Below are 57,274 nucleotides of genomic sequence, written 5' to 3' on the forward strand. Positions count from 1 at the left end.
GCAGGTGCTCGGCGTTGACGTGCTCGGCCTTCTTCAGGTCGAAGCGCGCCGGGTTGGCGTTGACGTCGGCGATGTCGAAGGCGGCGACCAGCTCGTCGCGGCCGAAGATGTCACGGTCCTCGGCGATCGACCAGCCGAGCAGCGAGAGGTAGTTGAGCAGCCCCTCGGGCAGGAAGCCACGCTCGCGGTAGAGGTTGAGCGAGGCCTGCGGGTCACGCTTGGAGAGCTTCTTGTTGCCCTCCCCCATGACGTACGGCAGGTGGCCGAAGGCGGGGGTGTCCTTGGCGACGCCCAGCTCGATGAGCGCCCGGTACAGGGCGATCTGGCGCGGGGTGGAGGAGAGCAGGTCCTCGCCGCGCAGGACGTGGGTGATCTCCATCAGCGCGTCGTCGACCGGGTTGACGAGCGTGTAGAGGGGAGCGCCGTTGGCACGGACGATGCCGAAGTCCGGGACGTTCTCCGGCTGGACCGTGATCTCGCCGCGGACCAGGTCGGTGAAGGTGATGGCCTCGTCGGGCATCCGGAAGCGGACGATCGAGGTGCGGCCCTCGGCCTCGTACGCCGCCTTCTGCTCGTCGCTCAGGTCGCGGCAGTGCCCGTCGTAACCCGACGGCCTGCCGGCCGCGCGGGCGGCGTCGCGGCGGGTGTCGAGCTCCTCGGTGGTGCAGTAGCAGTGGTACGCGTGCCCGGCGGCCAGGAGCTTCGCGGCGACGTCCTTGTAGAGGTCCATCCGCTGCGACTGGCGGTACGGGGCGTGCGGGCCGCCGATCTCGGGGCCCTCGTCCCAGTCCAGGCCGAGCCAGCGCATCGAGTCGAGCAGCTGCTGGTAGGACTCCTCGGAGTCGCGGGCGGCGTCGGTGTCCTCGATGCGGAAGACCAGGGTGCCCTGGTGGTGCCGGGCGAAGGCCCAGTTGAAGAGGGCCGTCCGGACCAGGCCGACGTGGGGGTTGCCGGTCGGGGAGGGACAGAAACGGACGCGTACAGGTGCGTTAGCCACGCTTGATCACCTTGTTGGTGAGAGTGCCGATGCCTTCGATGGTGACGGCGACCTCGTCGCCGACGTGCAGGGGTCCCACCCCTGCGGGGGTTCCCGTGAGGATCACGTCGCCCGGGAGCAGCGTCATGGCTTCCGTGATGTGGACGATCAGGTCCTCGACGGAGCGGACCATGTCGCTCGTCCGGCCGAGCTGGCGCTGTTCGCCGTTGACCGTCGCCTGGATGGCCAGGTTGCCGGGGTCGACGTCGGTCTCCACCCAGGGGCCGAGCGGGCAGGAGGTGTCGAAGCCCTTCGCCCGGGCCCACTGGCTCTCGCGGCGCTGGACGTCGCGCGCGGTGACGTCGTTGGCGCAGGTGTAGCCGAAGACGACGTCCTTGACGCGCTCGCGCGGGACCTCACGGCACATGCGGCCGATCACCACGGCCAGCTCGGCCTCGTGGTGCAGCTCCTCGGAGAAGGACGGGTACTCGATGGAGTCGCCGGAGCCGATCACCGAGGTGGTGGGCTTGAAGAAGGCGACGGGCACATCCGGGACCTCGTTGCCCAGTTCGGCGGCGTGTTCCGCGTAGTTGCGGCCGATGGCCACGACCTTGTTGGGAAGCACGGGCGGCAGCAGCCGGACCTTCTTCAGCGGGACCTTGGTCCCGGAGAGCTCGAAGTCGGCGTACGGGATGCCCTTGATGATGTCGAGGACGAGGCTGTCGGGGCTGTCGCCCTCGACCGCGCCGAAGGCGACATTGCCGTCGATGGAGAACCTGGCGATGCGCACGGGATGCTGTCGCCCCTCACTTGCTGGCTGGCTGAAGACTGACGCTCCAGGCTAGCGCGCGTGAGAGGCCCGGCCTCGCGCATCACCGCGGGGACCGGCGGCTACTGCGCCGCCGCGGCCACCGGGGCTTCCATGAGGATCGTGCGGCGCGGGTTGGCCGTCTGGGTGGGCAGGTCGACGGTGTGCTCCCGCCGCTCCGGCGTCTGCAGCGCCTCGGCGTCCTCGAGGTGCGCCAGCGTGGTGCGCCGGGGGTTGGCGATGTTGCGGAAAATCATCGTCGTCTTCATCTGCCGTATGGGTCCTTGCCGCTGGGGCGCTGCCCGGAGGCGCGCCGGTTGTCGGATTCGCTATCCCTGTAAAGCGCCAGGCTAAACATCCGATTCCCGGCCTTGGCCGGGATGAGACGGCGATCATCATGTGAGTTTGCTCACGAACTTGCCGACAAAACACCCATTGCAGGCAGTTGATCATGAGATGCAAACCAGACAATACGGCCTCGAATCCCCCATTCCGCTCCCGATCATGGCGTCTGGGACACCGGCTGCCCCCTGTGACCACACCCGCAATCGCCCGGTTTGACCCTGAACACGTTCCACGCCTTGTTACCCGGCCATCACACCGTGTCATCCAGGTCACAGCCCGGTACGCGGGCCTTGTTGGAGATCCTCCACTGTGCTGGAATTCCACGCACCGCCGCGGGTTTCAGGCCCAGCGCGCAGGGGCGCAACGCAGCGCCGAGTGGCGGCGGGAGGGGGAAGTACGCCGGTCACTCACGACCACCATGGGGCGCGTCCAGCGCCCCACGACGCCGACACCGTCCCGTCGCGCATGCGCGGAGGGACGCCTGGTCCAGAGGTTGCGACGCTAGTGCAGGGACGTTTCAAGAGGGATGGCATGGGGTCGCCCCAGCCCCGCCAGGGCCGAGGGGAAACCCCGGCGGATCAGGAACCGCGCGGCGGGAACGACCGCGGTTCCTCGCCCCAGCACGCCCAGAATCCCGGTGCCTCCGGTGACGGCGCCGACCGCGCGCAGCGTTCCGGCACGACGGGCGCCGCCGGCGCGGAGGCCACGCCGCCGCCCCTGAAGCCGGCCGGTCCCACCACCGCCGGTTCACGGCTGGCACTGCGCAACTGGCGCATCAGCACCCGTCTGGTCTCCCTGCTCGCCCTCCCCGTGGTCGCGGCGACCACGCTGGGCGGACTGCGGATCAACGAGTCCATGAACGACATGGACCAGCTGGAGCACATGCAGCTGCTGACCCAGATGACCAAGAAGGCGACCGCGCTCGCCAACGCGCTCCAGGAGGAGCGCGACAAGTCGGCCGGCCCCCTGTCGAACGGCGTGAAGGCGACCGACTACAAGGTCACCCAGCCCCGGGAGCGCACCGACCGCGCCAAGGCCGCCTTCTTCGAGGCGACCGACGACATCGGCAACACCCCCGGCGACGCGGCCCTGGACAGCATCCACGCGAGCGTCAGCCAGATAGGCACGCAGCTGGGCAACATCACCAGCATCCGTAAGGACGCCTACGCCGGAAACAGCCCGAGTCTCAACACGATCGACCAGTACAGCCAGCTGATCACGTCGCTGCTGAGCCTTTCGCAGGACATGGCGCAGGCCACCAGCAGCCCGGAGATGATCAAGCGGACGCGTGCGCTGGCCGCCTTCTCCTCCTCGAAGGAGTACGCCTCCGTCGAGCGCGCCATCATCGCCGCGGCGCTGCCCGGCGGCGACAGCACCAAGACGCACCTGAACCCCAACGACCAGTCGTTCGGCCGCAACGCGCTGAACAAGGCGGGCACGACCCTCAAGACCTTCGAGACGACGTATTCGTCCACCGGCAGGAGCTCCGCCGAGCTGCTGGCACCGCTGGACAACGGGAATCCCGAGATAACCGCCGCCGACATGTACGCGAAGAAGGTGCTCGACAGCCCCCTCGGCATGGAGGGCGCCGGCAAGACGCGTACGTACATGGACTGGTACGACCAGAGCTCCAACAAGATCCAGGCCATGAAGACCATCGAGGAGACGCTCCTCGGTGAGATGGAGAGCAAGGCCCGCGAGCTCAAGGAGGAGTCGCAGCGCGACGCGATCCTCAACGGTGCGATCATCCTGATCGTCCTCGGTGTGTCGCTGGTCGGCGCCTTCGTCGTGGCGCGGTCCATGATCCGCTCCCTGCGACGGCTGCAGGACACCGCGACCCGGGTCGCCCAGGACCGGCTGCCCGAGCTCGTCCGCCAGCTCTCCGAGACGGACCCGCAGGACGTCGACACCTCCGTCGAGTCGGTCGGTGTGCACTCCCGGGACGAGATCGGCCAGGTGGCCGCGGCCTTCGACGACGTGCACCGCGAGGCGGTCCGGCTGGCCGCCGAGCAGGCGCTGCTGCGAGGCAACGTCAACGCGATGTTCACCAACCTCTCGCGCCGCAGCCAGGGCCTCATCCAGCGTCAGCTCTCGCTCATCTCCGAACTGGAGTCCCGCGAGGCCGACCCGGACCAGCTGTCCTCGCTCTTCAAGCTCGACCACCTCGCGACCCGTATGCGCCGTAACGGCGAGAACCTCCTCGTCCTCGCGGGCGAGGAGCCCGGCCGTCGCTGGACCCGGCCCGTGCCGCTGGTCGACGTGCTCCGTGCCGCCGCCTCCGAGGTGGAGCAGTACGAGCGCATCGAACTGGCCGCGGTGCCCGCCACCGAGGTCGCGGGCCGCGTCGTCAACGACCTCGTGCACCTCCTCGCCGAGCTGCTGGAGAACGCCACGTCGTTCTCCTCGCCGCAGACGAAGGTCCGGGTCACCGGTCACGCGCTGCCCGACGGCCGTGTGCTCGTCGAGATCCACGACACCGGCATCGGCCTCTCCCCCGAGGACCTGGCCGCGATCAACGAGCGGCTCGCCTCGCCGCCCACCGTGGACGTCTCGGTCTCCCGCCGCATGGGTCTCTTCGTGGTCGGCCGGCTGTCCCTGCGTCACGGCATCCGCATCCAGCTCCGCCCCTCCGACTCCGGCGGTACGACCGCACTGGTCATGCTGCCCATGGAGGTCGCGCACGGCGGCAAGCAGCCGTCGAAGCCGGGCCAGCAGGGCAAGGGCCCGCAGGCCGGCGCCCCGGGCGGACTCCTCGCCGGCGGTGGCGCTCCCGCCGCGGGCGGCCAGCGTCCCGGGCTCTCCGGTCCTCCCGCGGCTCCGGCCAAGGGCCTGGGCTCGGCCGCCCCGCGCGGCCAGGTCGGCGCGGGCTCGGCCCCCCGGGCCGCGCTGCCCACGCGTGACGCCGCACTGCCCACGCGTGACGGCGGACAGCGTCCGCCGCAGCAGGGACCCGGCCAGCAGAACCCGGGCCAGCAGGGACCCGGCCTGCCCGGCCAGGGCCGCTCCGACGCCCCGCGCCAGGGCGGCGGCCTCGCCGGCGCCTTCGCCGGCGGTGCCCGCCCCGGCGCACGCCCCCCGCAGGACCCCTCGGCCGGTGCCGACTCTGGCCGGCCCAACCTCTTCGGCCACTCCGGCCAGCAGGGCGGCCAGCCCGGACGCCAGGCCCAGCAGCCGCAGCAGGCCCAGCTCGGCCAGGGCAACCAGCCCGGCCAGGGCGGCCCGCAGCAGCCCGGCGGCCCCGGCCGCCAGCTGCCGCCCTCCGGCGGCCCCCGGGCCGAACTGCCCGGCGGCAACCCGCAGCCGCAGCGCCCGCAGAGCACGAGCTGGGGCGTCGAGGAGCAGGGTTCTCCCCGACGCGCGCAGCCGGACTCGCCGCGCGGTCACGAGGAGCACGAGGCCGGCCGGTTCACCCGGCCGGGCACCTCCGCCCCGGACCAGCCGTTCAGCCCGCCGAACCAGCGTCCGCCGATGAACGACCGTCAGGGCCCCGGCGCCACCGCGGAGTTCGCCCGCCCGGACTTCTCGGCGCCGCAGGCACCGCAGGCACCCCACGCCCCCCAGGGGCAGGACCCGGCCAGCACCGCGCAGTTCGCCCGCCCGGACTTCAACGCCCCGCTGCCGCAGGACCAGGGCTTCGGCAACCGTCCCCAGCAGGACCAGGGCTTCGGTGCCCAGGGTCCGCAGCGCCCGCAGGCCCCGGCACCGCGCCGCTCCGACAACGCCGACTTCGGCGCGCCGCGTCCGCCGGCCCCCTCCACGGGTGAACTGCCGCAGCGCCCGGCCCTGCCGCAGCAGCCCGAGGTGCTGCCGCCGGCCGGCCCTGGTGACGGGCGTACGCCGCTGTACGACACGCTGGAGACGAACTGGTTCCACGGACCGCAGCAGGGTGGCCAGCAGCCGCCCGCCGCGGAGCCGCAGGCACCGGCCGCTCCCCAGCCCGCCGCCGGCCCGCCGCCGACCATGCCGCGGCGTGGTGCGGCCGACACCGGAGCCACCAGTTCATGGCGTGCTTCGCCCAACGACGACCTCGTACGGCAGGCGGAGCGGGTCAAGAAGCCCGCCGCCGGCGGGATCACCACTTCCGGACTGCCGCGCCGTGTCCCACGTGCCAATTTGGTTCCGGGCACTGCTCAACAGCAGAATCATCAGTCCGGACCTCAGGTTTCGCGTGCGCCGGATGACGTACGCGGGCGTCTGACCAATCTCCGCCGGGGCATCCAGCAGGGACGACAGGCCAACACCGGCCCGTCTACCGGCAGTTTCCAACTCGGCCCCACTCACCAGCAGGAGCGTTAGTTGAGCCCCATGAGTCAGGCCGCGCAGAATCTGAACTGGCTGATCACCAATTTCGTGGACAACACCCCAGGGGTGTCCCACACAGTGGTGGTCTCCGCGGATGGCCTGCTGCTGGCGATGTCCGAAGGTTTCCCGCGCGACCGCGCCGACCAGCTGGCGGCTGTCGCCTCCGGTCTGACGTCGCTGACCGCGGGTGCCTCACGGATCTTCGAAGGCGGCGCCGTGAGCCAGACGGTCGTGGAGATGGAGAGAGGTTTCCTCTTCCTCATGTCCATCTCCGACGGCTCGTCACTCGCCGTGCTCGCCCACCCGGACGCGGACATCGGTCTGGTCGGGTACGAGATGGCACTCCTCGTCGACCGTGCGGGGACCGTCCTCACCCCTGATCTCCGTGCCGAACTACAAGGAAGTCTGCTCCACTAGACGGCCATGCGGCAGACACTTGACGCGATCCCCCCAGGTACTACTCAAAACCCTCACCCGTCCGGCCGACACAGCCCCTCACCGGCCACCTTCAGACGGCAAGCCGACACCCTGCTGTCACGCCCGGAGGATTTATGACCCCGCCACCCGCCTCACCCGATCCGTACGGCGCACTGCACCACGCGTCGTACGACGGTGAAGGTGACCAGCCGCTGGTCCGTCCGTACGCCATGACCGGCGGCCGGACCCGGCCTCGCTATCAGCTCGCGATAGAGGCACTGGTCAGCACCACAGCGGACCCCGCCCACCTCGGAACCCTGCTCCCCGAGCACCAGCGGATCTGCCACCTGTGCCGCGAGGTCAAGTCGGTGGCCGAGGTCTCGGCCCTGCTGTCCATGCCCCTCGGTGTGGCACGGATCCTCGTGGCGGACCTGGCGGAAGCCGGCATGGTGGCCATTCACCAGCCGGGCAACGGAGAGACCGGCGGCGCGCCGGATGTGACACTGCTCGAAAGGGTGCTCAGTGGACTTCGCAAGCTCTAGCGGCGGGACGGGGACGGCCCGTGCCACCACCTCGGCGAAGATCGTGGTGGCAGGGGGCTTCGGCGTGGGCAAGACCACGTTCGTCGGTGCCGTTTCGGAGATCAATCCGCTGCGCACCGAAGCCGTGATGACGTCCGCGTCCGCGGGCATCGACGACCTGACCCACACCGGGGACAAGACCACCACCACGGTGGCCATGGACTTCGGACGCATCACCCTGGACCAGGACCTGATCCTCTACCTGTTCGGCACCCCCGGACAGGACCGCTTCTGGTTCATGTGGGACGACCTGGTCCGCGGCGCCATCGGCGCCGTCGTCCTCGTCGACACCCGCCGCCTCGCCGACTGCTTCCCAGCCGTCGACTACTTCGAGAACAGCGGCCTCCCCTTCGTCATCGCCCTCAACGGCTTCGACGGACACCAGCCCTACACACCCGACGAAGTACGCGAAGCACTCCAGATCGGCCCCGACGCCCCGATCATCACGACGGACGCCCGGCACCGCGCGGACGCCAAGAGCGGCCTGATCACCCTGGTCGAACACGCCCTCATGGCCCGGCTGAAGTAGCCGTAAGTCGGCAGCGATCTACGGTACTTGCTGTAGTCAAGCGGGGGCGGCCTGTGTCCTTTGACACGATCCGCCCCCGTGTTCATAACATTTCGACAGAGAATTGGAGCCCGATCAATACCCGACGCGCACGGCCGGTACCACTGCGCTCATACGAGCCTCGCCTTTTGACGGGGCTCGTTCTTTATGCCCGTTTTATCGGCGTCGGGTCACAGGCGGAATTACTCATTCCGACTGTTTGGAACGCGACCGGTCCGCGTGCTGCAATGCCTCGAACTACCCAGTAGTACGGCTCCTGAACGATAATCCGGCACAACGTAGGTGCCGACGCCGAGAGGTTGTTGGTCGAGTGAGGCGAAGCAACGAGGGCTCCGCGGCCCAGCCGGAGCGGGGCAACTTCACGCCGCCGCCGCGCGCCGCGCTGTCCCCGCCCGCGGACACGTCGTCCGAGGCGGAACCGGCAGGCGGCAGCACCAGTCGGCTGTCCCCGCGGAACTGGCGGGTGCCCACCCGGCTGAACGCGATTCTCCTGATCCCGGCACTCGTCGGTCTCGTCATGGGCGGCTTCCAGGTGAAGGGGTCCATAGACACCTGGAACGAGGCCCAGGACGCCGAGAAGACGGCCCTGGTCGTCCGCGCGGCGGCGGCGTACGGGCAGGCGCTGCTGAACGAGCGCGACCTCACCGCCGAACCGCTGCTGTCCAACAAGCGCACCGCCGCAGAGGTGGAGAAGGTCCGCGCCACCACGGACACGGCCGCGTCGAAGTTCGACGCCGCTGTGCAGAACATGCCGGACAAGGAGGGTCTCCACCGCCGTCTGAAGCTGTTCAAGGTGGAGGAGCCGCTCCTTCCCGAGCTGCGCAAGGCCGCCTACGCCGAGGCCATGGACCCGGTGAAGACGGAAGAGGGCTACACCAAGGTCCAGCACTCGCTGATGGAGTTCTCCAACGAGCTCGGCCTGGGCACCGGCAACATCACCAGCTACGGCCGGACCGTGTACGCGATCGAGCTGGCCAAGGCCGCCGAATCGCTCCAGCGCTCGATCGGTATGCACCTGCTGGTGCGTCCGAGCCAGGAGGAGCGCAACTTCAACGGCCAGGTGACGGCTTTCAGCTCGTACAACTACCTGGAGCAGATCGCCCTCGGCGAGTTCGTCTCCGGTGGTACGGAGGCCGACGCCGCCCGGCTCAAGGAGGTCATGGCCGCCAAGGCGGCCGAGGGAGCCAAGCAGCTGAAGGCCGCCCAGGCGCAGGCCAAGGCCGCCGGCAAGCCCTTCGTGGCGCCTCCGAGCATCGACGGCTCGGTCTTCGACGGCATGGCCCAGCAGATCGGGCAGGGCAAGCAGCCCGACGCCCTGAAGGCCAAGGGGATCACCCCCGAGACCTGGATGGCCGCGGCCACGGCGAAGTTCGACGGCTACACGACGGTGGAGAACGAGCTCGTCGACAAGGCCGTGGCCGAGGCGGCCGAGATCTCGACCGACGCCAGGAACGACGCCATCCTCAACGCGGCGATCGTGATCGTCTCGCTGCTGGCCGCCTTCATCATCGCCGGCCTCATGGCCCGCCAGATGAGCCGCTCGATGCGTCAGCTGCGTACCGCCGCCTTCGGCATCGCCGAGCAGCGGCTGCCGATGCTGGTCGACCAGCTGTCGCGGACCGAGCCGGGCCGGGTGGACACCCGGGTGCAGCCGATCCCGATCAACAGCCAGGACGAGATCGGCGAGGTCGCCCGCGCCTTCGACCAGGTGCACCGCGAGGCCGTCCGGCTCGCCGCCGAGCAGGCCATGCTGCGGGGCAACGTCAACGCGATCTTCACCAACCTGTCGCGCCGTAACCAGTCGCTCATCGAGGGCCAGCTGACCCTCATCACCGACCTGGAGAACAACGAGGCCGACCCGGACCAGCTGGAGAGCCTCTTCAAGCTGGACCACCTGGCCACGCGTATGCGCCGTAACGGCGAGAACCTGCTCGTCCTCGCGGGCGAGGAGCCCGGCCGCCGCTGGAACCAGCCGGTGCCGCTCGTCGACGTGCTGCGGGCCGCCTCCTCCGAGGTGGAGTCCTACGAGCGCATCGAGCTCACCGGTGTCCCGGAGAGCGAGATCCACGGCCAGGCCGTGACCGACCTCGTGCACCTGCTGGCCGAGCTGCTGGAGAACGCCACCACGTTCTCCTCGCCGCAGACCAAGGTCCGGGTCACCGCGACCCGGCTGCCCGACGGCCGGGTGATGGTCGAGATCCACGACAAGGGAATCGGTCTCACCGCCGAGGACTTCGCGGACATCAACCACAAGCTGGCCAACCCGCCGACCGTGGACGCCGCGGTGTCCCAGCGGATGGGTCTGTTCGTGGTCGGCCGGCTGGCCGACCGGCACGGCATCCGCGTCCAGCTGCGCCCCTCGGGCGAGCAGGCGGGGACCACGTCGCTGGTCATGCTCCCGGACGCCATCACCCACGGTGGCGGTGGCGAGGGGCTCCCCCAGGACGACTTCACCGTCTCCTCGATCATGTCCGAGCAGCAGCAGTCGTTCGACCCGATGCCGCCGCAGCAGGTCCCGATGCGTACGGCGGCGGAGCTCGGCTTCGACGACTCGCGCTACGAGACCTCGGTGGCCGACTCCCCGCAGCTGGACCCGGTGAACCGTTCACTCATGCGTGAGGAACGGCGGGCGGCGCTGGAGGCACAGACCGGCGGCGAGCGCCCGTCCTTCCAGGACGACGGCACCGGGCAGCAGCAGGAGTACGCCCCTCAGCAGTACGCCCAGGAGCAGTACGCCCCGGAGCAGCAGCAGGGGTACGCGCAGCCCGGTTACGAGGGCGGCTACGACCCGTACGCCGCCGGGAACGGCTACCAGGACCCGCAGCAGAACACCTACGCGGAAGCCTCGTACGCCTCCCCGGACGGCACGCAGGAGCAGTACGCCGACCGGTTCGCGCCGCAGGAGGACCTTCCCCACCAGGGCGGCTGGGCGGACCAGGGTTCCTACCAGGGGGCGTTCGACCCCTTGGCGCAGCCCGGGGCGGCAGCGGTTCCGGGAGCTCCCGCGGAGACACAGGACCGCGTAGGCTTCGACAGCCCGGGGCCCACCCCGAATCCCGGTCAGGACCTGACCGAGGCGGGCCTCCCGCGCCGGGGTGCGGGCCAGCAGCACTGGCAGCCCACCGGCCGCGGAAACGATCAGCCTGCCGCACCCGAGCAGCGGCAGCGGCCGCAGCAGGAACAGCCGCAGGCGCAGCAGACGGAGCATGCCGACGGGGAGAAGCCCGACGACTGGCGTTCGTCGAACGACGAGCGCTGGGAGCGGGCCGAGAAGCTCCGGGATCCGAAGGCGGGCGGAATCACCCCTTCCGGACTCCCCCGGCGCGTGCCCAAGGCCAATCTGGTCGAGGGCACGGCGGAGCAGACCCAGCAGGGCGGCCCACAGGTCTCCCGCGCCCCCGAGGACGTGCGCGGCAGGTTGAGCAACCTGCGGCGTGGTGTCCTGCGGGGACGGACCGCGGGGTCGGACGCAAGTGATACCTACAACCAGGAGCGTTAGTGTGAGCCCGATGAGCCAGGCGGCGCAGAATCTGAACTGGTTGATCACCAACTTCGTGGACAACACCCCTGGGGTGTCGCACACGGTGGTGGTCTCCGCCGACGGACTCCTGCTGGCGATGTCCGAAGGTTTCCCACGGGACCGCGCCGATCAGCTGGCGGCTGTCGCCTCCGGTCTGACGTCGCTGACCGCGGGTGCTTCACGGATCTTCGAAGGCGGTGCCGTGAATCAGACCGTTGTGGAGATGGAGCGAGGATTCCTCTTCATCATGTCCATCTCTGACGGATCTTCACTCGCCGTCCTCGCCCACCCGGATGCCGATATCGGCCTGGTTGGGTATGAAATGGCACTTCTCGTGGATCGTGCAGGAAGTGTTCTTACCCCGGATCTCCGCGCCGAACTCCAGGGAAGTCTTCTTAACTAACAAGACAGACAGTGCGTTTCTCGTCACCGCGCCATAAGGTGCGGTGGCGCGGCACCACTGGGATGGCGAACGGCAGTCGGAGGAGGAAACGTGGCAGCACCCACAGGCGGACACCCGTACGAGGGCGGTCAGCGGGTTCCGGGTGAGCAGGGTGACAATCGTTTCGGCAACCCCTCCATGCCCGGCAGACAGGGTCCGCAAGACCCTTATCAGCCGTATCAGCCCTACCAGCAGCCCCAGCAGGGCAGCTGGCAGCCGCAGCCCCAGCAGCCGGGCTCCGGGTGGCCGCAGCAGCAGCCGCACCACCCCCAGCACGAGCAGCCGCAGCACTACCAGCAGCCGCAGCAGGGTTCGCCGGGTGACGACTGGCCGCAGCAGCCGCAGCGGTACGAGGCTCCGCCCTCGCGCATCCAGCCGGTCCAGCGGCAGGCTCCCCAGCCGTCGAAGCCCGCGGCTCACAACCCGCTGGTCCGTCCGTACGCCATGACCGGCGGCCGGACCCGGCCGCGGTACCAGCTCGCCATCGAGGCGCTGGTCAGCACCACGGCCGATCCCGCCCGGCTGCAAGGGCAGCTGCCCGAGCACCAGCGGATCTGCCGGCTCTGCATCGAGATCAAGTCGGTGGCCGAGGTCTCGGCCCTGCTCTCGATCCCCCTCGGCGTTGCCCGGATCCTCGTCGCCGACCTGGCCGAGGCCGGACTCGTCGCTATCCATCAGCCCGGCGGCGACGAGGCCGCCGGCGGCCAGCCAGATGTGACACTGCTCGAAAGGGTGCTCAGTGGACTTCGCAAGCTCTAGCGGCGGAGCGGCCCGCTCCACTACCTCGGCGAAGATCGTGGTGGCAGGGGGCTTCGGCGTGGGTAAGACCACGTTTGTCGGTGCCGTTTCGGAGATCAATCCGCTGCGCACCGAAGCCGTGATGACGTCCGCGTCCGCGGGCATCGACGACCTGACCCACACCGGGGACAAGACCACCACCACGGTGGCCATGGACTTCGGACGCATCACCCTGGACCAGGACCTGATCCTCTACCTGTTCGGCACCCCCGGACAGGACCGCTTCTGGTTCATGTGGGACGACCTGGTCCGCGGCGCCATCGGCGCCGTCGTCCTCGTCGACACCCGCCGCCTCGCCGACTGCTTCCCAGCCGTCGACTACTTCGAGAACAGCGGCCTCCCCTTCGTCATCGCCCTCAACGGCTTCGACGGACACCAGCCCTACACACCCGACGAAGTACGCGAAGCACTCCAGATCGGCCCGGACACCCCGATCCTCACCACGGACGCCCGGCACCGCGCGGACGCCAAGAGCGCGCTGATCACCCTGGTCGAACACGCCCTCATGGCCCGCCTGCGCTGACCCCGCCGCCGCACACGGCGAAGGCCCCGTACTCCTCGGAAGGAGTACGGGGCCTTCGGCGTGAAGGGGGCCGGTCGGCCCCGGAGCGGCCTCGGCGGCCGCTCCTCAGCCCTGCCAGCTGTGCGGGGCGCGGAAGCCGGGGGTGCGCTCCAGGCGGCGCCATCCGGCGGTGCTGCGGCCGCGGCGGGCGGGCGCGTCGGGCTGTGCGGCCGCGCGGGCGAGCAGGACCGCGGTGATGGCGGCGAGCTCCTCGGGGCCGGCCTGGCCCTTCTCGACGCGCAGGACCGAATCGGCGGGGGTGACGCTCATGGATATCTCCGTCTTCTGGGCAGTGGTCGCGGAACGTGGGCGGGGTCGCCGCCGCGGCCGGCGACTACTGCGGGGGGTTGCCGTGCTTGCGGGACGGCAGGTCCGCGTGCTTGTTGCGGAGCATCGCGAGCGAGGCGATCAGCACCTCGCGCGTCTCGGCGGGGTCGATGACGTCGTCGACCAGGCCGCGCTCGGCCGCGTAGTAGGGGTGCATCAGCTCGGCCTTGTACTCCTTGACCATGCGGGCCCGCATGGCTTCGGGGTCCTCGGCGTCGGCGATCTGCCGACGGAAGATGACGTTGGCGGCGCCCTCGGCGCCCATCACCGCGATCTCGTTGGTCGGCCACGCGTAGGTGAGGTCGGCGCCGATGGACTGGCTGTCCATGACGATGTACGCGCCTCCGTATGCCTTGCGCAGGATCAGCGAGATCCTCGGCACGGTGGCGTTGCAGTACGCGTAGAGCAGCTTCGCGCCGTGCCGAATGATTCCACCGTGCTCCTGATCGACGCCGGGCAGGAAGCCGGGTACGTCCAGCAGAGTGACGATGGGGATGTTGAACGCATCACACATCTGGACGAATCGCGCGGCCTTCTCGGACGCCTCGATGTCCAGGACACCGGCCAGCGCCTGCGGCTGGTTGGCCACGATGCCGACGACCTGGCCGTCGAGCCGGGCCAGCGCGCAGACGATGTTGCGGGCCCAGCGCTCGTGGATCTCCAGGAAGTCGCCGTCGTCGACGAGCTCCTCGATGACCTTGTGCATGTCGTACGGGCGGTTGCCGTCGGCCGGGACCAGGTCCAGGAGGACGTCGCCGCGCCGGTCGGCCGGGTCGTCGCTCGGGACGACGGGCGGGTTCTCCCGGTTGTTGGACGGGAGCATGCCGATCAGGTAGCGGACCTCGGCGATGCAGGTCTCCTCGTCGTCGTACGCGAAGTGCGCGACGCCCGAGGTCTCGGCGTGCACGTCGGCGCCGCCGAGGCCGTTCTGGGTGATCTCCTCGCCGGTGACCGCCTTGACGACGTCCGGTCCGGTGATGAACATCTGCGAGGTCTCGCGGACCATGAAGACGAAGTCGGTCAGCGCCGGGCTGTAGGCCGCGCCGCCCGCGCACGGGCCGAGCATCACGCTGATCTGCGGGATGACACCGGAGGCCCGGGTGTTGCGCTGGAAGATCCCGCCGTAGCCGGCGAGGGCGCTGACGCCCTCCTGGATACGGGCTCCGGCGCCGTCGTTCAGGGAGACCAGCGGGGCACCGGCCGAGATGGCCATGTCCATGATCTTGTGGATCTTCGTGGCGTGGGCCTCGCCCAGCGCCCCGCCGAAGATCCGGAAGTCGTGCGCGTAGACGAAGACCGTCCGGCCGTCGACAGTGCCCCAGCCGGTGATGACACCGTCGGTGTACGGCTTCTTGGCCTCCAGACCGAAGCCGGTCGCCCGGTGCCGGCGCAGCTGCTCGACCTCCTTGAACGATCCCTCGTCCAGCAGCAGCTCGATGCGCTCGCGCGCCGTCAGCTTGCCCTTGGCGTGCTGCGCCTCGGTCGCCCGGTCGCTCGGTCCACGCCGGGCCTGCTCACGCAGTGCCAGCAGTTCGGCCACCCGGCCACGCGTGTCACTCGGCTCGCCCGGGATTTCGTCCACAACGGTCATACGTCGACCCTACGAACCCGACCGCGCAATTCCTGCCGTCCACACCGAACAGTCTCCTGCCCGGTTTCCTGGTGGCACCTGACAGAAGCGGTGCACCATGCATCCCATCTGCCAGCTCACAGGGCTTCCGCGTTGTAGAGCTTCGACAAAGCACCGAATGTGGCCTCGGCCACAAGCCGCTCCGCGCGCCACGCCGCGGAGCCACCGGGGCGGACGACCGGACCCACCGGAATGGCCCCGCCCCGGACCGGGGGCGGCCGCGTTCAGCATCTGTTCACCCGGTGCGTACGGCGATCCACCAAGCGTGGCCAAAACCCGTCCTGAGGCGTCGAGTTGTGAAGAACAGCAACTTCTTGAGAGCGCTCTCAGTCCTAACTCTTGACGCTCACGGGAGCCGTCGCAAGAGTAGTGCGCACCGCAGACGCCCCCCACCGCTCCACCTCCCCGCACCACCCCTGACCCCTGTCTGCGGCCCCCCACACCTCGGGAGTCCTCCGTGATTTCGCGCAGAATGTTCCTGACGGGCGCCGCCGCCTCCGCGACCGCGCTCACCTACCCCCTCTGGGGCAGCGCCCTGAGCCCACGCACGTCGGCCGCGCCCGCGACCTGCGAACTGGCCCTGGAGAACAAGTCGTTGCCGGGCACCGTGCACGCCTATGTCACCGGCCACGAGCAGGGCACCGACCGATGGGTGCTCCTGCGCCCGGACGGCAGCGTCTACCGCCCCGACTCCCCCGGCGCCCCGCAGACCCCGCTGCCGGTCGACTGCGCCATCCCGCTGAAGGCCGCGGGAGCCGGCCCGGTCGTCCTGACCCTGCCCCAGATGTACGGGGCGCGGGTCTACTTCGTACGCGACGACAAGCTGGACTTCTATCTCAACCCGGGCCCGTCCCTGGTCGAGCCGGCTTTCGCGACGCCCACCGACCCGAACTACGGCAGGACCTGGTCGTTCTGCGAGTTCACCTTCAACCCGCAGCAGCTCTACGCGAACATCAGCTACGTCGACCTGGTGACGGCGCTGCCGATCGGGCTGACCCTGGAGGGCGACGCCACGCACTCGGTGGCCCCGCTCCCGGACGGGGCGGTCCAGCGCATCGCCGACGACCTCACGGCCCAGGCGGCCTCCGACGGGCAGCCCTGGGACAAGCTGGTCACCCGGAGCTCGGACGGGCAGGTCCTGCGGGTCGTCTCGCCGCAGAACCTGATGGCGCCGTACTTCGACCGCCCGGCCGAGATGCCGTTCCGCGACCTGTTCACCGCGCAGATCGACGAGGTCTGGGAGAGGTACCGCTCCACCGACCTGCGGATCGACCTTCAGGGCGGCCGGGGCACGCTCGCCGGACGGGTCAGCGGGGACACCCTGACCTTCGAGGGCGGCCACACCTTCGTCAAGCCGACGTCGAAGGACATCTTCACCTGCAACCACGGCCCCTTCACCAACAACCCCGGGGACTCCGACGACAAGAAGGCCCTGCTGGCCAGGATCGCGGCGGGCTTCAACCGCTCGATCATGCTCAGCCACCCCAGCCAGCCGAACGGCACGTCGGTGGCGGACTACTACAAGGGCGCGGTGACCAACCACTGGTCACGCGTGGTCCACGCGAACTCCCCGATCGGCTACGCCTTCCCCTACGACGACGTACGCCCGGACGGCGAGCCGGACGTGTCGGGGGCGGCGCACGACGGCAACCCCCGCCGCTTCACGGTGAGCGTGGGCTCCTGACGCGAGGCGGGCGGCCCCTCGGCGGGGCCGCCCGTCGGCGGCGCAATCGGAGCGCGTAACTCCGCGGTTACGCGGGGCTCTTGACTTGGCAACATCCGGGATGGAGAGTGCCGGGCACTGTACCTGTACATGCCATCGGCCTCGGAGGCGCCCGTGTGTGACCTGCATGACCCCAGCGACCACGACCATGCGGTGCACACGGGCGACGGGCTGAGCCGCCGCCGGATCATGCAGATGCTCGGGGCCGCCGGAATAGCCACCACGGCGGTGGGCGCGACCGCCGATCCGGCGATGGCGGCGGCCTCGGACGAGGCCGCCGGTGCGGCGGTGGACGCCGCCTCGTACACCCCGCCCGAGGGGCTCGCCCAGGACTCGGCGGCCAAGCGGACGGCGCTCGGCTGGATCGAACGGAACGCGTCCCGGATCAACGGGCTGAACGACGAGATCTGGGAGCACGCCGAGCTGAGCCTGCGGGAGTGGAACTCCTCGCTCGCCGAGGCCGACTTCCTGCGCAAGGCCGGCTTCGACGTCGAGTTCGGCACGGCCGGCTTCCCCACCGCCTTCACGGCCACCTTCAAGCGGGGCAAGGGCGGTCCGGTCATCGGTTTCAGCGGTGAGTACGACGCCCTTCCCGGCCTGTCCCAGAACAAGGGCGTGGGCGAGCACGACCCGAAGGAGTACGTCCACGACCCGTTCGCCCCGGGCTACGGGGCCGGGCACGGCTGCGGCCACTGCGCGCTCGGAACCGCTGCGGCGGCCGCCGCCGCAGCCGTCGCGGAGGCGTCCCGGCGCCACAAGCTCGATGTGACGGTGAAGTTCTTCGGGTCCACCGCCGAGGAACAGCTGATCGGCAAGACGTACGCCGTCAGCCAGGGCGTCTACGACGGGCTCGACGCCTTCCTCGACTGGCATCCCTCGACGGGCAACGCCACCGGCTGGGGCACCTCGAACGCGATGACGGCCGTCACCTTCACCTTCCTCGGTGTCGCCGGCCACGGCGGCACCCCGCTCGGCAACAAGAGCGCGCTGGACGCGGCCGTGATGATGGCGACCATGTCGGAGTTCCTCCGCGAGGAGAGCATGGGCCCTTCGGCGCGGCTGCACTGGGTGATCAACAACGGTGGCGACATCCCCAATGTGACGCCGGAGATCGCGGAGATCTCCTACTACGTCCGTGAGGGCAGCGTCGAGCGGGTCGCCTCACTGCTGGACAAGGTCGTCGCCGTCTCGGAAGCGGCCGCGACCGCCAGCCGCACGTCGGTACGGCACCGGATCACCTCGGCCTGCTGGAACCAGCTCCCCTCCAGGGCGTTCGCCGAGCTGATGTACGACAACATGCGGCAGATCGGGCCGCCGGTCTTCTCCGAGGACGCCCAGCGCCTGGCCAAGGAACTCCAGGTCTCGCTCGGGCTGCCGGAGAGCGGCCTGCACGACAGGATCGGTGAGCTGGCGCCGCCCAACCCCGTCTTCATGGGCGGCGGTTCCACCGATGTGGCCGATATCAGCTGGCGGGTGCCGACCGTCTCCATGGGCGCGGCCGTGGCCCCCATCGGGTCGAAGATGCACACCTGGTCGACCGCCTCCTGCGCGGGATCGGCGCCCGCCCACGCGGCGATCAAGGCCGCCGCGTCCTATCTGGCGGCCACGGCGGTCGATCTCCTGGTGAAGCCGGAACTGCTGAGGGGCGTCAGGGAGGAGTTCGAGAGGCGGACCGAGGGTCTGACCTGGAAGACCGCGCTGCCGGAGGGCTACGAGCCGCCGATGTACGAGCCGCCTGCCTGGTTCCTGAAGAGGACGGGCCAGAGCTGGCCGCCGGAGAACATCACCTGGCCGCCGCGCCGGATCGTCAGCAAGGAGAAGTTCGCCTCGCTCGGGCCGGCGCTGGAGCCGCAGGTCTGATCCCGGCCCCCGTACGCACGAGGTGCCCCGTCCGGCCGGACGGGGCACCTCGTGCGTACGGCGTGGGCTCAGCAGCCGCCGCAGTTGTAGTAGGTCACGTCCCAGTGGTTGCCCTCGTCGGCGTAGACGTTGCCGGAGCCGGACCGGTACTGGGGGGCGCCGTCGCCTCGCACACCGATGTAGGTGAAGACGCCCTTCACGTAGTTCGTCAGGCAGGTGCTCTTGCCGAAGTCCAGCTTGTAGCCGTTCCAGTGCGAGTACGTGCCACTGGCGTGTCCGGTCTCGGTGCCCCCGGTGATGTTCAGGGCGCAGCCCGTGGCGCTCTTCAGAGTCTGGGCGCCCTGGGCGCTGGTCAGGTTGAGCTGGTCGAAGGACGTGCAGGTGGAGACGTTCCGGTTGGAACAGCCGCCGGAGGACGACCAGGTGATCCCGGACGAGCTGAAACGGGAGGTCGCCTGCGAGTGGGTCAGCTTGGTGACGGCGTGCGCCTCGGTGGCGCCGCCGCCGAGGACACCGACGCCGGGCGCGAAGAGCGCACCGAGGACGAGTGCGAGAGCGGTGAGGGCGGAGCGGAGTCGGGGACGGGGACGGGTCAGCATGGGGGGAATCCTCCTGCTCATGACAATTTACGGGCAGGGAGATAGTGCCCCAGCTCTACGCGCGTCCGCCAGGGGGCGGGTGTGGCACATACGGTTGCTCCCGCCCCAGCCCTGAGCCACCACGGTCAGGCCCCCGACCGAGGCCGGGCTCCTCAGGCCCAGGGGAGCGTGCGCCAGGGGCTGGCCGGGTCGCTGGTCAGGGCGCGGTGGGTGGCGAGGACAGTCTCGTACCACTCACCGAACTCCTCCTCGTCGAAGTGCAGGCAGCGGCCAAGAACGTAGGCGGCCGAGAAGCTCTCCCACGAGCGGTAGTTGAGCCGGACGAGCCGGCCGGCGCGGACCACTGCCGCCTCCGCCTCCTGCAGGGAGCACAGGCGCGCGGCGAGGCCCCAGCGGGCCATGCCGGAAGCCCGGCCGTAGTCCCAGGCCTCGACGCTCTGGACGAAGCCTCCTTCGGGTAGCAGGCCGTCGGCGCGGAACCGCGCCTCGTAGCGGGCGATGCGGCCGATCAGCCGCTGTACGCCGGTCACTTGGCCCTCCAGCTCCGCGGCGGTGACGGTGTGGCCCTGGGTGACGCCGTCCGCGGTCAGGCGGGGTTCGGCGGCGGCCTCGGTGCGTCGGCGCACCACATTCGCCGCGGCCTGGCGCCAGTGGTCGACGTCGACGGGGCCCGCGAAGTCCAGGGCCATGGAGCGGCGCAGTTGCAGGACGAACTCCCAGACGCCGCTGACCATCCCGGCGCGCAGCAGCTGTTCCTGCGTGTCCTGCCAGTCCTCGCGGGTGGTGACGCCCCACCAGCGTTCCAGCGTGTTCTTCTCGTTGCGGTAGCCGCTGCCGTGGTAGGCCATCGAGTTCCAGTAGCGTCCGTTGCGCACGTTGATGTGCGCGCCGACCGCGAGACCGAAGGCGACGGGACCGCTGCGTGGCCCGCCCACCTCCAGGGTGTGGACGGCGTCCTGGGCCAGTCCCGGCAGTTCGACCGGGGCGGAGTGGCGCTGCCACAGGGCACGGCCCTCCGGCCCGGCCGGCAGGATGCCCTCGCAGGGGCTGCCGGGGTTGACGACGAGGTAGGGCGGGTCGTGCTGGTCCCAGACCCCTGCGAACCAGCCCAGGTCGTAACAGTTGTAGACCGGGTCGGCGACCGGCGGCGGCAGCATGCCGCCGGTATGAACGGCCAGGCACATGCTCTGGGTCTGCGGGTTCCAGTAGGGATGGAAGCGGCTGCTGCCCGGGTTCGCGTCGACGTACGCCCGCGACTGCAACATGTACAGGTCGGCCCGGGCGACGAGGTCGTAGTACGCGGGCCAGTCGCCGCGCGCCTTCGCCTCGTACAGCCCCCGCTCGACCGCGCTCGGTGCCTGCCAGCCCTGCGCCGGAGCCGGCGGACCGGGCAGGACTCCTCCGTCGTGACCTGCTGTCAAACCCATGGGGAAACTTTAAGGGTGGTCCGGCACGGTCGGCGTGCCGGACCCTTCGGGCCGTAGGCCGGCCTGAGCAGGGGCGCGCCGAGGCCCCCGTCAGCCCTTCCGTGGATTCGGATGACCCGACCCTTGATGTTGAACTTTGAACAAGATGGGTCTACAGTCGAAGTCGTTGAAGGTTAAATCAACCTTTCGGCGACCACTCGTCTGAATCCGTCCCCCGAGGAGGAGCCATGGCTCTGTTCAACCGCAAGAACAACGACGCCCCGACCGCCACCGCCACCCTCGCGGTGGACCCCGCGCTGGCCGCGCTGACCGGCACGTACACGATCGACCCGGCCCACAGCAGCATCGGTTTCACCGTGCGTCACGCCATGGTCACCAACGTGCGCGGCTCCTTCGGTGAGCACGAGGGCACCCTGGAGCTGGACGGCTCCGACCCGTCGAATTCCTCCGCCTCCATCGACGTGAAGATCTCCAGCGTCGACACCGGCATCGCCGACCGCGACGGCCACCTGGTCAGCGGCGACTTCTTCGACGCCGAGACGTTCCCCCTGATGACATTCCGCTCCACCGGGGCCGAGCAGCTCGGCGGGGACACGTACCGCGTCACCGGTGACCTCACGATCAAGGACGTCACCCGCCCGCTCTCCATCGACCTGGAGTTCAACGGCTCCGCCACCGACGTCTACGGCAACGAGCGCGTCGGCTTCGAGGGCAGCACGAACATCCTGCGCTCCGACTGGGGCCTGACCTGGAACGCCGCTCTGGAGACCGGCGGAGTGATGGTCAGCGACAAGGTCAAGCTGACGTTCGACATCTCCGCGATCAAGGCCGCCCCGCAGGCCTGATCCTCCCGCACCGAGCGCGCCCGCCGCCCCCCTTCCCGGGGAGGACGGCGGGCGCTCGGCGTCAGCGGCCCGCGTTGCGGCGCACCTTCAGCGCGTTGTCCGTGCGGGTGGTGGGGTTGCCCTCGGGGTCGTTCTGGATCCGCTCGTGCTCCTCGCTGAGGAGCACCTCCCACTCCCCGTCCGGCAGTTCGAGCGAGGCGAGAACCTCGTCCGTCGTCGGCAGCTCCATGTCCGGGTGGTCGTGCTCCCAGGAGGGGAAGCCGGCGTGCCCGACGATCAGGAGCACGCCCCCCGGAGCGACCGCCCTCGCCGCCCTGCGCAGGATCTCCTCGCGGGGCAGGTCGCCCATCGAGTGCAGGAACTGGGCGGAGACCAGGTCGTACTCCCCCTCGGGGAACGAGGCGCCCAGGTCGTGCCACTGCCAGTCGATCCGGTCGGCGACATCGGCCTCGGCCGCGTGGACCGCCGCCCGCTCCAGGGCGACCCGCGAGATGTCCGTGGCGGTGACCCGCCAGCCCCACCGGGCGAGCCAGACCGCGTCCGCGCCCTCGCCGCACCCGAGGTCGAGGGCCCGCCCCGGCGTGAGGCCCTCCACCTCACGGACCAGGGCTGCGTTGGGGTTCCCGCTCCAGATCCGGTCGCTCTCGCGGTACCGGTCGTCCCACATCTCGGCGTCGGTACGGCTGCTGTCGGTGGTCATCGTGAGGTCTCCTGAAGTCCGTGACGGCGGTCGCCGAGCACACGCTCGGTGACCTGGCGCTCGGCCTCGGCCGAGAAGGGTGCGCGGCGGGCGCCGACCGCGCGGCGGGTGTCCTCGGTGACGAGGTCCATGTTGATCATCGAGGCCGCCTTCAGCCCGGCTGCCGCCGCACCGACGACCTGCTCCATGAGGTTGGCGACGTTGCCGGCCACCCAGACCCCGGGCACGTCGGTCGCCCCGGCCGGGTCGGCCGCGATGTACGTGCCGATGACCTGGTCACCCATCGTCATCTCGGTCGGCACCAGCCCGAGGCTCTCCAGGACCGCCGACCGCGCGGTGAAGCGTGGCTGGACCACGAGCGCCTCGCGCGGGATCACCGTGCCTCCGGCCAGCCGCACCCCGGTGAGCCGGCCGTCGGCCACCTCCACCGCGGCCACCTCGCCGTCCACCACCGAGATGCCCCGTGCGGCGAACTGCTCGTACTCCTCGTCGCTGAAGTCGGGCTGCTCGTGCCGGAACAGCGTCACGTCGTCGGTCCACTGCCGCCAGAGCAGTGCGTGGTGCACGGCCATGGGGCTGCTCGCCAGGATGCCGACCGGCCTGTCCCGCACCTCCCACCCGTGGCAGTACGGGCAGTGCAGCACCTCGCTGCCCCAGCGCTCGGCCAGGCCCTCCACGGCCGGCAGCTCGTCGACGATCCCGGTGGTCACGAGCAGACGACGGGCGTGGACAGCGCTGCCGTCCTCCCGCACGACGCGGAAGCCGTCGGACAGCTTCTCCGCCGAGACGACGTTGCCCTGGACGATCTCCGCCCCGTAGTCCGCCGCCTCGGCCCGGCCGATGGCCAGCAGCTCCAGGGGCGGGACTCCCTCCCGGCCCAGGTAGTTGTGCGCGTGGGACGCGGGGGCGTTACGCGGGCTGCCCGCGTCGATCACAAGCACGGAACGCCGCGCCCTGGACAGGGCGAGGGCCCCGCTCAGCCCGGCGGCGCCACCGCCGATCACCACTACGTCGTACCGCTGGTTCGTCTCACTCATGCGGATCACCTCCTGTTACGGACGATGGTGCGCGCACGGCGGCGATTCGACAAACCTGTTTGCCGTACCGGCAAACTCGCACCAGACGGTCTTCCCAGGGTCCCGCTCCCCCACCCCCCACGCATCGGCGAGCGCCCCGACGAGTGCGAGCCCCCGCCCGTACTCGGCGAGGAGCCCGGGGTCCACCGCTTCCCGGACCCGGCCCTCACCACTGTCGTGCACCTCGATCCGGAGCACGCTCCCCCAGGTGAGCTGGACCCGGAAGCCCCTCCCGGGCGGGACGCCGTGGACCAGCGCGTTGGTCGCCAGCTCGCTCACGCAGAGGAGTACGTCGTCGAGGTCCGCCTCGCACGCCCAGTCGACCAGAGTCTCCCGGACGAACTGGCGCACGAGCGGCACCGACCTGCGCTCACGGCGGTAGAACGCCTCACGGAAGGAGGCGAGTTGCGTTGTCTCGTTCACGGGACGACTGTCACAGAACGTCACTACTGTGGGGCACCGCGTCAGGTCGTACGCCGTGTTTGTACGAGCACTGACGGGTCCGGCGGGGCTCGCGTACGGGGAGAGGCACCTCATGCACTCGGCAAAGAAGAAGAGCAAGCGGGTCACGTCCTGGCATGTGATCGGCGCGCAGGTCGCCGCCTTCCGCCGCGCGGCCGGGTACACGCAGGCGTCGCTGGCCGACCGGTGCTGCGTGGGCGAGGACACGATCGCCTCCATCGAACAGGGCCGCCGGCCGCTCCAGGCGGATTTCGCGGTGCTGCTGGACGAACTGCTGGACACGAAGGGGGCGTTGGCGGTCGCGGTGGCGAAGGTGCCACAGAAGGAGCGGTTCCCGGCGTTCGTGCAGGACTTCGTGGAGTACGAGCAGGAGGCGGTGACGCTGCTGTGGTACGAGACGCAAGTCGTGCCCGGGCTGCTCCAGACCGAAAAGTACGCGCGCTTCGTGTTCTCGTGCCTCTTTCCGCCCCTCGAAGAGGAACAGCGGGAGGAGTGGGTGACGGCCCGGCTCGAGCGGCAGAAGCTCCTCGATCGCAGACCACGGCCGATGGTCCACTTCATCCTGGAGGAGGGCATCCTGCGCAGCGAGATCGGAGACGCCTCCATGCGGCGGGAGCAGATCCAGCATCTGCGGCGGTGCATGGAACTCCCCTTCCTTGGGTTGCAGATCATGCCTGCGAAGCTCCCCAAGCATGCAGGTCTGGCGGGCCCGATGGTCCTGCTGGAGACGCCGGATCATGACCATCTGGCCTACGTGGAGGCCCAGCTGACCAGCGTGCTCCATGATGATCCGGACGACGTCAGTGTCCTCCAGCAGAAATATGGGATGCTGCGTTCGCAGGCGCTTTCCGTCGAGAACAGCGCGCGCCTACTGGACGACCTGCTTGGAGAGTCATGACTCGCGCAGCACACGGCACGGATCTCTCGTGGTTCAAGTCCAGCCACAGCAGCGACCAGGGCGGCGCCTGCCTCGAAGTCGCCTACGACTGGCACAAGTCCAGCTACAGCGGCAGCGAGGGCGGCAACTGCGTCGAGGTCGCCGCCCACCCATCCGCCGTCCACATCCGCGACTCGAAGATCGCTGACGGCCCGATCCTGACCGTGCCCCCGGCCGCCTGGGCCGCGTTCGTCACCTCCGCCGTCTGAGGGCGCGCGTGTCCGACCACCTGGCCCGCATCGCCGAGCGCGTGAAGCCGCCCGCCGTGGTGGTCGACGGCCGGGGCGACTGGGCCGAGGCGGAGAGGGCCCTGGGCACCCCGCTGCCGGAGGACTACAAGCAGCTGGTCGCGACGTACGGACGCGGGGACTTCTGGGGCGCGCTGCACCTCCGTACCCCGTTCGGTGACGCCAACCCGCGCCCGCTCACGGCGGACCTCCTGGACGACTTCGGTCCGCTGCGCGACCTCTACCCCGAGGACTACCCCCACCCGCTCTTCCCGGAGCCCGGTGGGCTGCTCGCCTGGGCGGGGACGGAGAGCGCGGCGCACGTCTGCTGGCTGACCGAAGGGCCTCCCGAGTCCTGGCCCGTGGTCATCTGGTCACGGGACGACGACTACGAGCGGTTCGACTGCGGCGCCGGCGCGTTCCTCGACGGCCTGACGAGCCGCAGCATCACCCCCGGTCTTCTGCATCACGCTCCGGAGCTCGCCCCCTGGTTCGACCCCGCCGTCAAGCGCGACCACGTGTACGTCCGGCTGGGCGAAGGCGCCCTTCCGTACACCGAGCGTCTGCGGATCCTGCGCGACGCGCTCGCGCCCACGTCGGACCGTGGCGGCTACGAGCACGACGGCCAGCGGCAGGACCACTTCGCCGTGGAGACCACCGGCTGGCTGATGACGTACGAGTCGGCCTACGGCCATCAGCTCCGGGTCGCCTTCCCGCCCGCCGACAGCGCGGCGGCCCGCCGTGCCGTGCTCGCGGCCGTGGAACTCATGGGGTGCCCCGTGCAGTCGGCCGACACCGTGCACGGCACATCGTCCTGGGCCTGACCGCCACGTCTTCCCAGCTCGCCACCACGGCTTGGCCGTCGCCTCCCGTACCGCTCCTCACCGAAGCCGGTCGGATGTCTGTACGCGCATCCCCACACCGTGTACGGTCTCGGCCCGATGGACCTTGGGAGCGCTCCCACCCCCCACTGTTTCCGCTTCGCACGAGGAGGAACGCTATGAAACGCCTACTCGCCTTACTGGCGACCTGCGCGACAGTCCTGGGCCTCACGGCAGCACTCAACCCCCAGGAGGCGGCTGCCGCCACCGGCTGCAAGGTCGAGTACACCGTCGCCAGCCAGTGGCAGGGCGGCTTCCAGGCCGGAGTGAAGGTCACCAACCTGGGGGCCCCGGCCAACGGCTGGACGCTCGGATTCGCCCTGCCGGACGCCGGCCAGAGGGTCGCCCAGGGCTGGAACGCCACCTGGTCGCAGTCCGGCTCCGCGGTCACCGCCGTCGCTGTGGACTGGAACCGCACGCTGGCCACCGGGGCGACGGCCGACCTGGGATTCTCGGGCACCTTCACGGGCGCCAACCCGAAGCCCACGGCGTTCACGCTCAACGGCGTGGCCTGCACGGGCGCCCTTGAGGAGGAGCCCCCGCCCACCCAGCCGGACGGCACCCCCGTGGACATCAACGGGCCGCTCCACGTCTGCGGCGTGAACCTGTGCAACCAGTACGACCGCCCCGTCCAGCTGCGGGGCATGAGCACGCACGGCATCCAGTGGTTCGACGCCTGCTACAACGCCGCGTCGCTCGACGCGCTGGCGAACGACTGGAAGTCGGACCTGCTGCGCGTCTCCATGTACGTGCAGGAGGACGGTTACGAGACCGACCCGGCGGGCTTCACGGCCCGCGTGAACGAGCTCGTCGACATGGCCGAGGCCCGGGGCATGTACGCCCTGATCGATTTCCACACACTGACGCCGGGTGACCCGAACCACAACCTCGACCGCGCGAAGACCTTCTTCGCGTCCGTCGCCGCCCGCAACGCGGACAAGAAGAACGTGATCTACGAGATCACCAACGAGCCCAACGGCGTGAGCTGGGCGGGCATCAAGAGCTACGCCGAGCAGGTCATCCCGGTGGTCCGGGCGGCCGACCCGGACGCGGTCGTCATCGTCGGCACCCGCGGCTGGTCCTCGCTCGGGGTCTCGGACGGCTCCAACGAGAGCGAGGTCGTCAACAACCCCGTCAACGCGTCCAACATCATGTACGCGTTCCACTTCTACGCCGCGAGCCACAAGGACTCCTACCGCTCCACTCTGAGCCGCGCCGCCTCGCGACTCCCCCTGTTCGTCACCGAGTTCGGTACGGTGAGCGCCACGGGCGGCGGGGCGATGGACCGGGCGAGCACCACGGCCTGGCTGGACCTGCTCGATCAGCTGAAGATCAGCTACGCGAACTGGACCTACTCCGACGCCCCCGAGAGCAGCGCGGCGCTCCGGCCCGGCACCTGCGGCGGCGGTGACTACAGCAGCAGCGGCGTGCTGACCGATTCCGGTGCGCTGCTCAAGAGCCGCATCAGCACCCCGGACAGCTTCCCCACCAGCTGACCAGTGGCGGGGGCGGCGCCCCCGCCACTCCGGCGCATGCCCTCAGGCAGGCGCCTCCACCGGCAGTCCGGCCTCGCGCGCGGCGTCGGCGAGCCGCTTGTCGTACGTGAGGAACGCGGTGAGCCGGGGCCGTGCGCGAAGGGCCGTCGCCAGGTGGATGGCGTCAAGGCTGCGCACGGTCGCCGGCCTCACCGTCTGCGCCAGGATTCTTACGCCGGCGTCGATCTCAACCATGTCGATCAGGTCGAGCACCGAGTGCAGCCGGACAACCGCTGCGGGTGCGTGGCAAGCCAGCGCCCGGACCGTTTCGATCTCGGTCAGGGCAGAACTCGTCCAGGCGGTGTCCACCCGCTCATCGAGCCAGGACCGCAGCGCGTGTGACTCAGATTCGGCATGAACAAGCTTCACGACGGCGGCCGAGTCCAAGTAGATCACCGGCTCTCGCCTTCGCGGTCACGAGAGATCTCGGCCCCCACATCGACGCCGTCGGGCTCCCCCAGCGGCATACGCAGCGCAGCCCGCCGCATCGCGGCTGCGCGCTCCTTGCGCCGGGCTGCTTCCAGGACCGCCTGCCGTATGGCCACCGACCGGGAGTCGCCGTCCGATGTGAGGACCTCAAGGGCGCGTTCGGTCTCGGAGTCGGTGCGGATGGTCACGGTGTCAGCCACGGCCCGAGCGTAAGACGATCCGTCTTACGCCGCAACTGTCGCACATCGGGGCGCCTCCGCCGCGCAGGACGGCTACGCGCTCGCGGAGCCAGGGGAGAGCCCGGCCGGTGAGGTCCGGGGTCGGACTCGTGGTCGCGGTGCTCAGGCGACGGCCCGGCGGTAGACCTGCCGGGAACCGCCTTCCGGGCCGGGGGCGGCGGCCTCGGCCGGTGTGAAGCCGAGGCGTTCGTAGAAGACGCGCGCCCCGCTGTCCACGGCACCCGGGTGGCCGGCCCCGAAGGTGACCACCTCGACGGTGCCCGGACCGCGCACGTATCGGTGGAACGCGTCCGCCATCAGCGCCCGACCGGCACCGGTTCCGCGCGCCTTCTCGGCCACGACGAGCCAGTGCACATGATGGACCGGCGCCTCCGCGCCGAACAGCAGGCCTCCGACGACCTCCGCATCCGGCGAGACGGCGACGAGCGCCTCGGACCGGCGGATGTGTTCCTCCACCGCACGGTGGAAGCCGGGCTCCTCCACCATCGGCCCGAACCACTCCTCGACCTGGGCCGCGAGGGCGATGAAGCCGGCCAGGTCCTGTTCCCGCGCGAGTCTGACGATCACTCGGCAAGTCTGGCAGACGAACTCGTACGGTCATATGGGAATCGGCGGCCCCTGCACCGTCATGGTGGCTAAAGTCCCGCCATGGCCACCACACCCGATGCCCCCGCCCTGCCCTCACTGACCGTACGCAGCCGTGCCGGCTCCTTCTCGCTGGAGAAGCGGTCGATCCTCCTGGAGCAGGGCGGTGTCCGAAGACGCATACCGCTGGAGGCCGTCGAGGAGGTCCGCCTCGAAAGCCGGCGCGGGCCCGGGGTCCAGGTCTCCCTGACCGCCCCCGCCGGAGCGTCGGGCACGGTCTACCGGGTGGGCTGCCGCAACCGGGCGTCCGCCACGGCCTTCGTGGACGCGGTGAGCCGGGCGCTGCCCGTCCGGGACGCGGGCGCACCTCGCGAGGACGGCGCGGCACAGGTCGTCGTGCTTCCCAAGTCCGCGGCAAGGGACAGGAGAACGGCCCGCGACTGGCTGCTGATCGCCGCCGCGCTGTCGCCCGTGGCCCTCTACGTGGCGGGCCTGGTCGTCCTGATCGCGCACGGGGACATCTTCGGGGTGGTGTTCTGGCTCCTCGGTCTGAAGCCTCTCGCCTTCGGCCTGATCCTGTACGGCCTGTCGGCCAAGAACCTGTACGACCGGTGGCTCCTGAGCCGTCGTGGCATCTCGGTGCTGGCGACGTCCGACGGCAACCAGGGCAAGAAGCAGAGATACAGCTTCGTCGACGCGGAGGGCGTGAAGCGGTTCTGCGAGCCCGACACCACCGCGGAGCCCGTCAGCGTCTCGCCCCGGCAGGTCGCCATCGTGTACGACCCCCGGCACGCCGGACGGGTCAAGGCCGTTCTCCCTCTGCGGACCTGGGTGCTCAGGACGATCGGCGTGGCCTTCGGCGGCACGTCACTGCTGGTCCTCGGGTTCTTCCTGGTCCCGTACCAGCTCATCGAGGTGCTGTCCCGCTGAGCCGCGGCCGTCTCCAGCCATGGGACGAGCGGTGCGGGGAACACGGGCAGGCATGGACATCACCGCTTTCACGCACCGATCGCGCTGGGCCGCGCTGCTGGCGGCCGTTCCCCTCCTGGCCGCGTGCGGCGGGGACCCCGGCGCGCGGCTCGACGGAGCGCCGCCCGTCCTGGGCCGGGGATCGCAGCTGGTGATCACGACCGACAACGGCGTGCGTCTGCGGCCGGCCGAGGACGACCGGGCGGTCACCGAGGCCCGGATCGACAGCCGTTGGTCCCACCGTGAGGGCGCCTGGGTCCTTGATCTGTCCTGTCCCGGGCACGGGGGGCACGAGGAGCGGGGGGATCACGAGGACGGGCAGTGCCCCCGCATGCCCACCGTCGGCGTCCCCGCCGGCGTCCCGGTCACGGTCACCGCCAGGAACGCGGGCATCGACGTGGTGGGCGTGGCTGCGGCACTGGACCTGACCACCGTCAACGGGGACGTGACGCTCGCCCGGTCCGGCCATGGTGACGCCACCGTCCGGCTGGCCACCCGCAACGGCTCCGTGCGCGCCGGGACCCTGAGTGCGGCGCGCCTGCACGCGGAGACCGTCAACGGTGACGTGACGCTCGGCAGCACCACATCGCCGTCCCGTCTCGACGCCGCCACGACCAACGGGTCGGTACGGGTGTCGCTGCCGCACGACGCACCCCCGTACGCCGTCGACGCGACGACGCGGAACGGCCGGGCCTCGGTGGCCTTCCCCTCCACCGCGGAGCGCGGCGGGCACGACATGGCGCTGGCCACCGTCAACGGTGACGTCACCGCCACGCGCGGCTGAGCACGGTCAGGGGTGTTCGCCCGGCCCTTCGGCGTGCGGGGCGAGGGGGGTGGGCGAGAGGGCGGTGTCCTCCTCGCCCGGTTCCAGCAGGGTGGCGGCAGAGCCCACGACGAGAGGGTCCGGCTTGCCGACGGCCTCGTCGCTCTTGGCCGTGTAGTCGATGCGGGCGAGCAGGCTGCGCATCGCTTCGAGGCGGGCCCGGCGCTTGTCGTTGCTCTTCACGACGGTCCAGGGCGCGTGCTCGGTGTCGGTGGCGCGGAACATGTCGACCTTCGCCGTGGTGTAGTCGTCCCAGCGGTCCAGGGAGTCGATGTCCGTGGGCGACAGCTTCCACTGGCGGACGGGGTCGACCTGGCGGATGGCGAAGCGTGTGCGCTGCTCGGCGCGGGAGACCGAGAACCAGAACTTGACCACGATGACGCCGTCGTCGACGAGCATCTTCTCGAAGTCCGGGCACTGCCTGAGGAAGAGCTCGTACTCGTGCGGGGTGCAGAAGCCCATGACGCGTTCGACTCCGGCCCGGTTGTACCAGGAGCGGTCGAAGAAGACGAGCTCGCCGGGTGCCGGCAGATGGGCCACGTAACGCTGGAAGTACCACTGGCCGCGCTCGCGGTCCGTGGGCTTGTCCAGGGCCACGATGCGCGCGCCACGCGGGTTGAGGCGCTCGGTGAACCGCTGGATGGTGCCGCCCTTGCCCGCCGCGTCCCGCCCCTCGCAGACCACGACCACCCGCGCCCCGGTGTCCTTGGTCCATCGCTGGAGCTTGAGCATCTCTATCTGCAGGATGCGCTTGATCCGCTCGTACTCGTTACGGCGGATCTTGCGGTCGTACGGGTAGTTCTCGCGCCAGGTCCTGATCGGCCGGCCCGCCTCGTCGAGCAGGATCGGCTGCTCGGGCCGGCTGGTGTCCACGGTCAAGCCGTCCAGCAGCTGCTTCTCCACCCGGTCACGGTTCATCTGATCAAGCCTGTCACCCGTTCGGGCCTCGCGCCACCAGGCGGTGGGCAGTGGCCCGCCCCTACGTAAGGTTGTCCTCACAGTGCCAGGTCAGCGATCCGCTGCTGTGCCCCCGCGAGGTACGGAGAATCCCTTGTCGAACACCGCGCCCGTGGCCGCCACCACCGACGCCCCCTCCCCCGGCGGTGACCCCCTGGCCGGGGCGGTCTTCCTCGAATCGGCCGAGCAACTGCGGGAGATTCTCGGCGCCCCGTGGCCGCTGGTCATCGACAAGGTCCACGACGAGCTCACCGAGGACGACCTGGACCTCCTGGCCCGCGCGCCGTTCTGCGCCGTCTCGACGTCCGACGCCGACGGCAACTGCGACACCTCCCCGCGCGGCGGCGCACCGGGCTTCACCCGGGTCCTGGACGCGCGGACGCTCGCCCTGCCCGACCTGCCGGGCAACCGCCGGGGCGACAGCTTCCAGAACATCCTGACCAACCCGCACGTCGGCCTGCTCTACCTGATACCCGGCGTGATGACCGTCCTGCGGATCAACGGCCGCGCCCGCGTCCTCACGGACGCCCCCTTCTTCGACGCGATGACGGTGAAGGGCCGGCGCCCGGACCTCGCCCTGGTCGTGGAGATCGACGAGATATATCTGCACTGCCCGGCGTCTCTCAAGCGCTCGGGCATGTGGGCTCCGGAGACGTGGGAGGGCGCGGTGGGGCAGGCCGAAGTGCCCGGGGCCTAGAACCCGCCGCCGTCGAAGCCTCCGCCGCCTCCGAAACCCCCGCCGTCACCGAAGCCGCCACCGCCGAAGCCGGACGAGTCGAAGTCGGAGCCGGAGACGTCACCCCCGCCCCAGTCACCGCCCCCGCCGCCTCCACCGAAGTCACCGCCGCCGTACTCGGCCGCGTACGCCGGGGTGGAGAGCATCGAGCCGAGCATGGTGCCGACCAGCAGGCCCGGGAGCAGGCCGCCGCCGAAGTAGCCGCCGGCCCAGGGGCCGTAGGCCGGGCCCGCCTCCCAGTAGGGGCGCCGGCGGCCGTCACCGACGTCGACCGTGCGGCTCATGGGGTCCTCGCCGTCGCGCAGCCGCACCTCGTCGGCGCCGCAGACCGGGACCTCGCGGGCCGCTCCGCCGGACGGCGTCCACAGGACGTCCGCGACCGACGGGCCGTGGCGCGGGTCGAAGAAGCAGGGCGGGCGGCGGGCCGGGAGCGCGCGGCCCTTGCGGCGGGCCTCCAGGACGGCGAGCGAGAAACGGCCGTCCTCCAGGGCCTGGGTCACCCCTCGTACGTCGGAGGGGTGCCGGGCGTTGCCCATGCGGGACTTCGCGTCCTCGTACGAGTCGAGCGCGCGTTCGTAGTCGACGCGCATCGCGTCGTTCGCGCCCTTCTCGGCGGGGTGGAAGTCCAGCCGGTCCAGGGTCTCGCCGTACGCCGTGATGTCCTCGTCCACGACGACACGGAGCTTCTCCAGGGCGGCCCGCTCTTCCTCCTCCTTGCGCTTCCTGTTGCGGCGGACGACCGCGAGCGCGGTGCCTCCGCCCACCAGGACCACGCCTCCGAGGACGATCAGACCGGCCACCGGAGTGCCGTCCTCCGCGCCGTCGCCGCCGGACCAGGAGGCCGGGGCGCTGCCCCTGGCCTCGTCGACGGCACGGTCGACGAAGGCGTTGAGCTGGGTCGCGGCGTCGGTGTCCGTGCCGGGTGCCTCCACGGCTGTGGTGAGGTTGTCGACGGCCCGGACCGGCATCACCTGCGGGTCGGCGCCCGCGTCGAAGCCGTCACCGAGGCGGACCGCGTAGACGCCGGTGACTCCGGTGTCGGTGCGCAGGTTCTGCAGGAGGTTCTCGGGCGGGTACTCGGACGTCGCGGGCAGCACGGCCACGAAGACCGGCTTGTCGGCGTCCTCGATCTTCTTCTCCAGGGCGGCCTCCTGGGACGCCGAGAGCTGGCCGGTCGCCGCCGGCTCGACGTAGACGGGGTCCTCCCGCAAGGCGGTGGCGACGTCGTCGATCGTCGAGGGGGCGGCGGCCTGGGCAGCGGGGATCATCGCCAGCACGGCCGCCGAAACAATCAGCAGCAGGCAGGCCCACAGGGGAGCGAACAGCCTCTTCCGCATACTCCGAAAGTAACCCGAACGGGCGAAAGATGCGTCGCCCGCCCGGGTCGCTTCCATGCTGTTACACGGCGCGGTACGCCGCGCGCAGCTTCGACACCGCCCCGGTGAGGTCTCCGGTGAGCAGCAGGTGATCGGCCTCGGCGAACGGCTTGGACACCGCCGCGGTCAGCTCTCCGCCGGTCTTCCGCTGGACCAGGAGTCTCGCCCGGTCCACGATCTCCTTGCCCACCGCGGTCTTCCCGAGGCCCGCCCGCTCGGCGAGCCCCGCTGCGACGGCGAGGCCGGCGAGGGTGGCCTCACCGCCCTGGGGGGCCTTGCGCAGGGTGGTCAGTCCCCAGCCGTAAGGGAACTGCGGGTCGTACTCCGTGTCGCCGACGTTGACCGGCAGTTGCGACTCGGACTTCGGCCAGGTCACCGGGAGCTGCCCGGTGAAGGCCCGCTTGCCGTAGAGGACGTCGGCCACTCCGTCGCCCTCGGTGCCCGGCAGCCAGGACGCGACCAGGGCGTCGATGCCGCCGAGCCGGTCGCCGATGAGCTGGGGGCGGCCCGAGACGATGAGGACCGCGCACTTCATGGCGGCACAGACCGTGTCGACGGCCTCCTTGTCGGCGTCGGTGAGCTCCAGGTCGTGGCCGTTGCCGACGTCCCCGATGCCTTCGGCGTAGGGCTTCTCGCCGACCACCACGACTCCGACGTCGTATCCCTCGGTCGGGGCGGAGGCGTCCTGGGAGAAGGTGGCCGAGGAGGTGTTCTTCTCGATGCCTTCCAGGATCGTCGTGCCTGTGGTGGTGGCGCCCGAGGCCCCCTGCCAGCTGATGGTCCAGCCTCCGGCCTGGTTGCCGAGATCGTCGGCGTTGGATCCGGCGACGTAGACCTTCTGCGACGTCTTGAGCGGCAGTACCGCTCCGTCGTTCTTCAGGAGCACCTGGGACTTGGCGGCCGCCTCGCGGGCGACCGCGCGGTGTGCCGCCGATCCGACCTCGTCGAGGTTGGAGGTGTCGGCGTACGGCTTCTCGAAGAGGCCGAGGCGGAACTTCTGGGTGAGGATCCGGGACACCGCGTCGTCGATCCTGGCCTGGCTGATCCGGCCGGCGGTGGTCTCGTCCTGGAGTGTCCTGGTGAAGTCCTGGTACGCCGTCGGGACCATGATCATGTCCAGGCCCGCGTTGACCGAGGTGCGCACGTCGCTCGCGTAGTCACCCGGGATCTGGTCGATGGCCTGCCAGTCGCTGATGACGAAGCCCTCGAAGCCCATCCGGTCCTTCAGCACGCCGTTGATCATCTCGGCGTTGGCGTGCATCTTCACCGGGCCGGTGTCGTCGCCGAGGACGTCGAGCGAGGAGTAAGAGGGCATGACCGTGCCGACGCCCCGCTTCACGGACTCGGCGAACGGCGCGAGGTGGACGGCTTCGAGCTCCTGGCGCGTGACCTTCGTGATGCCCTGGTCGATGGTGTACGACCCGGTGGCGGAGGAGCCGAACTCCGTGCCGCCGTCACCGACGAAGTGCTTGGCGCTCGCCAGCACCTTGTCGTTGCGGTCGAGGTCCTTCCCCGACGGGCTGCCCTGCATGCCGGTGATGACCGTCTCCATGGCCTCGACCAGCGCCGGGTCCTCGCCGTACGCCTCGTAGGAACGGCCCCAGCGCTCGTCGCGGGTGACGCAGACGCAGGGGGCGAAGTCCCACGGGACACCGGTGGCGCGGACCTCGTTCGCGGTGACGGCTCCGGTCTTCTCCGCGAGCTTCGGGTCGCGGCCCGCGCCGATGCCGATGTTGTGCGGCATGATCGTCGAGCCGATCACGTTGTTGTGGCCGTGCACCGCGTCCACGCCGTAGATCAGCGGGATCTGGAAGCGGGTGGCCTGCGCGCGCAGCTGGTAGGCGTCGGTCATCTTCGCCCAGGCCTCGGGCGTGTTCGGGGTGGGTACGGAGCCTCCGCCGGAGAGCAGCGACCCGAGGTCGTACGAGGCGATGTCGCCCGGCGCCCTCAGTGCGTTGCGCTCGGCCTGGGTCATCTGGCCGGCCTTCTCGGCCGGGGACATCCGCGACAGCAGGTCGGCGACGCGCTTCTTCACCGGAAGCTTCGCGTTCTGGTACGGCAGCCCGTGGGCGTCGATGACGACCTGGGGGTTCTCCTTGGGCGCCTTGGCCCCGGTGACGGTGAGTTCGAGCGGGATCGTCTCGGCCGACTCGGCGCCCTCGTCGTGGGTGGTGGCCACGGAGACGGTGTGGGTGGTGCCGGAGGCGGTGCCCGCCGGGAAGGTGTGCGTGCCGGTGACGGGTGTGTAGTCCTTGCCGGACCCGGCGCTGCCGCCCTTGGTCGTGTAGGCGACCGTGACGGGTTCCTCGGTGGGGAGGGAACCGGTCGTGGCGACGGAGATCTTGATGTCCGCGGTCGCACCCTCCTCGACCGGGTGCACGGCGGAGTCGACGACGACGCTCGACTTCAGGGCCGGGTCGGCCTTGCCGTACAGCTCCACGGCGTCCATGGCGAAGGAGCCGGGGGCGCCGGTCGGAAGGGTGAGGGCGTATCCCCACATCTCGTTCAGGCCGAGGACCTGATCGATGCCGCCGACGGGCTGGTAGTCGGCCCGGTAGACGAAGTCCGCGAAGGGGATCTCGACCTGGTGCCACCCCTCCCAGTCGTCGGTGAAGGAGGTGGTCCACAGCTCCGAGGCGCCGCCGTTGGCTCCGCCGTCCTTGATCTCGAAGTTGATCCGCTTGCCGGAACCGGGCGGCAGGGGCGCGGTGTTCTGGCCGTACCACCAGAAGCGGATTCCCTTGTGGGCGGTCCAGTCCTCGGGGGGCTGGTCCACGGCGAACTCGTGGCTGAGTCCGCCGTAGGCGCTGATGTCGTAGGTGCCCTGGAGGACCTTGGAGCCCTCGGGCGCGTCGGCGCGCTCCTCGAACGCGAGGGCGGGGTGGTCGTCGGTGTCACCGCCCCAGGTGAAGAGGGAGTCGGCGGGCGGGTTGCCGAGCGGGACCTCGCCCTCGAAGCGGTCGACGAGGACGGGCGCGGGGTCCTCCGCGTCGGCCGCCGCTGAGGGGACGGCCCCGGCGAGCAGTGACGCGAGGACGGTGGCCGCGGCGAGCGCGGCCGTGGCCGGTCTCGCCCGGTGGCGGGCGCGGGCGTGCGGTGGACGGGGCATGTGCGGCTCTCTTCCGTGTGTCGGAGGTGCGTGCACGGGAAGGCACGGGTCAGTCGGTGCGGGTCAGTCGGTGCGGGTCAGTCGGTGCGGGTCAGTCGGTGCGGGTCAGTCGGTGCGGGACAGTCGGTGCGGGCGTTCCGGGTGAGGCGGATCGTGTCGCGGTACCACTTGGCGCTGTCCTTGAGCGTCCGCAGCTGTGTGTCGTAGTCGACGCGGACGATGCCGAACCGCTTGTCGTAGCCGTAGGCCCACTCGAAGTTGTCCATCAGCGACCAGGCGAAATATCCCCGGACGTCGGCGCCCTGCGCACGGGCCTCGGTCACGGCGGCGATGTGGTCGGCGAGATAGGCGGTGCGGTCGGTGTCGGGCACGGAGCCGTCGGCGGCGACGGTGTCGTCGAAGGCCGCCCCGTTCTCGGTGATGACGGTCGGCAGCGCGTAGTCGCGGTGGAGCCGCAGGAGCAGGTCGGTGAGCTCGGTGGGGGTGATCTCCCAGTCCATGGCGGTGCGGGGCAGGTCGCGCTCCACGCCGCGGACGACGGGGAGGCCGTCGGCGTCGGTCGGCGACCCGTCCTCGGTCACTCCGGAGAACAGGGCGCCGCGGTAGAAGTTGACGCCGAGGACGTCGAGGGGGGTCGCGATGGCTGCCAGGTCGCCGTCCTGGACGGGCAGCTCGATGCCCTGGGCCGCGAGGTCGTCGACGACGTCCTGCGGGTAGGCGCCGTGGACGATCGGGTCGAGGTAGAGGCGGGTCCCCATGCCGTCGGCGCGGCGGCAGGCCTCCCGGTCGGCGTCGCTGTCGGTCTCCGGGGTGGCGGTGCCGAGGTTGAGGGTGATGCCGAGCTCCAGCGGGTTGCCGCCCGCCGCCTCGCGCATCTGCCGGGCGGCGAGCCCGTGGCCGAGCAGCAGGTGGTGGACGGCGCTCATGGCGTCGCCCATGTCGGTGCGGCCGGGGGCGTGGGCCCCGTAGGCGTATCCGAGCATCGCCGAGCACCAGGGCTCGTTCAGGGTCGTCCAGTGCTCGACCCGGTCGCCGAGGGCCTCGTACGCGAGCATGGCGTACTCCGCGAAGCGCAGGGCCGTGTCACGGGCCGGCCAGCCGCCGGCGTCCTCCAGCTCCTGCGGCAGGTCCCAGTGGTAGAGGGTGATCCAGGGCGTGACGCCCCGCCCCCGGAGCTCGTCGGCCAGCCGCTTGTAGAAGTCGAGGCCCTTGGCGTTGGCGGGGCCGCGGCCGCCCGGCTGGATGCGCGGCCAGGCCAGCGAGAAGCGGTACGTGTCGACCCCGAGGCCCGCGATCAGTTCGACGTCCTCGGGCATCCGGTGGTAGTGGTCGCAGGCCACGTCGCCGTGCTCCGCGTTGTGCACGGCGCCCGGCACACGGCAGAAGGTGTCCCAGATGGACGGGGTGCGGCCGTCCTCCGAGGCCGCACCCTCGATCTGGTACGAGGAGGTGGCCACGCCCCAGCGGAAGTCGGCAGGGAGTCCCTGGACGGCGGCGGGCTGCAGGCTGCTGCGGGGCGTGACGGGATTCATGGGTCTTCGGACTCCGGTTCTGCTCTGGGTGGTGGGCGTGGTGCGGTCGGTCAGTGGTGCAGCCAGCAGGCGACCTCGCGGTCCTGGCCGGCGTCCGGCGGGGCGAGCGCCGGCACCCGCACGGCGCACGGCTCGAAGGCCTTGCCGCAGCGGGGGTGGAAGGCGCAGCCGGCGGGCATCGCGGAGAGGTGCGGGGGCGATCCCGGGATGCCGGTGAGCTCGCGGCGGGGGCCGTGCAGCGCGGGGAAGGAGTGCAGCAGGCCGTCGCTGTAGGGGTGGCGGGGGTCGCGGTAGATCTCGGCCGCGCCGGCCTGCTCCACGATCCGGCCGCCGTACATGATCGCGATGCGGTCGGAGAACTCGATCAGCAGGGAGATGTCGTGGGTGATGAACACGACGGAGAAGGAGAGGCGCTCCCGCAACTCCACCAGCTTGCGCAGGATCTGCCGTTGCATCACCACGTCGAGCGCGGTGGTGGGCTCGTCCATGATGACGATCTCGGGTTCCAGCGCGAGCGCCATCGCGATCATCACGCGCTGGCGCATGCCGCCGGAGAGCTGGTGCGGATAGGCGGCGAGCCGGTCGGCGGAGATGCCGACGAGGTTCAGCAGCTCCTCGGCCCGCGCGGTCCGCTCGGCGGCCCGCATGCCGGGGCGGTGCGCGGTGAGTACGTCGGTGAGCTGGCTGTGGACGGTGTGCACGGGGTTCAGCGAGTTCATCGCCCCCTGGAACACGATCGACAGCTCCTGCCAGCGGAAGGCGCGCAGCTCGTCCGGGGTGAGGGAGAGGAGGTCGACGGGCTCGCCGCCGCCCGGCCGGTGGTAGTGGACGTCGCCGCCGGTGATCACCCCGGGCGGGGAGAGCAGCCGGGTGACGGCGTAGGCGAGGGTGGACTTGCCCGAGCCGGACTCGCCTGCCAGGCCGAGGACTTCACCTCGGTGCAGGGTGAGATCGATGTCCCGCAGGGCGCGGACGCCGTTCGCGCCGGTGCCGTAGTCGACGTTCAGGCCGCTGATGGTGAGGATCGGCTCGGCGGTCATGCGCTGTGCTCCTTGCTGGGCGTTCCGGGCGACTCAGGCGTACCGGGCGACTCGGGTGCGGCGGACGGCCCGGGAGCGGCGGGCTCGGCGGTGCGGGCCACCGGGGTGAAGCCGGGCGCGGTCCCCTCGGGCGCGGACGTCCGGGCCACGGGGGTGAAGCCGACGCGCATGCGGACCTTCCGGGAGGAGCCCGTCGCGGTGCGCAGGCGCGGGTTGACGAACTCGTCGATGCCGAAGTTGATGAGCGAGAGGGCGGTGCCCAGCAGGGCGATGCACAGCCCGGCGGGGACGAACCACCACCACGCGCCCTGGGCCAGGGCCTGGTTGGACTGGGCCCAGAAGAGCACGGTGCCCCAGTTCCAGTGGGAGATGTCGGCGACGCCGATGAAGGCGAGCGTGATCTCCGAGAGAACGGCGAAGATGACGGTGCCGACGAACCCGGACGCGATGACGGCCGTGAGGTTCGGCATGACCTCGAAGAGGATGATCCGCCAGGTGGACTCGCCGGTGGCCCGCGCCGCCTCCACGTAGTCGCGGCGCCGCAGCGACAGGGTCTGGGCGCGCAGGACGCGCGCGCCCCAGGCCCAGGAGGTGAGGGCGATGACGGAGGCGATGAGCATGTCCCCGGTGTCCTCGACGAAGCTCGCGATGATGATGATCAGCGGCAGGCCGGGGATGACGAGGAAGATGTTGGAGAGCATCGAGAGGATCTCGTCGGCGGCGCCGCCGAGGAAACCCGCGCTGACGCCGATGAGCACGGACAGCACGGTCGCCAGGATGCCGGCGAGGAATCCGACGAGCAGCACGCCGCGGGTGCCGACGAGGATCTGTGAGAGGACGTCCTGCCCGGTCTGCGTCGTGCCGAACCAGTGGTCGGCTGACGGCGGTTGCAGCAACTGGTCGCTCATCGCGTCCGGGTCGTACGGGGCCAGCCAGGGACCCGCCACGGCGAGGACGACGAAGAAGGCGAGGATCAGCAGCCCTGCGCGGGTCTTCCCGCCGCGCAGGAAGCGGAACCTGGCGCGGGAGGCGGCGGGGGCGGCGTCGGTGACGACTACGTCGGTGGTGGTGGTGACGGACATGATCCTCATGCCTCCTTGCGGGTGCGCGGGTCGAGGAGGGCGTAGGCCATGTCGGCCAGCAGGTTCGCCGCGAGGACGGAGAGCGTGATGATCAGGAAGACGCCCTGCATCAGCGGGTAGTCCTTGGCTCCGACGGCCTGGAACAGCTGGTAGCCGATGCCCGGGTAGGAGAAGACCATCTCGACCAGCAGGGTGCCGCCGACGATGAAGCCCAGCGAGAGGGCGAAGCCGGAGATGTTGGGAAGGACGGCGTTGCGCGCGGCGTAGGAGAACATCACGCGCCGCTCGGACAGCCCCTTGGCCTGCGCCACCATGACGTAGTCCTCGGAGGAGACGGTCACCATCATGTTGCGCATCCCGAGGATCCAGCCGGCGATGGCGCTGAGCACGATCGTCACGCCGGGGAGCACCCCGTGGTAGAGCGCGCTGGACACGAACGGCCAGTCGAAGGCCGGGATGAGGGAGTTGTCGTACCCTCCGGCGGCCGGAAAGATCTGCCACTTCACCGCGAACAGCGCGATGGCGATCAGGCCGAGCCAGAAGTACGGGATGGCCGAGATGAAGGTGGTCACGGGCAGCAGCCCGTCCAGCCAGGAGCCCCGCCGCCAGCCGCTGTAGACGCCGATGCCGGTGCCCAGCAGGAAGCTGATCAGGGTGGTGATGCCGACCAGGGCGAGCGTCCAGGGCAGCGACTGGGAGATCACCTCGCCGACCGGCGTCGGGAAGAAGGTGAAGGACAGTCCGAGGTCGCCGTCGAGCAGGTGCGACCAGTAGTCGGTGTACTGCGACCAGATGGACGCGTTCTCGTCTAGTCCGAACAGTGCCTTCAAGGAGGCGATGGCGCTGGTGTCGAGCTGCCCCTGGTAGCGGCTCATCAGAGCCTCGACGGGGTCGCCCGGCATCAGGCGCGGGATCAGGAAGTTGATGGTGATGGCGGCCCACGCGGTGACCGCGTAGAAGGCGATCCGCTGGAGGATGTACTTCACTTCGCTGCTCCCTCGGCGGTCGTGCCGTCGTACAGCCAGCAGGCGGCCCACTGGCCGTCCGCCAGGTCGAAGCGGGGCGGCAGTTCGGTGCGGCAGCGCTCCATGGCCTTCGGGCAGCGGGGGTGGAAGCGGCAGCCGTCGGGCGGGGCGATCAGGGAGGGCGGCTCACCGCTCCCGGTCTCCTCCTGGGCCTCCTCGTCCGCCACCCGGTCGGGGTCGGGCGCGGAGGCGATCAGCAGCTGGGTGTAAGGGTGTGCGGGGTGCTGGGTGACGGTCTCGCTGTCGCCGCCCTCCACGATCCGGCCGGCGTACATCACCAGGGTGGTGTCGGCGAAGTAGCGGGCGGACGCGATGTCGTGGGTGATGTAGAGGATGGCGAGGTGCAGCCGCTCCTTGAGGTCGCGCAGCAGGTTGAGGACGCCGAGCCGGATCGACACGTCGAGCATCGAGACCGGTTCGTCGGCGAGCAGCACCTGAGGGTCGGCGCCGAGCGCGCGCGCTATCGCGACGCGCTGGCGCTGCCCTCCGGACAGCTCGTGCGGGAACTTGTCCAGGAACTGATGAGGAGGAGTCAGCTGGACGCGTTCCAGCAGGGCCGTCAGGTTCGTCTCCAGCTCCGCGTCCCCGCTCCCGGCCCGGCCGTGGATCTTCAGGGCTCGGGTCAGGTGGTAGCGCACGGTGTGCACCGGGTTGAGCGAGGCGAACGGGTCCTGGAAGATCAGCTGGACCTGCTTGACGTATCTGCGGAAGGACCGGCCACGCCCGGCCTTCACCGTCGTGCCGCCCAGCTGGATCTCGCCCGCGGTGAGCGGATACAGCTGGGCGAGCAGCCGTGCGACGGTGGACTTTCCGGAGCCCGACTCCCCCACCAGGGCCGTGACGGTGCCGCGCCGGAGCTTCAGCGAGACGTCGTCGACGGCGTGGACGGTGCGGCGCCTGCGGGCGACGAGGTCGCCGGCGGTGCGCCGTACGGGGAAGTGCTTGGTGACTCCGCGTGCTTCGAGCACCACGTCGGTCGCGGTGCGCACGTCTGCGGACGGTTCGGTGGTCATGGCCGGTTCCCCGTGGTTACTTGGCGGGCTTGAGGTTCAGCACGACTTCCAGCGCGTCGGGCTGGGTGTGCTGCGGGGCTGCGTACGGGTCTTCCTCGGTCGGCCAGCCCACCCAGTTCTTCGTGGAGTACTCGGCACCGATGGGGGCCGCGGCCGTCGGGATGACCGGCGCCTGCTCGACCATGATCTTCTGCAGGGCGTTCATGGCCTTGGTGCGCGTGGCGTCCTCGGTGGCGTTGGCGTACTCCTTCAGGGCCGCGGTGGCCTCGGGGCTCTTGAAGCGGCCGAAGTTGCCCAGCTGGGAGCTCTTGCCGACGGGCTGGAGGATCGCCCCGTCCATGATGTTCTGGTACATGTCGTACGGCGTGGCGCCGCTGTTGGTCCAGTGCAGGGTGGCGTCGAAGTTGCCGGTGGCGACGTCGTTGCCCCAGGCCTCGGCGGTCTGCGTCTTGACCTTGGCCTCGATGCCGATCTGCTTGATGTTGTCCTTGATGATCGAGAGACCGGTGATGTAGTCGTTCCAGCCGGCCGGGTCGGTGAAGGTCAGCTCCACCGGCTTCCCGCTCGGGTCCTTGAGGACACCGCCGCTGAGCTTGAACCCGGCGTCCATGAGGAGCGCCTTGGCGCCGTCCACGTCGGGCTTCGTGGTGGCGCTCTTGTACTCGGGGGCGAGGAAGGGCTCGCCGGCGGGCAGCGGGATGCCGGTCGGGTTGCTGATCTCCGGGTAGAGCGTCGCCTGGGCCTGTACGTGGATGGCCTTGCGGTCGATGACCATGGCCATCGCCTTGCGCAGGGCCGGGTTGTCGAACGGCTTGCGGGCGGTGTTGAACCACAGGCCGTGGATGCCGAGCCCGGAGGGGAACCAGAGCTTGTGGTTCTTCGGGTCCTTGGCGACGTACAACTGCTTGTAGTTCGGCATGAAGACGAACGACCATTCGAGCTTACCGTTGGCCAGGGCCGTGGTCGCGGCGCTGTTGTCGTTGTACGTGCTGTAGCGCAGCTCCTTGACCTTGGTCTCGCCCTTCCAGTAGGCGGGCGTGGCGGTCAGGGTGGTGGTCTGCGGGGTGAAGTTCTTCAGCTTGTACGGGCCGGAGCCGACCGGGGTGCGGTTGGGCCAGGTCTCCGGGTTCTCCACCTTCTCCCAGACGTGCTTGGGCACGACGAACGTCGTGATGATCTTGTTCTGGTTGACGAACTGGGATTCCTTGAAGGTCAGGACGACCTTCTTGCCCTCGACGGTGACGCCGTCGTACGGGATGCCGTTGCCGTTGAGTGCCGGGTGCTTCTTGAGCAGCTCGAAGGTGAAGGCGACGTCCTCGGCGGTCAGCGGCTTGCCGTCGGCCCACTTGGCCCGGTCGTCCAGGGTGAAGGTGACCTTGGTGAAGTTGGCCTCCCAGTCCCAGGCCGTTGCCAGCCACGGGTCCGCCTTGTCGGTGGGGCGGATCTGGTTCGTCATCGCCAGCGGCTCGTAGATCATGAAGCGGTAGCCGAGGGTGGCGCCCGCCGACGTCGCGAGGAACGGGTTGCTGTTGTTCGTCTGCGGTCCGTCCGGCTTGCCGAGGGTCAGGACACCGGTCGCGCCGGCGCCGCCTCCCTTGTTGGCACCCGAGTTGGCGGACGAGCAGCCGGCGGCGAGCGCGACCACGGCAATGGCGGCTGAGAGCGCTCTCAGGGTGTGACGACGGCGTACGGACATGGCGACTCCAGGAGGACTGCGGGTCTGGGAGATCCGGCGGTGGTGGGAACGCTGGACGCGCGGGGTGCGGGTGCGGCTGGTTCGGGGATGCGGACGGGTGACCGGCGGGGCCGGGTCCGTTACGGCGCCGAGTGGCGCACGACCAGTTCGGTGGGCAGCACGACCGGTCCGTCCGGTACGGCGGTGCCGCCGAGGTGGGAGAGCAGCAGGCTCGCCGCCGCCTCGCCCATCTGCCGCGTGGGCTGATGCACGGTGGTCAGCGGTGGTTCGGTGTGTTCGGCCATCGGGATGTCGTCGAAGCCGACCACCGCGATGTCGTCGGGAACGCGGCGGCCGGCTGCCCTCAGGGCACGCAGGACCCCGGCCGCGGAGACGTCGTTGTGGGCGAAGACGGAGTCGAACTCCGTGCCGGCCGCCAGGAGTTCCTCCACGGCGAGACGGCCACGGCGCTCGGTGAAGTCCCCGTCCACGACCAGCTCGGTGGGCAGGACCGAGCGGAAGCCCGCGAGCCGGTCCCGGACGCAGCCGAAGTGGCGCGGGCCGGTGACGACCAGGGGTCTGGTGCGCCCTCCGTCCCGCAGATGGCGGGCGGCGGACGCGCCTCCTTCGTGATTGGTGGTCACGACGGAGGGGAATTCCGGATGGTGGCCCCGGTCGTCGATCAGGACGATCGGCAGACCGGAGCGGTGCAGCGCGGTGAGCTGGTCGAGCGTGTTCTCCGGTTCGACGACGACGAGTCCGTCGAAGGCGCGCGCCGACACCTGGGTGGTGAAGCGCTCGACGGACCGCGCACCCCGGGTGCACGTGAAGAGCAGGAGCCCGTAGTCGGCGGCCTCGACCGTGTCCACGATCCCCTGGAGCACTTCGCCCATCCAGGGCCAGGTGAACGAGGGCACCAGCAGCCCGACCGTACGACTGCGTCCGCGTGCCAGCCCGACGGCGCCGGAGCTGGGTACGTAGCCGAGGTCCGCGATCACCGCACGGACACGGGCGGCGGTCGAACCGTCCACTTCGCCCTTGAGGTTGATGACCCGCGAGACGGTCGTCTTGCTGACGCCGGCCTCACGGGCGACATCGGCGATGGTGACACGCAACGGGGCCTCCAGGGACAAGGCAGGACAGGGGATGGCGCGGGCTTCGGTACCGGTTCCGTAACCGGTACCGGAACCGGTACCGGCGTTGCGGCTGGAGTTAACCGCGCCGGAACAGGGCCGTCAATACTTCACACCGAGATTGGTCCGTACCGATGATCGAAGCAGGTCCGGGAGAGCTTCTGTTCACTAGTTGAACGAATGACCCTATTGACGCGAACACGTAAAAGCAGTTCACTCACGGCTCGTTCGACGGCACTTCCCCACGCCCCTGCCGAGAAAGGCAGCAGCCCATGATTCGGACAAGCAGAGCGGCGAGAGTTCTCGTCGCGACGGCGCTCGCGACCGCCGGACTGGCCGGCCTCTCCTCCGGCACCGCCCAGGCCGCGGGCGAGACCGTGAACATCGTGCTGACCACCACGGACGACTCCGGCGGCCGGCATGTCACCCGGGGCCTCCAGGCGCAGACGCCGACCTCCTTCGGCGCCGGCAACGGCGGCTCCGGCACGAACATCACCGTCGACGAGAACACCCGCTACCAGACGTTCACCGGCGGCGGCGCCTCGTTCACGGACACCGCCGCCTGGCTGATGAAGGGCAGCGGCGCGCTGAGCCAGGCGACCCGCGACGAGACGATGAAGAAGCTCTTCTCCCCCACGGAGGGCATCGGGCTGTCGTTCGTACGCAATCCGATGGGCGGCTCGGACCTGGCGCGGTTCGGCTACACGTACGACGACCTGCCGGCCGGGCAGACCGACCCCGGCCTCACGAAGTTCTCGATCGCACACGATCTCCAGGACGTCCTGCCCCTCACCAAGCAGGCCGAGCAGCTCAACCCGGCCCTGACGACGGTCGCCTCCCCGTGGACGGCCCCGGCGTGGATGAAGGACAGCGGGCAGCTCAACGGCGGCTGGCTGAAGGCGGAGAACTACGGCACGTACGCCGACTACTTCGTGAAGTACCTCCAGGCGTGGAAGGACCAGGGCGTCCCGGTCGACTACGTCACCGCGCAGAACGAGCCCACCTGCTGCTCCGGCTATCCGTCGATGAGCTGGAACGGCTCGGGCCTCGCGTACTTCACCAAGAGCGAGCTGCTGCCGAAGCTCCAGGGCGCCGGGCTCACGACCAAGGTGCTGGCGCACGACTGGAACTGGGACACCTACGACGCGTACGCCGCCCCGACGGTCGACGACGCGGCGGTGCGCAGCCACCCGAACTTCGGCGGGATCGCCTGGCACGGGTACGGCGGTGACATCGCGAAGCAGACCGCGGTGCACGACAAGTACCCCGGGCTGGACGCCTTCCAGACCGAGCACTCGGGCGGTACGTGGATCGCCGACCAGCAGCGCGAGGACATGCTGAACATCATCGACTACACACGCAACTGGGCGAAGTCGGTGACCAAGTGGTCGCTGGCCGTGGACCAGAACCGCGGTCCGCACAACGGCGGTTGCGGCACATGCGACGGGCTGGTCACGGTGCACAACGGGGACAGCAGGCACGGGCAGGTCGACTACACGGTCGAGTACTACACGATGGGCCACCTCACGAAGTACGTCCGACCCGGCGCCTCCCGCATCGCCTCCACCGCCAGCTCCGCCGTGCCCAACGTGGCCTGGCGCAACCCGGACGGCTCGAAGGCCCTGATCGCGTACAACGGTTCGGCGTCGGCTCAGCAGGTCACCGTCAACTGGGGCGGGCAGAAGTTCACCTACTCGCTGCCCGGACGCACCTCGGCCACTTTCACCTGGTCGGGGACCCAGTCGGGCGCCTCCGGCAGCAGCGGTGCCCTCACGGGCGCCGGCGGCAGGTGCCTGGACGCCACGGGCAACACGGGTGCCGACGGGACCCCCGTCCAGATCTGGGACTGCACCGGCGCGGCCAACCAGCGCTGGACGGTCGGCGGCGACGGGAGCATCAAGGTGCTCGGCGCCTGCCTGGACGTCACCTCGGGCTCCACAGCCGACGGAGCAAAGGTCCAGCTGTACACCTGCAACGGCTCGGGTGCCCAACGCTGGAGGTACGACGCGTCCACGGGGGACGTGGTCAACACGGCGGCGGACAAGTGCCTGGACGTGACCGGCCAGTCCACGGCGAACGGCGCCCGCGTCCAGATCTGGACCTGCACGGGTGCCGCGAATCAGAAGTGGCGGCTTCGGTAACAGGCCCCGCTTCAGGCTGATCCGTGCCCCGGACACCCCCGCCCCACGGGGTGTCCGGGTACGTCCCGCCGAGTGGTGCGTCGCGGGCACCACACGATCAGGACGAGCCGGCCCGACGGCTCGCCCGTCAGTCGGTCGGCTCGACGCCCGCGCGCAGCAGGCCGTACGTGTACGCGTCCTCCAGGGCCTGCCAGGACGCGGCGATGACGTTCTCGGCCACGCCGACCGTCGCCCAGTCACCGGTTCCGTCGCCCGTGGTGATCAGCACCCGGGTGGTGGACTCGGTGCCCGTGCGGCCTTCCAGGATGCGGACCTTGTAGTCGATCAGCTCCAACTTGGCGAGCTGCGGGTAGATGCGTTCCAGGCCGACGCGGAGTGCCCGGTCCAGGGCGTTGACCGGGCCGTTGCCCTCGGCGGTGGCGACGATGCGCTCGCCCTTGGCCCAGAGCTTCACGGTCGCCTCGTTGGCGTGGGTGCCGTCGGGGCGGTCCTCGACGATGGCCCGCCAGGACTCGACACGGAAGTAGCGGCGGGGCCTGCCGTCGACCTCCGAACGCAGCAGCAGCTCGAAGGAGGCGTCGGCCGCCTCGTAGGTGTAACCCTTGAGCTCGCGCTCCTTGACCCGCTCGACGACCCGTTGGACGAGGGCGCGGTCGCCTCCCAGGTCGATGCCGAGCTCCTTGCCCTTGAGCTCGATGGAGGCACGGCCCGCCATGTCGGAGACCAGCATCCGCATGGTGTTGCCGACGTGCTCCGGGTCGATGTGCTGGTAGAGGTCGGGGTCGACCTTGATCGCGGAGGCGTGCAGCCCGGCCTTGTGCGCGAAGGCGGAGACACCGACGTACGGCTGGTGGGTGGAGGGCGTGAGGTTGACGACCTCGGCGATGGCGTGGGAGATGCGGGTCATCTCGGCGAGCGCGCCCTCGTGCAGGACGGTCTTGCCGTACTTGAGTTCCAGCGCGGCGACGACGGGGAAGAGGTTGGCGTTGCCGACCCGCTCGCCGTATCCGTTGGCGGTGCACTGCACATGGGTGGCGCCCGCGTCGACGGCGGCCAGTGTGTTGGCGACCGCGCAGCCCGTGTCGTCCTGGGCGTGGATGCCGAGCCGGGCACCGGTGTCGGCGAGGACGGTGGAGACGACGGCCTGCACCTGGGCGGGGAGCATCCCGCCGTTGGTGTCGCAGAGGATGACCACGTCGGCGCCGGCCTCGTGGGCGGTGCGCACGACCGCCTTGGCGTACTCCGGGTTGGCGCGGTAGCCGTCGAAGAAGTGCTCGCAGTCGACGAAGACCCGGCGGCCCTGCTCCCGGAGGTGGCTGACGGTGTCGCGGACCATCTCCAGGTTCTCGTCCAGGGTGGTGCGCAGGGCCAGTTCCACATGGCGGTCATGGGACTTGGCGACCAGCGTGACCACGGGGGCGCCGGAGTCCAGGAGCGCCTGTACCTGCGGGTCCTCGGCGGCCTTGCCGCCGGCCCTGCGGGTGGCGCCGAAGGCGACGAGCTGGGCGTGCTCGAAGTCGATCTCCTGCTGCGCGCGGGCGAAGAACTCGGTGTCGCGGGGGTTGGCGCCGGGCCAGCCGCCCTCGATGAAGCCCACGCCGAAGTCGTCCAGATGCCGGGCAATGGTCAGCTTGTCCGCGACCGTCAGGTTGATGCCTTCACGCTGCGCACCGTCGCGCAGCGTGGTGTCGAAGACATGGAAGGCGTCGTCGGGGGCCGTGGCCTTGGTGGTCATGCTGATCTGACTCCTGTCGGGTGAGCGGATCCGGACGAATCGGCTCCACTTGCCCCCATCATCTCGCGTGCCTCGCCCCGGCCGTGGTGTGGGCCGGAAAACGAAAAAACCCCTCGCGGGTGCGAGAGGTCTGCGCGCGGGTCTGGGGCACGATGTCCGTTCCGTACGTGGTGGTACGGGACGGTCACTGCGGACCGGCGCGCCTGCTGCCGATAATCATGGCGAACGAGGACACGCCCGCAGTCTGGCACAGCGGCGCTCCCCCGTCCCGGCTCGTCTCAGGATGCGGGCGTGACGTCCGTCGCAGGCGCGCCCGGTCCGGGAGGCGTGAGCGTCTCGTCCGCGTATCTGCGCATCTGGTCCAGGACCTGCTCCCGCCCGGTGCCGGGGATGCCGACGGTGACATGGACGCTGAAGCCGTCCAGCAGGGCCCGCAGGCGGGTGGCGGCCCGGTCGGTGTCGACGGCGCGGAACTCGCCGCGCGCGATGCCGTCGGCCAGCAGCTCCGTGAGGTCGCGGTGCCAGGCGTCCTCGATGGCGGCCTGCCGGGCGCGCGCGTCGTCGTCGGCGTCCTGCGAGCGGTTCCAGACCTCCAGCCAGAGCGTCCAGTGCGGGTCGCGGTGGCCGTCGGGGACGTACAGCGCGATGTAGGCGTCGAGCCGCTCGCGTGCGGTGCCGGGACCGGTGAGCAGGGCCCGGCGCTCGGCGCCGAGCCGTGCCTCGCTCCACTCCAGCGTCTGGAGAAGCAGCTCGTCCTTGGTGCGGAAGTAGTAGAGGAGGTGGCCGCTGCTCATCCGCACCTCGCGGCCGAGCCCCGCCATGGTGAGCCCGTCGAGTCCGCGCTCGGCGACGGTGGCCATGACGGCGGCGAGCACGTCCTCCCGGGGCGGGGCGATGTTGCGACTGCGACGGCGCGGGGTAGTGGGCACGGTTTCAGATCCTGGGCTGTTGCTGCGTGATGCAGTGGATGCCTCCACCACCGGCAAAGATCGTACGGGCGTCGACGGGTGTCACCGTACGGCCGGGGAAGAGGTCGCGGAAGACGGCCGCCGCTTCCTCGTCCCTCGGGTCGTCGAACGCGCAGAGGACCACTCCGCCGTTGCAGAGGTAGTGGTTGATGTAGGAGTAGTCGGCCCACGCGCCCTCGTCGTCGGTGAGCGCCGTGGGCGCGAGGACCTCCACGACCTCCAGCCGGCGGCCCCGGGCGTCGGTTGCCGCCCGCAGGATCCGGACGGTCTCCCGGGTGATCGCGTGGTCCGGGTGGGAGGGGTCCGGCTGGACGTGGGCGACGACGACACCGGGGCGGGCGAAGGCGGCGACGATGTCGACATGGCCGAGGGTGCCGTACGTCCCGTAGTCCCCGGCCAGGCCCCGGGGCAGCCAGATCGCCTTCTCGGTGCCGAGGCGGGCGTGGATCTCGTCCTCGACGGCCTGCCGGGTCCAGCCCGGATTGCGTTCCTTGCCGAGCTGGACGGTTTCGGTGAGCAGCACCGTTCCCTCGCCGTCCACGTGGATCGCTCCGCCCTCGTTGACCAGGGACGAGCTGTGCACGGGGACGCCGGCCAGCTCGGCGACCGTCCGCGCGATGTGCCGGTCGTGCTCCCAGCGGGCCCAGCCCTGGGCGCCCCAGCCGTTGAACGTCCAGTCGACGGCGGCGAGTTGCCGGCCGTCGGTGACGAACGTGGGGCCGATGTCGCGCATCCAGGCGTCGTCGAGGGGGCGTACGGCCGTCTCGATGTCCGGGCCGAGGAGCTCCCGGGCGCTGTCCTCCTGGCCCGGCCCGACGATCACGGTGACGGGTTCGAAGCGGCGTACGGCGCGGGCGACGCCGGCCCAGGCCCGGCGGGCCTCGTCGAGCTCCGCACCGGTGGCGAAGGTGGGGTTGGGGCCCGGCCAGGCCATCCAGGTGCGCTCGTGGGGGGCCCACTCGGGCGGCATGCGGAAGGTCATGGCGGGGTTCCTAGAGGAAGTAGAGACGGTTGAGGGAGACGGAGTCGGCGGGCGGTGAGCGCAGCGGGTCGCCGTCGAGGGTGACCAGGCCGGTCTCGCCGTCGACTCCGACGTGGCCGGTACGGGAGTTGAGGCGCAGGTCCGCGGGGCCGATCCCGCGTGTGCCCCGGACCGCGACCCTGCGTCGGCGGGTGGGCATGAGGTCGGCGCCGAGCTGGGTGGCGGCCTCGGCGACGAAGGCGACGGAGAGGTCGGCGGCCGTGGCCCCGTACGCACCGAACTGCGGCCCGAGGACGAGGGGTTCACAGGTGTCCGTGGCCGCGTTGGGGTCGCCCGTGACTCCGTAGGCGGGGAAGCCGGACTTCAGGACCAGCTGGGGCTTCGCGCCGAAGAACTCGGGGCGCCAGAGGACGATGTCGGCGAGCTTCCCCGGCTCGATGGAGCCGACCTCGTGCGACAGACCGTGGGCGATGGCCGGGTTGACGGTGAGCTTGGCGATGTAGCGCAGCACCCGCGCGTTGTCGTCGCCGGGACCGTCGCCCTCCATCGGGCCGAGCTCCGCCTTCATCTTCGCGGCCATGGCGAAGGTGCGGCGTACGGTCTCGCCGGCCCGGCCCATACCCTGCGCGTCGGAGGACGTGATCCCGATGGCGCCCAGGTCGTGGAGCACGTCCTCGGCGCCCATCGTGCCCGCCCTGATCCGGTCGCGGGCCATCGCCGCGTCGCCGGGGAGGTCGGTCTTGAGGTCGTGGACGGAGACGATCATCCCGTAGTGCTCGGCGACCGCGTCCCGGCCGAAGGGGAGCGTGGGGTTGGTGGAGGACCCGATGACGTTGGGCACCCCGGCCATCTTCAGCACGTTGGGCACGTGCCCGCCGCCGCAGCCTTCGATGTGGAAGGCGTGGATCGTGCGGCCTTCCAGCACGCTCAGGGTGTCCTCGACGGACAGGCATTCGTTCAGCCCGTCGCTGTGCAGGGCGACCTGGACGTCGTACTCCTCCGCGACCCGCAGCGCGGTGTCCAGGGCGCGGGTGTGGGCGCCCATGTCCTCGTGGACCTTGAAGCCGCAGGCGCCTCCCTCGGCGAGCGCCTCGACCAGCGGCGCCCGGTGGGAGGACGACCCCCGGCCCAGGAAGCCGATGTTGACGGGCCAGGCGTCGAAGGCGTTGAAGGCGTGGCGCAGGGCCCACGGGGAGTTGACGCCCACGCCCCAGACCGGGCCGAACTCCTGGCCGATGACCGTGGTGACGCCGGAGGCCAGGGACGCCTCCATGATGCGCGGGGAGAGCAGATGGACATGGGGGTCCACGGCGCCCGCCGTCGCGATCAGGCCCTCGCCGGAGACGATGGTGGTGCCCGTGCCGACGACCACGTCGACCCCGTCCAGGGTGTCCGGGTTGCCGGCCCGTCCGATCGCGGCGATGCGGCCCTCACGGATGCCGACCGAGACCTTCCGGATGCCGAGCACGGCGTCGATGACCAGGACGTTGCTGATGACGACGTCACAGGTCTCGCGGACGGCGGCGGCCTTGAGGTGAAGGCCGTCGCGGGCCGTCTTGCCGAAGCCGGCGAGGAACTCGTCGCCCTGCTTCTGGGCGTCGGACTCCACGCGCACGGTCAGCCCGGAGTCGCCGAGCCTGACCCGGTCCCCGGCGCGCGGCCCGTGCGTGGAGGCGTATGCGTACGGGTCCGTCACCGCCCCTCCCCCGCTCCGAGGTAGCCGCAGGCCGCCGCTCTGCGCAGCGCCTCCGCCTTGGCGCCCGGCGCGTCCAGCGGTCCGTCGACGAGCCCGGCGAAGCCGATCGCGATCCGGTCGCCGCCGATGGGGACGAGCGCGGCCTCGGCGGTCTCGCCCGGGCCGAAGCGGACGGAGGAGCCGGCCGGCACGCCCAGCCGCATCCCGTACGCCGCCGCGCGGTCGAAGTGGAGCCGGGGGTTCGACTCGAAGAAGTGGAAGTGGGACGTCACGCTGACCGGGACGGTCGCGGTGTTGCGGACGGCGATCCGCACGGCGGGCTCCGGCTCGGGGGTCGCGGGGCCGGGGAGAAGCGCGCCGGGGGCGTCGTCGCCGAGCGTTCCGCCGGCGAGGGGTGCGCTGACGACGGCGAGCCGGGAACCGTCGTCGAACACGGCCTCCACCTGCACCTCGGTGACGACGTCGGCCACGCCCGGCAGCACGTCGTCCGGGCCCAGCACGGCGCGGGCGGCCTCGATCGCCTCGGCCAGCCTCCGTCCGTCCCTGGCCGCCTCGCAGACGGTGTCCGCGATCAGGGCGGTCGCTTCGGGGACGTTGAGCCGCAGGCCACGGGCGCGCCGGGCCCTGGCCAGCTCGGCCGCGCCGAAGAGCAGCAGCCGGTCGCGTTCGGTCGGGGTCAGTCGCACGTCACGACACCTCCTGGTTGGAGCAGCACTCTAACCAGGTTTTGAGCGACACTCAAAACTCCGGGGACGACGAAGGCCGCGCCCCGGGAACTGCCGTCGGGACGCGGCCTTCGTGGGTACGGCGGGTGACTAGCCGAGCTTGTGCATCCAGCCGTGGGTGTCCTCGGCGGTGCCGCGCTGGATGTCCAGCAGGCGGTCCCGCAGCTTCATGGTGACCTCGCCGGGGGTGCCGTCGCCCTGGGTCCACTCGCCGCCCGCGGACTTCACGGTGCCGACGGGCGTGATGACGGCGGCGGTGCCGCAGGCGAAGACCTCGGTGAGGGTGCCGTTCTCGGTGTCCGCGCGCCACTGGTCGATGGAGACGCGGGCTTCCTCGGAGGCGTAACCGAGGTCACGGGCGACGGTGAGGAGGGAGTCGCGGGTGATCCCGGCGAGCAGCGAACCGGTGAGGGAGGGGGTGACGATCCGCTTGCCGCCGTCCTCCTGCCCGTAGACGAAGTAGAGGTTCATGCCGCCGAGCTCCTCGACCCACTTGTGCTCGACCGCGTCGAGGTAGGCGACCTGGTCGCAGCCCTGCTCCGCCGCCTCGGCCTGGGCGAGGAGGGAGGCGGCGTAGTTGCCGCCGGTCTTCGCGTCGCCGACGCCGCCGGGAACGGCGCGCACCCGGTCCTGGGAGAGCCAGATCGAGACCGGCTGCACGCCGCCGGGGAAGTAGGCGCCGGCGGGAGAGGCGATGACCACGAAGAGGTACTCGTTGGCCGGGCGGACCCCGAGGCCCACCTCGGCGGCGATCATGAACGGGCGCAGGTAGAGGGACTCCTCGCCGCCGTGCGGCGGGACCCATGCCTGGTCCTGCTGGACCAGGACGTCACAGGCCGCGATGAAGGTCTCGACGGGCAGCTCCGGCATCGCCATGCGGGCGGCGGACCGCTGGAAGCGGGCGGCGTTGGCCTCGGGCCGGAAGGTGGCGACCGAGCCGTCGGGCTGCCGGTAGGCCTTGAGGCCCTCGAAGATCTCCTGCCCGTAGTGCAGGGTCATGTTGGCCGGGTCGAGCGACAGCGGGCCGTACGGCACGAGCTGCGCGTCGTGCCAGCCGCGGCCCTCGGTCCAGCTGATCGTCACCATGTGGTCGGTGAAGTGCCGGCCGAACCCGGGGTTGGCCATGGCCGCCTCGCGCTCCGCGTCGGACAGCGGGTGCGAGGAGGGCTTGAGCTCGATCGTGGGCGTCGTCATGAGTGCGTGTCCTTCACCGGTCTTGTGTGTGATGGACCGCGCTCACGCCCGATCCCGCCCGGCGGCGGCCGGGCAGGTTGTAGGACGTCCGAGCTCTACCGCGTGCCGCGGTCCCGCGTTCGATTATCTCCCGGGGGCGGCTGTGCACGAAATGATGCGATTGCGGTGAAGCTCACGGCGACGCTCACGCGACGCGAAAACGCGGTCCAGGGGTCGATGGTGGCACCCGGAGACCGCGAGAAGAAGCCGCCGGGTGCGGTTGCGACCCGGCGGCTTCGAAGTGGAGACGTCGGGTCAGCTCGCTACGCGTACCGCGAGCGCGTCGCCGATCTCGTCGGTGGTACGTGCGCTCTTCCCGTCACGCTCCGCGAGGTCGGCGGAGACGGCCTCCTCGATGCGCACGGCCTCGGCCTCGTAGCCGAGGTGGCGCAGCAGGAGGGCGACGGAGAGGATCGTGGCCGTCGGGTCGGCCTTGCCCTGACCCGCGATGTCGGGCGCGGTGCCGTGCACCGGCTCGAACATGGACGGGAAGGCGCCCGTCGGGTTGATGTTGCCGGACGCGGCCAGGCCGATGCCGCCGGTCACGGCTGCGGCAAGGTCGGTGAGGATGTCGCCGAAGAGGTTGTCGGTGACGATGACGTCGAAGCGCTCCGGCTGGGTGACGAAGAAGATCGTCGCGGCGTCGACGTGCAGGTAGTCGGTGGTGACCTCGGGGAACTCGGCCGCGACCTTGTCGAAGGTGTTCTTCCACAGGTGACCGGCGTGCACGAGGACGTTGTTCTTGTGGACCAGCGTCAGCTTCTTGCGCGGGCGGGCCGCGGCACGCGCGAAGGCGTCGCGCACGACGCGCTCGACGCCGTGGGCGGTGTTGACGCTGACCTCGGTGGCGATCTCGTGCTCCGTGCCCGTGCGCAGGGAACCGCCGTTGCCCGTGTACGGGCCCTCGGTTCCCTCGCGGACGACGACGAAGTCGATCTCGGGGCGGCCGGCCAGCGGGGTGGCGGTGTTCGGGAAGAGCTTCGACGGCCGCAGGTTGATGAAGTGGTCGAAGGCGAAGCGGAGCTTCAGCAGCAGTCCGCGCTCCAGCACGCCCGACGGCACGGACGGGTCGCCGATGGCACCGAGCAGGATGGCGTCGTGGCCCTTGAGGGCCTCGAGCTCCGCGTCGGGAAGGGTCTCACCGGTGCGGTGCCATCGCTGGGCGCCGAGGTCGTACTCCTTGGTCTCCAGCTTCACATCCTGCGGGAGAACAGCGTTGAGAACCTTGAGGCCCTGGGTGACGACCTCCTGGCCGATACCGTCGCCGGGGATCACTGCGAGATCGATGCTGCGAGACATAAGGGCACCCTAGCTTCCGTCCCACCCCATGACATTCGGTGTCCATGATGCGGACAGCGCGTGTCCCGCGCGGGGGACGGACGTCACGGGGCGGGACCAGGACCTCAGTGGCCGGTCGACCCGCCGTTGTCCCGGCGGTCGAGGGCGCGCTGCAGGGCGGCGGCGGCGTTCTTACGCTCCGACTCGGCGGAGCGGGTGCTGTGACGGACGCGGCGGACAGTGGTCTCGGCCATGAGGGATCGACTCCTTGAGATCGCGTGGATTTCGAGATCAGGACTTCGCGCAACGGATATCGAGATCGGGATTTCGAGGCGCCGGCAGGGCGGGGAGCTGCCGCAGGGATTACCTGCTCGGGGCACACTCACACACGCCGTCGCTGGATCAGCGATTCGTTCGGCTTCTACAAAGTTAGGACAGCGCGGGCCATCTGTCTCTACAGATACTCGGACTTCCTACTATCTGAGACGGCGACGCCGGACGGACCGCGCCGCCGGGCCTCAGAGCGTCACGGTGAGCTGCGCCTCGATGTGCGCGCGCAGGACGCCCGCCATGTCCGCGGTGCAGTCGCTGAGCAGCCACTGCACCTGGAGCCCGTCCATCAGCGCGATCAGCTGCCGGCCCGCCGCGTCCGGGGCGATGCCGGGCCGCAACGCGCCTTCCAGACGCACCTGTCCGTAGGTGAGCTGTGCGCCCGCGACCGAGTTCTCGTAGCGGCGGACGAAGTAGCGGTGGGCGGGGTGGTCGGCAGCCGTCGCCTCGGTGGAGACCACCGAGAAGAGTTCGACGATCCCGCGCCGCCCGGCGTTCCGCTCGGCCAGCTCGGCGAAGCGCCGCAGTCTTTCCACGCCGGTGGTGCCGCCGAGCGAGAGCCATGCGTCATCCACCTCGTCGCGGTGTTCCAGCACGGCGAGCAGCAGCGCCTCCTTGGTCGGGAAGTGATGCAGCAGGCCGGTGTGCGAGATGCCGCTGCGGGTCGCGATCACCCGCAGCGACGCACCCCGGTAACCGGCCTCGCCGAACAGGGCCATGGCCTGATCGAGGATCTCGCGCCGCTTGGCGCGGCCCTTCGCGTAGCCGCGCGGTGCTTCGGCCGGCACTCGCCACTCTCCCGGTCCGCCGGCCGTCGGTCAGGCCGGCACTTCGGTCCATCGGACACCCATGCAACCGATCGGACATCCATTCAACCGCCCGGAGGTCCGGCCCCGGAGATAGGGTCCCGGAGAT

Annotated in this window: 51 protein-coding genes (1 of these 51 only partly in view); 19 read left to right on the forward strand and 32 right to left on the reverse strand. The window is 70.4% G+C overall.

Annotated features, from left to right (window positions below; translation table 11 throughout):
* The 3 genes from gltX to ACZ32T_RS17855 form a co-directional block, all read right to left on the reverse strand.
* Window positions 1-997: the 5' portion of a glutamate--tRNA ligase gene (gene gltX / locus ACZ32T_RS17845; RefSeq protein WP_467265722.1), read on the reverse strand. It extends 476 nt beyond the left edge of the window; 997 of the gene's 1,473 nt are visible here — the first part of the coding sequence; its start codon is at window positions 995-997; its stop codon lies off the left edge, out of view.
* Window positions 990-1,766, reverse strand: a complete 777-nt coding sequence (locus ACZ32T_RS17850; RefSeq protein WP_356713530.1) for a fumarylacetoacetate hydrolase family protein — start codon at window positions 1,764-1,766, stop codon at window positions 990-992. The genes gltX and ACZ32T_RS17850 overlap by 8 nt, the downstream gene beginning before the upstream one ends.
* A gap of 101 nt (window positions 1,767-1,867) precedes the next feature.
* On the reverse strand, window positions 1,868-2,053 hold the full coding sequence (locus tag ACZ32T_RS17855; protein WP_467265724.1) for a hypothetical protein: 186 nt from the start codon (window positions 2,051-2,053) through the stop codon (window positions 1,868-1,870).
* Window positions 2,054-2,660: 607 nt separating this feature from the next.
* Here ACZ32T_RS17855 and ACZ32T_RS17860 point away from each other — a divergent pair.
* The 8 genes from ACZ32T_RS17860 (at window position 2,661) to ACZ32T_RS17895 (ending at window position 13,280) form a co-directional block, all read left to right on the forward strand.
* Window positions 2,661-6,425: a sensor histidine kinase gene (locus ACZ32T_RS17860; protein WP_467265726.1), complete on the forward strand. Its 3,765-nt coding sequence runs from the start codon at window positions 2,661-2,663 to the stop codon at window positions 6,423-6,425.
* Window positions 6,426-6,434: 9 nt separating this feature from the next.
* Window positions 6,435-6,848 carry a roadblock/LC7 domain-containing protein gene (locus tag ACZ32T_RS17865; protein ID WP_006127850.1) on the forward strand — a complete coding sequence of 138 codons (414 nt, stop codon included), beginning with the start codon at window positions 6,435-6,437 and terminating at the stop codon, window positions 6,846-6,848.
* Between the two features lie 134 nt (window positions 6,849-6,982).
* Window positions 6,983-7,390 carry a DUF742 domain-containing protein gene (locus tag ACZ32T_RS17870; RefSeq protein WP_072487285.1) on the forward strand — a complete coding sequence of 136 codons (408 nt, stop codon included), beginning with the start codon at window positions 6,983-6,985 and terminating at the stop codon, window positions 7,388-7,390.
* Window positions 7,371-7,958 carry a GTP-binding protein gene (locus tag ACZ32T_RS17875; protein WP_351276111.1) on the forward strand — a complete coding sequence of 196 codons (588 nt, stop codon included), beginning with the start codon at window positions 7,371-7,373 and terminating at the stop codon, window positions 7,956-7,958. The genes ACZ32T_RS17870 and ACZ32T_RS17875 overlap by 20 nt, the downstream gene beginning before the upstream one ends.
* 349 nt (window positions 7,959-8,307) lie before the next feature.
* Entirely contained in the window at window positions 8,308-11,496 is a 3,189-nt protein-coding gene (locus ACZ32T_RS17880) for a sensor histidine kinase (RefSeq protein WP_467367706.1), read from the forward strand.
* A gap of 10 nt (window positions 11,497-11,506) precedes the next feature.
* Window positions 11,507-11,920 carry a roadblock/LC7 domain-containing protein gene (locus ACZ32T_RS17885; protein WP_006127847.1) on the forward strand — a complete coding sequence of 138 codons (414 nt, stop codon included), beginning with the start codon at window positions 11,507-11,509 and terminating at the stop codon, window positions 11,918-11,920.
* A gap of 90 nt (window positions 11,921-12,010) precedes the next feature.
* Window positions 12,011-12,718 (forward strand): DUF742 domain-containing protein, encoded by a 708-nt coding sequence (locus ACZ32T_RS17890; protein WP_467367709.1) that lies wholly within the window; start codon window positions 12,011-12,013, stop codon window positions 12,716-12,718.
* Complete coding sequence (locus ACZ32T_RS17895; protein ID WP_014048542.1) at window positions 12,699-13,280, forward strand: GTP-binding protein; 582 nt, start codon at window positions 12,699-12,701, stop codon at window positions 13,278-13,280. Before ACZ32T_RS17890 ends, ACZ32T_RS17895 begins: the two co-directional genes overlap by 20 nt.
* Before the next feature lie 105 nt (window positions 13,281-13,385).
* On the opposite strand, the gene ACZ32T_RS17900 is transcribed toward ACZ32T_RS17895, so the two are convergent.
* Together ACZ32T_RS17900 and ACZ32T_RS17905 are read right to left on the reverse strand one after the other, a co-directional pair.
* On the reverse strand, window positions 13,386-13,589 hold the full coding sequence (locus ACZ32T_RS17900; protein WP_104789387.1) for an acyl-CoA carboxylase subunit epsilon: 204 nt from the start codon (window positions 13,587-13,589) through the stop codon (window positions 13,386-13,388).
* Window positions 13,590-13,653: 64 nt separating this feature from the next.
* Window positions 13,654-15,237 (reverse strand): acyl-CoA carboxylase subunit beta, encoded by a 1,584-nt coding sequence (locus ACZ32T_RS17905; protein ID WP_467265732.1) that lies wholly within the window; start codon window positions 15,235-15,237, stop codon window positions 13,654-13,656.
* 511 nt (window positions 15,238-15,748) lie between these two features.
* Here ACZ32T_RS17905 and ACZ32T_RS17910 point away from each other — a divergent pair.
* On the forward strand, window positions 15,749-16,960 hold the full coding sequence (locus tag ACZ32T_RS17910; RefSeq protein ID WP_467266231.1) for a glycoside hydrolase family 64 protein: 1,212 nt from the start codon (window positions 15,749-15,751) through the stop codon (window positions 16,958-16,960).
* 153 nt (window positions 16,961-17,113) lie between these two features.
* On the forward strand, window positions 17,114-18,859 hold the full coding sequence (locus ACZ32T_RS17915) for an amidohydrolase (protein ID WP_467265734.1): 1,746 nt from the start codon (window positions 17,114-17,116) through the stop codon (window positions 18,857-18,859).
* Window positions 18,860-18,927: 68 nt separating this feature from the next.
* Here ACZ32T_RS17915 and ACZ32T_RS17920 read toward each other — a convergent pair whose 3' ends face one another.
* Window positions 18,928-19,458 (reverse strand): hypothetical protein, encoded by a 531-nt coding sequence (locus tag ACZ32T_RS17920; protein ID WP_467367711.1) that lies wholly within the window; start codon window positions 19,456-19,458, stop codon window positions 18,928-18,930.
* Window positions 19,459-19,610: 152 nt separating this feature from the next.
* A complete protein-coding gene (locus ACZ32T_RS17925) occupies window positions 19,611-20,885 on the reverse strand; it encodes a DUF1266 domain-containing protein (RefSeq protein ID WP_467265736.1) in 1,275 nt (424 codons plus the stop codon).
* A gap of 227 nt (window positions 20,886-21,112) precedes the next feature.
* On the opposite strand from ACZ32T_RS17925, the gene ACZ32T_RS17930 reads away from it, so the two are divergent.
* Complete coding sequence (locus ACZ32T_RS17930) at window positions 21,113-21,730, forward strand: YceI family protein (RefSeq protein WP_467265738.1); 618 nt, start codon at window positions 21,113-21,115, stop codon at window positions 21,728-21,730.
* A gap of 61 nt (window positions 21,731-21,791) precedes the next feature.
* Here ACZ32T_RS17930 and ACZ32T_RS17935 read toward each other — a convergent pair whose 3' ends face one another.
* Genes ACZ32T_RS17935 through ACZ32T_RS17945 form a run of 3 tightly spaced genes read right to left on the reverse strand, consistent with a single transcriptional unit; the run spans window position 21,792 to window position 23,929 of the window.
* Window positions 21,792-22,430 (reverse strand): SAM-dependent methyltransferase, encoded by a 639-nt coding sequence (locus tag ACZ32T_RS17935; protein WP_467265740.1) that lies wholly within the window; start codon window positions 22,428-22,430, stop codon window positions 21,792-21,794.
* Entirely contained in the window at window positions 22,427-23,467 is a 1,041-nt protein-coding gene (locus ACZ32T_RS17940; RefSeq protein WP_467367713.1) for an NAD(P)/FAD-dependent oxidoreductase, read from the reverse strand. Before ACZ32T_RS17940 ends, ACZ32T_RS17935 begins: the two co-directional genes overlap by 4 nt.
* Before the next feature lie 15 nt (window positions 23,468-23,482).
* Window positions 23,483-23,929: an ATP-binding protein gene (locus ACZ32T_RS17945; RefSeq protein WP_467265743.1), complete on the reverse strand. Its 447-nt coding sequence runs from the start codon at window positions 23,927-23,929 to the stop codon at window positions 23,483-23,485.
* A 157-nt stretch (window positions 23,930-24,086) separates the two neighbouring features.
* On the opposite strand from ACZ32T_RS17945, the gene ACZ32T_RS17950 reads away from it, so the two are divergent.
* The 4 genes from ACZ32T_RS17950 (at window position 24,087) to ACZ32T_RS17965 (ending at window position 27,509) form a co-directional block, all read left to right on the forward strand.
* Complete coding sequence (locus ACZ32T_RS17950; protein WP_467367715.1) at window positions 24,087-24,866, forward strand: helix-turn-helix domain-containing protein; 780 nt, start codon at window positions 24,087-24,089, stop codon at window positions 24,864-24,866.
* Window positions 24,863-25,114 carry a DUF397 domain-containing protein gene (locus tag ACZ32T_RS17955; protein ID WP_467367717.1) on the forward strand — a complete coding sequence of 84 codons (252 nt, stop codon included), beginning with the start codon at window positions 24,863-24,865 and terminating at the stop codon, window positions 25,112-25,114. The genes ACZ32T_RS17950 and ACZ32T_RS17955 overlap by 4 nt, the downstream gene beginning before the upstream one ends.
* 8 nt (window positions 25,115-25,122) lie before the next feature.
* Window positions 25,123-25,956 carry an SMI1/KNR4 family protein gene (locus ACZ32T_RS17960; RefSeq protein ID WP_467265748.1) on the forward strand — a complete coding sequence of 278 codons (834 nt, stop codon included), beginning with the start codon at window positions 25,123-25,125 and terminating at the stop codon, window positions 25,954-25,956.
* Window positions 25,957-26,132: 176 nt separating this feature from the next.
* Window positions 26,133-27,509: a cellulase family glycosylhydrolase gene (locus ACZ32T_RS17965; protein ID WP_467265750.1), complete on the forward strand. Its 1,377-nt coding sequence runs from the start codon at window positions 26,133-26,135 to the stop codon at window positions 27,507-27,509.
* A 42-nt stretch (window positions 27,510-27,551) separates the two neighbouring features.
* Here ACZ32T_RS17965 and ACZ32T_RS17970 read toward each other — a convergent pair whose 3' ends face one another.
* The 3 genes from ACZ32T_RS17970 to ACZ32T_RS17980 form a co-directional block, all read right to left on the reverse strand.
* Window positions 27,552-27,944, reverse strand: coding sequence for a type II toxin-antitoxin system VapC family toxin (locus tag ACZ32T_RS17970; RefSeq protein ID WP_467367719.1), 393 nt, complete (start codon window positions 27,942-27,944; stop codon window positions 27,552-27,554).
* Complete coding sequence (locus ACZ32T_RS17975; protein WP_467265754.1) at window positions 27,941-28,177, reverse strand: hypothetical protein; 237 nt, start codon at window positions 28,175-28,177, stop codon at window positions 27,941-27,943. The genes ACZ32T_RS17970 and ACZ32T_RS17975 overlap by 4 nt, the downstream gene beginning before the upstream one ends.
* A 141-nt stretch (window positions 28,178-28,318) precedes the next feature.
* Window positions 28,319-28,783 carry a GNAT family N-acetyltransferase gene (locus ACZ32T_RS17980; RefSeq protein WP_467265756.1) on the reverse strand — a complete coding sequence of 155 codons (465 nt, stop codon included), beginning with the start codon at window positions 28,781-28,783 and terminating at the stop codon, window positions 28,319-28,321.
* 81 nt (window positions 28,784-28,864) lie between these two features.
* Between ACZ32T_RS17980 and ACZ32T_RS17985 the strand changes: the two genes are divergently transcribed.
* Entirely contained in the window at window positions 28,865-29,731 is an 867-nt protein-coding gene (locus ACZ32T_RS17985; protein ID WP_467367721.1) for a hypothetical protein, read from the forward strand.
* Window positions 29,732-29,783: 52 nt separating this feature from the next.
* The gene (locus ACZ32T_RS17990) at window positions 29,784-30,554 is read left to right on the forward strand and encodes a DUF4097 family beta strand repeat-containing protein (RefSeq protein ID WP_467367723.1); all 771 of its coding nucleotides are present in this window, start codon (window positions 29,784-29,786) and stop codon (window positions 30,552-30,554) included.
* 6 nt (window positions 30,555-30,560) lie between these two features.
* Here ACZ32T_RS17990 and ppk2 read toward each other — a convergent pair whose 3' ends face one another.
* Window positions 30,561-31,511, reverse strand: a complete 951-nt coding sequence (gene ppk2 / locus ACZ32T_RS17995; protein ID WP_467265761.1) for a polyphosphate kinase 2 — start codon at window positions 31,509-31,511, stop codon at window positions 30,561-30,563.
* A gap of 133 nt (window positions 31,512-31,644) precedes the next feature.
* Here ppk2 and ACZ32T_RS18000 point away from each other — a divergent pair, with 133 nt between their 5' ends.
* Window positions 31,645-32,247: an MSMEG_1061 family FMN-dependent PPOX-type flavoprotein gene (locus ACZ32T_RS18000; RefSeq protein WP_467367725.1), complete on the forward strand. Its 603-nt coding sequence runs from the start codon at window positions 31,645-31,647 to the stop codon at window positions 32,245-32,247.
* Here the strand turns inward: ACZ32T_RS18000 and ACZ32T_RS18005 are convergent.
* The 9 genes from ACZ32T_RS18005 to ACZ32T_RS18045 all read right to left on the reverse strand — a co-directional run bounded on the left by ACZ32T_RS18005 (window position 32,244) and on the right by ACZ32T_RS18045 (window position 45,253).
* Entirely contained in the window at window positions 32,244-33,623 is a 1,380-nt protein-coding gene (locus tag ACZ32T_RS18005; protein ID WP_467367727.1) for a hypothetical protein, read from the reverse strand. The genes ACZ32T_RS18000 and ACZ32T_RS18005 overlap by 4 nt on opposite strands.
* Before the next feature lie 61 nt (window positions 33,624-33,684).
* Window positions 33,685-36,771, reverse strand: a complete 3,087-nt coding sequence (locus ACZ32T_RS18010) for a glycoside hydrolase family 3 N-terminal domain-containing protein (RefSeq protein ID WP_467367728.1) — start codon at window positions 36,769-36,771, stop codon at window positions 33,685-33,687.
* A 77-nt stretch (window positions 36,772-36,848) separates the two neighbouring features.
* Complete coding sequence (locus ACZ32T_RS18015; protein WP_467367730.1) at window positions 36,849-38,303, reverse strand: GH1 family beta-glucosidase; 1,455 nt, start codon at window positions 38,301-38,303, stop codon at window positions 36,849-36,851.
* Between the two features lie 50 nt (window positions 38,304-38,353).
* The gene (locus ACZ32T_RS18020) at window positions 38,354-39,343 is read right to left on the reverse strand and encodes an ABC transporter ATP-binding protein (RefSeq protein WP_467265771.1); all 990 of its coding nucleotides are present in this window, start codon (window positions 39,341-39,343) and stop codon (window positions 38,354-38,356) included.
* Window positions 39,340-40,425, reverse strand: a complete 1,086-nt coding sequence (locus tag ACZ32T_RS18025) for an ABC transporter permease (protein ID WP_467367732.1) — start codon at window positions 40,423-40,425, stop codon at window positions 39,340-39,342. Before ACZ32T_RS18025 ends, ACZ32T_RS18020 begins: the two co-directional genes overlap by 4 nt.
* A 5-nt stretch (window positions 40,426-40,430) precedes the next feature.
* Window positions 40,431-41,411, reverse strand: a complete 981-nt coding sequence (locus ACZ32T_RS18030) for an ABC transporter permease (RefSeq protein ID WP_467265775.1) — start codon at window positions 41,409-41,411, stop codon at window positions 40,431-40,433.
* Window positions 41,408-42,463, reverse strand: coding sequence for an ABC transporter ATP-binding protein (locus tag ACZ32T_RS18035; protein WP_467265777.1), 1,056 nt, complete (start codon window positions 42,461-42,463; stop codon window positions 41,408-41,410). The genes ACZ32T_RS18030 and ACZ32T_RS18035 overlap by 4 nt, the downstream gene beginning before the upstream one ends.
* 16 nt (window positions 42,464-42,479) lie before the next feature.
* The gene (locus ACZ32T_RS18040) at window positions 42,480-44,159 is read right to left on the reverse strand and encodes an ABC transporter substrate-binding protein (protein WP_467265779.1); all 1,680 of its coding nucleotides are present in this window, start codon (window positions 44,157-44,159) and stop codon (window positions 42,480-42,482) included.
* A gap of 119 nt (window positions 44,160-44,278) precedes the next feature.
* Window positions 44,279-45,253, reverse strand: coding sequence for a LacI family DNA-binding transcriptional regulator (locus tag ACZ32T_RS18045; RefSeq protein WP_467367734.1), 975 nt, complete (start codon window positions 45,251-45,253; stop codon window positions 44,279-44,281).
* A gap of 290 nt (window positions 45,254-45,543) precedes the next feature.
* On the opposite strand from ACZ32T_RS18045, the gene ACZ32T_RS18050 reads away from it, so the two are divergent.
* Entirely contained in the window at window positions 45,544-47,412 is a 1,869-nt protein-coding gene (locus ACZ32T_RS18050; protein ID WP_467367736.1) for a lectin, read from the forward strand.
* A gap of 127 nt (window positions 47,413-47,539) precedes the next feature.
* Here ACZ32T_RS18050 and cimA read toward each other — a convergent pair whose 3' ends face one another.
* The 9 genes from cimA to ACZ32T_RS18095 form a co-directional block, all read right to left on the reverse strand.
* Window positions 47,540-49,147, reverse strand: a complete 1,608-nt coding sequence (gene cimA, locus ACZ32T_RS18055; protein ID WP_467265785.1) for a citramalate synthase — start codon at window positions 49,145-49,147, stop codon at window positions 47,540-47,542.
* Window positions 49,148-49,425: 278 nt separating this feature from the next.
* Window positions 49,426-50,076: a TetR/AcrR family transcriptional regulator gene (locus tag ACZ32T_RS18060; RefSeq protein ID WP_467265787.1), complete on the reverse strand. Its 651-nt coding sequence runs from the start codon at window positions 50,074-50,076 to the stop codon at window positions 49,426-49,428.
* A 4-nt stretch (window positions 50,077-50,080) separates the two neighbouring features.
* Window positions 50,081-51,097, reverse strand: a complete 1,017-nt coding sequence (locus ACZ32T_RS18065) for an agmatine deiminase family protein (RefSeq protein ID WP_467265789.1) — start codon at window positions 51,095-51,097, stop codon at window positions 50,081-50,083.
* 10 nt (window positions 51,098-51,107) lie between these two features.
* Window positions 51,108-52,793: an urease subunit alpha gene (locus ACZ32T_RS18070; protein WP_467265791.1), complete on the reverse strand. Its 1,686-nt coding sequence runs from the start codon at window positions 52,791-52,793 to the stop codon at window positions 51,108-51,110.
* Window positions 52,790-53,479: an urease subunit gamma gene (ureA, locus tag ACZ32T_RS18075; RefSeq protein WP_467265793.1), complete on the reverse strand. Its 690-nt coding sequence runs from the start codon at window positions 53,477-53,479 to the stop codon at window positions 52,790-52,792. The genes ACZ32T_RS18070 and ureA overlap by 4 nt, the downstream gene beginning before the upstream one ends.
* 129 nt (window positions 53,480-53,608) lie before the next feature.
* A complete protein-coding gene (locus ACZ32T_RS18080) occupies window positions 53,609-54,712 on the reverse strand; it encodes a branched-chain amino acid aminotransferase (protein WP_467265795.1) in 1,104 nt (367 codons plus the stop codon).
* 294 nt (window positions 54,713-55,006) lie between these two features.
* A complete protein-coding gene (locus ACZ32T_RS18085) occupies window positions 55,007-56,050 on the reverse strand; it encodes a 3-isopropylmalate dehydrogenase (RefSeq protein ID WP_467367738.1) in 1,044 nt (347 codons plus the stop codon).
* Window positions 56,051-56,154: 104 nt separating this feature from the next.
* Window positions 56,155-56,283, reverse strand: a complete 129-nt coding sequence (locus ACZ32T_RS18090) for a hypothetical protein (RefSeq protein WP_356711349.1) — start codon at window positions 56,281-56,283, stop codon at window positions 56,155-56,157.
* 264 nt (window positions 56,284-56,547) lie between these two features.
* Window positions 56,548-57,147, reverse strand: a complete 600-nt coding sequence (locus ACZ32T_RS18095; RefSeq protein ID WP_467265798.1) for a TetR/AcrR family transcriptional regulator — start codon at window positions 57,145-57,147, stop codon at window positions 56,548-56,550.
* Between the last annotated feature and the right edge of the window lie 127 nt (window positions 57,148-57,274).

The organism is Streptomyces sp. NPDC023573 (assembly GCF_055559735.1).

Bases quoted from the DNA above. Each gene is read 5' to 3' on its own strand.
- ACZ32T_RS17985 (WP_467367721.1), top strand. From the start codon at position 28,865: ATGGCCACCACACCCGATGCCCCCGCCCTGCCCTCACTGACCGTACGC.
- ACZ32T_RS18050 (WP_467367736.1), top strand. From the start codon at position 45,544: ATGATTCGGACAAGCAGAGCGGCGAGAGTTCTCGTCGCGACGGCGCTC.
- ppk2 (WP_467265761.1), bottom strand. From the start codon at position 31,511: ATGAACCGTGACCGGGTGGAGAAGCAGCTGCTGGACGGCTTGACCGTG.
- ACZ32T_RS18005 (WP_467367727.1), bottom strand. From the start codon at position 33,623: ATGCGGAAGAGGCTGTTCGCTCCCCTGTGGGCCTGCCTGCTGCTGATT.
- ACZ32T_RS18080 (WP_467265795.1), bottom strand. From the start codon at position 54,712: ATGACGACGCCCACGATCGAGCTCAAGCCCTCCTCGCACCCGCTGTCC.
- ACZ32T_RS17965 (WP_467265750.1), top strand. From the start codon at position 26,133: ATGAAACGCCTACTCGCCTTACTGGCGACCTGCGCGACAGTCCTGGGC.
- ACZ32T_RS18090 (WP_356711349.1), bottom strand. From the start codon at position 56,283: ATGGCCGAGACCACTGTCCGCCGCGTCCGTCACAGCACCCGCTCCGCC.
- ACZ32T_RS18025 (WP_467367732.1), bottom strand. From the start codon at position 40,425: ATGTCCGTCACCACCACCACCGACGTAGTCGTCACCGACGCCGCCCCC.
- ACZ32T_RS17900 (WP_104789387.1), bottom strand. From the start codon at position 13,589: ATGAGCGTCACCCCCGCCGATTCGGTCCTGCGCGTCGAGAAGGGCCAG.
- ACZ32T_RS17920 (WP_467367711.1), bottom strand. From the start codon at position 19,458: ATGCTGACCCGTCCCCGTCCCCGACTCCGCTCCGCCCTCACCGCTCTC.
- ACZ32T_RS18015 (WP_467367730.1), bottom strand. From the start codon at position 38,303: ATGAATCCCGTCACGCCCCGCAGCAGCCTGCAGCCCGCCGCCGTCCAG.
- ACZ32T_RS17925 (WP_467265736.1), bottom strand. From the start codon at position 20,885: ATGGGTTTGACAGCAGGTCACGACGGAGGAGTCCTGCCCGGTCCGCCG.
- ACZ32T_RS17865 (WP_006127850.1), top strand. From the start codon at position 6,435: ATGAGTCAGGCCGCGCAGAATCTGAACTGGCTGATCACCAATTTCGTG.
- ACZ32T_RS17855 (WP_467265724.1), bottom strand. From the start codon at position 2,053: ATGAAGACGACGATGATTTTCCGCAACATCGCCAACCCCCGGCGCACC.
- ACZ32T_RS18035 (WP_467265777.1), bottom strand. From the start codon at position 42,463: ATGACCACCGAACCGTCCGCAGACGTGCGCACCGCGACCGACGTGGTG.
- ACZ32T_RS18010 (WP_467367728.1), bottom strand. From the start codon at position 36,771: ATGCCCCGTCCACCGCACGCCCGCGCCCGCCACCGGGCGAGACCGGCC.
- ACZ32T_RS18085 (WP_467367738.1), bottom strand. From the start codon at position 56,050: ATGTCTCGCAGCATCGATCTCGCAGTGATCCCCGGCGACGGTATCGGC.
- ACZ32T_RS17935 (WP_467265740.1), bottom strand. From the start codon at position 22,430: ATGACCACCGACAGCAGCCGTACCGACGCCGAGATGTGGGACGACCGG.
- cimA (WP_467265785.1), bottom strand. From the start codon at position 49,147: ATGACCACCAAGGCCACGGCCCCCGACGACGCCTTCCATGTCTTCGAC.
- ACZ32T_RS18065 (WP_467265789.1), bottom strand. From the start codon at position 51,097: ATGACCTTCCGCATGCCGCCCGAGTGGGCCCCCCACGAGCGCACCTGG.
- ACZ32T_RS17870 (WP_072487285.1), top strand. From the start codon at position 6,983: ATGACCCCGCCACCCGCCTCACCCGATCCGTACGGCGCACTGCACCAC.
- ACZ32T_RS17990 (WP_467367723.1), top strand. From the start codon at position 29,784: ATGGACATCACCGCTTTCACGCACCGATCGCGCTGGGCCGCGCTGCTG.
- ACZ32T_RS18020 (WP_467265771.1), bottom strand. From the start codon at position 39,343: ATGACCGCCGAGCCGATCCTCACCATCAGCGGCCTGAACGTCGACTAC.
- ACZ32T_RS17885 (WP_006127847.1), top strand. From the start codon at position 11,507: ATGAGCCAGGCGGCGCAGAATCTGAACTGGTTGATCACCAACTTCGTG.
- ACZ32T_RS17940 (WP_467367713.1), bottom strand. From the start codon at position 23,467: ATGAGTGAGACGAACCAGCGGTACGACGTAGTGGTGATCGGCGGTGGC.
- ACZ32T_RS17955 (WP_467367717.1), top strand. From the start codon at position 24,863: ATGACTCGCGCAGCACACGGCACGGATCTCTCGTGGTTCAAGTCCAGC.
- ACZ32T_RS18040 (WP_467265779.1), bottom strand. From the start codon at position 44,159: ATGTCCGTACGCCGTCGTCACACCCTGAGAGCGCTCTCAGCCGCCATT.
- ACZ32T_RS17930 (WP_467265738.1), top strand. From the start codon at position 21,113: ATGGCTCTGTTCAACCGCAAGAACAACGACGCCCCGACCGCCACCGCC.
- ACZ32T_RS17905 (WP_467265732.1), bottom strand. From the start codon at position 15,237: ATGACCGTTGTGGACGAAATCCCGGGCGAGCCGAGTGACACGCGTGGC.
- ACZ32T_RS17860 (WP_467265726.1), top strand. From the start codon at position 2,661: ATGGGGTCGCCCCAGCCCCGCCAGGGCCGAGGGGAAACCCCGGCGGAT.
- ACZ32T_RS17910 (WP_467266231.1), top strand. From the start codon at position 15,749: ATGTTCCTGACGGGCGCCGCCGCCTCCGCGACCGCGCTCACCTACCCC.